This window comes from Porphyromonadaceae bacterium W3.11 (assembly GCA_030434245.1).
Lineage (GTDB): Bacteria > Bacteroidota > Bacteroidia > Bacteroidales > Porphyromonadaceae > Porphyromonas_A.
This window is the reverse complement of sequence record JAUISX010000002.1, coordinates 115,343-173,013: the sequence shown is the minus strand read 5'-3', so window position 1 is coordinate 173,013 and position 57,671 is coordinate 115,343. Positions and strand designations below refer to the sequence as shown.

Here is a 57,671-nt window from a genome sequence, read left to right as displayed (position 1 = left end):
TCCTACCTGCTCCGTGATGATTACACTTGATAGTGAGTAGTAGGCCTGTCCGGAACTGACTGCAATGGTGGTATATAAATTTTGATGAAGTATCAGTCCCGCTATAGCCCCACCTATAAGGCTGCCTACTATGCTGAAGAAGGGCAGCATTAGAAAGCGGGGTGGTATATGTCTGAACTGTGTTAGTGTCTCTGAGTTATTTCCTATACTGAACCCGACGGCAAACATCAGGCAGTAGAGCATCACGATGCTGACTCCTGCTTGTACGATTTCCTGCATCTTGCCATTGATCCCTACAATGATACCGAGGGCGAAGATGAGAAGGATGATCAGGTTATCTCCAAACTGCTCCCATATTCTATAGAGTAGGGGACGTCGTTGGCTTTCTTCGGCATCCTTTACTAACCGTTCACCCTTATGGGAAGGGTCTTCACGCTTTCCGATCTTCCATAGTACCCAGCCTGCTAAGATGGCCACGATGCTTGCTGTGAGTGCAATCACAACGGCTTGTCCTCCAAGCGAGGGGAGGTTCGTGATCACATCTTCATCTGAACCTACTTCTAATCCTAGAGTAAAGAGAAGTAGCCAGATGAGTAGGGTAATGCTTTTCTGGGTATAGAGGAATTGTCGCTTACGGAGGAGCCACCCAAGGAGGACTCCGAGAAGCATAATGCCTACAATCTTCAACATATCTGTGAGCTTATAGAGGTTTACTCAGCCGATGCTTTCCATAGAAGGTCTCCTATCAGCTCTTCTGGATAGGTAATCTCCTCTAGGAAAAGTCCTGTTGCTGGGGCCGTGGTTATATTTTGTGTCCTATCTTTTAAGTCAAGCCTCTTAATGAACTCGGCTTTTGTTATTTTTCCTCTCCCCACATCCATAAGAGTTCCGACAGTAGCACGCACCATGTTGCGAAGAAAGCGATTGGCGGTGATTTCAAAGCAATAAGTGTCATTACCTAGTGCTTTCCATTGGACACACTTGACCTGACAGATGTGTGTGTACACATCTGTATGACTCTTGGAAAATGTGGTGAAATCTTTTGTCCCAAGTAGTGACTGAGCAGTTTCATTCATCAACTCAAAGTCCAATGCCCATGGGACGTAAGTATAGAAATGTCTCGTAAAGGGGCTTCTGACTAGAGATATATAGTATCTGTAGGTCCTTGATGTGGCGGAAAATCGTGCGTGGAATTCGGGAGAGACCTTGTGGAGTGAACATATAGCGATGTCGTGTGGCAGAAAACGGTTGAGTCGGAAGAATAGCTCAGGTAGCTCTTCCTCTCTTGACTCTGAGAAGTCTATATGTGCCATCATCTTGCGGGCATGGACTCCAGTATCGGTACGACCTGCTCCTACTATGGGTAGAGGTTCTCTTAGGATGGTCTGAATGCGTTCCTCGATGGTGGTCTGTATGGTTCTGCCGCTAGGTTGGCTTTGCCAACCAACAAAATCAGTCCCATCGTATTGGAGCGTTAGGACATAGCGAGCCATGGTATCGTGATCATTCATGGTGGTATGGGTGATTGTGAAGAATAGTGAAGCCTCTGTATATCTGCTCAATCAAGAAGAGCCGCACCATCTGGTGTGAAAAGGTTAGCTTACTGAGGGATAGCTTTTGTGGGCATCTTTGATATACCTCCTGTGAAAAGCCATATGGACCACCGATAACAAAGATGAGTCTCTTGGGTACCGTGAGGGTTTTCTGCTCCAAAATCCTTGCTAGTTCTATGGATGTGGGTTGCTTGCCGTGCTCATCCATTAGGATGACATCATCCTGCGGAGCTACAGCAGATAGTATCATCTCTCCTTCTAGTCTCTTCTGCTCGTCATGACTTAGATTTTTCCGGGTTTTGATGTCAGGTAGCTCCTGTATTTCTAGTTGGATAAATCTTGAGAGACGCTTCTCATACTCTTGCATGAGGGCTCTGATTTCGGATTTGTCTGTGCGACCGACAAATAGTAACTTAATCCCCTGCATAGGCTATAGCTTTATATCAATAAAAACGGGTAAGTGATCAGAATATCCTCCTTTATAAAAATTACCCGTATAGGTCCTATTCATGATTTTGCGTTTAGCATTCCATAGTTCAGAGTGCTTGAATATCTGAATACGTTTCTGTGGAATCTCATTGAGTAGGTTCCCTGAGACAATGATCTGATCAGGAGTCCATAACCGTCCCGAGTAGCAGTGTGTACCCCCACCTTCACGCTCAATGGGGTAGGCGAGGTTATAGAGTTGCATAGAGTCAAAGATGGAGTCCTTAGGCTCAATCTTACGTGCTTGGAGTACTTTCTTGATCGGGATACTAGAGGGATTGTCATTGAAGTCGCCCATCACAATGATACGACTATCCTTGTGACTCTTTTTGGTCTTCGCAATAATACGCTGAATCTTCTCTATCACCTCAGAGCGTTTGGCTGTTGTCGGGCGAACACCTCCCCTGCGGCTTGGTGCGTGGACCACAAAGACATCTATCATCTTCCGACTAGCTTTATTCTGCAGTGTAATCCATAGAGAGTTACGACCTGTTCCATCCCTCTCTTCCAGCGGTCTAGGATCTTGGCCCAAACTATAATTCAGTGGTCTCCCATAATGTGGTACTTCATTAGCATGCACCATGCGATAGCGTCGGCTATCCCATAGGAGAGCCACATCGATCCCCCGTGGATCTGCACCCTTCGTTACAGCATATTGATACGGAATGTTTTTAAGAGAAGGTTGCTTCAGGAGGTCCTTTATGACAAGATCATTTTCGATCTCTACTAACCCAATTATGCCAGGGTAATCCCAACCAGAAATGTTGGAAATAACCCAAGCTATATGCTTTAGTTTCTGTCTGTATCGTTTTGTATCCCAGTGGTATATGCCATCAGGAAGGAATTGCTTATCATCCGTCTCGGGATCGTCAATGGTGTCGAATAGGTTTTCGACATTGTAGAACATCACCCTGACGGACTCCTCCTTAGTTTTTGGGTTTTGTGCGTTAGCTCTATTGTGGATACCTAGAGACATTATCAATATAATAAATAAAAGCCACTCGGTAACTCTGTGCCTATGTGGCTGAAGATACCGAGTGGCTGTGTACATTTTTAGATGCAACTTTAGTCTAAGAGGTTAGGATTACTTCTTAGGAGCATTCTTTAGAATCATAAGTAAGTGATCCCAGAACATCTTAACGGTCTTAATCTCCATACGCTCATCTGGTGAGTGTACGTCACGCATAGTAGGACCAAAGCTGATCATATCTAGGTGAGGATATTTTTCCTTGAATAGTCCGCACTCAAGTCCAGCATGGATCGCCTTAATTTCAGGATCCTTATTGAACAGATCATGATAAGTCTTCTTAGCGACTTCCATGATTTCGCTCTCTGGGTTAGGCTCCCAACCTGGGTAACCGTCACGCTCAGAAACGACTGCACCTGATAGTTCGAAAACAGCTGACACCATCTCTCCTACCATTTTCTTTAGAGATTCTGATGAGCTTCTTTGGCTAGTCTCTACATAGATGACAGGGAAGCCATCACGCTCTTGCATCTTCACGCTTGCTAGGTTGGTAGAGGTCTCAACTAGACCATGGATAACCTGACTCATACCCATTACACCATGTGGACAAGCTACAAGTGCGTAAAGTAGGTTGACAGTAGTCTCTTCATCGATAACAAATTCAGGTTTTTCAGTAGAGGTAGCTACCACTACAGCATTAGGATCAGACTCCTTGTGCTCATTGTGGATATCCCCAGAGAAAGTATTGATGAATACAGCGACATCCTCCTTCTGATTAGATGGGATACCGATGACAGCATGAGCTTCACGAGGGATAGCATTATGCAGGTTACCACCTTGGATGCTCGCAAGGACGAAGTCCACTTCATCAGCTAAGCCAAAGAGTGCACGAGCTAGGATCTTAACGGCATTACCTCTCTGTAGGTGAATATCACCACCTGAGTGACCGCCTGAAAGGCCCTTAACTGTAATATCTAGGTAGATAAGATCAGGATCAGCATAAGCTTTTTCGTAGTAATACTCTGCCATAGTACCCATACCACCGGCACATCCGATAAAGATCTCACCTTCGTCCTCTGAGTCTAGGTTAAGCAGGATTTCACTATCGAAGAATCCAGGCTGAAGCTCCATAGCACCAGTCAAACCTGTTTCCTCATCTATGGTAAATAAAGCTTCTATTGGACCATGCTCTATATCGTCCGATGCAAGTACGGCAAGCTGAGTAGCACATCCTATACCATTGTCAGCACCGAGGGTTGTACCTTCTGCTGTTAACCAGCCATCTACTATTTTAGTCTTAATAGCGTCTGTTTCGAAGTTGAATTCTACATCATTATTCTTCTCACAGACCATATCCATGTGGCTCTGCATGATGATGCTCTTGCGATCTTCGTAGCCTGAAGTCGCTGGCTTTTTCATGACGATATTGCCCACGTGGTCTTTTTTCATTTCGATACCGTGCTCCTTAGCAAAGTTTTCGAGATATGCGATCATCTTCTCTTCTTTCTTGCTTGGACGAGGTACCTTAGTAATCTCATCAAAGAACTTAAATACAATCTTTGGTTCGTGTGTAGTCATACTTTTTATAGTATATATAGTTTAAAAAATTATTACTTCTGTAAAGATAATGAATATCCCCCACTTTTCCAGATGAAAATTAGCTCTTTTTTGACAATAAATATCCTATTTGTCCAGGTTATTTTCTAATCCAGCGTGTGAAAGAGTAGGGATATAGATTCTTCTCGTCAGCCTCGTGTCGCTCATTCTCTACACATTGCCAAATATCTAGATCTATGTTAGGGAAGAATGTATCAGCATTCTCCCACGAGTGGTGTACCAATGTGATATGGAGTTCGTCAGAGAGTTCTATCCCTTGTTTGTATAGAGAGCCTCCTCCTATCAGGAAGAGCTTTTCGTCACGCACGCTCTCTAATGCCTCCTCAATGCTATGCACCACGAGGGCTCCCTCCGCTGTATATTCTGTATTCCTTGTTACCACTACATTTGTCCTACCTGGCAATGGACGCTTAGGCAGGGTCTCATAGGTCCTTCGTCCCATTACTATGGGGTGTCCCATGGTGGTTTCCTTAAAGTGACGTAGGTCTGCAGGTAGGTTTCGTCCCCATGGCATATCTCCATCTAATCCGATGGCTCCATTATCTGCCATCGCCACTATTAAATGTAATTCACTCTTCATACGGATACTTTAGCTTGAATGTGTGGATGAGGATCATAGTTGGTTAGCGTGAAATCCTCAAAAATAAAGTCCTCTATATCTTTTCGCTGAGGGTTGAGAGTCATCGTTGGTAATGGGCGAGTGTCTCTAGTTAGCTGAAGCTTCGCTTGCTCGATATGGTTAAGGTAAAGATGTGCGTCTCCGAGAGTGTGTACAAATGTCCCAGGTTTCAGACCAGTGACCTGTGCCACCATCATCAGTAATAGAGCATAGCTAGCAATGTTGAATGGGACCCCTAAGAAAATATCTGCACTTCTCTGGTAGAGCTGGAGACTAAGCGTGTCATTGGCTACATAAAACTGGTAAAGGATATGGCATGGTGGTAGCTTCATCTCCTCCAGCTCTCCTACATTCCACGCATTGACTAATATGCGACGGCTATTAGGAGTCTCTTTGATTTGTCGGATGGCCTCCATGAGTTGGTCATGTTCCTGTCCCTTGATATCCTTCCATCTTCTCCATTGTGCTCCGTATATAGGGCCTAAATCACCATTCTCATCGGCCCACTCATTCCAGATACGGACGCCGTGATCTTGGAGATACTTCACATTGGTGTCACCACTGATGAACCAGAGGAGCTCATGAATGATACTCTTCAGGTGTAGTTTCTTGGTCGTGAGCAGTGGGAACCCCTTACTCAGGTCATAGCGGCTTTGGTGACCAAAGATACTGATGGTACCTGTACCTGTGCGGTCCTCTTTCTTTATTCCTTCTCGAAGGACAAGTTCTAGAAGATCTTTATATTGTTTCATACTAATGGGATTTAAATACTATTGGGGAATGCTTGAGCCGTGATGGTCGTTTCACTGCCGCCTGTTGATACAAGGACGACTCCCGATGAGGGTTCCGTTACGTAGCCAATTTGGCGAACGTCCTCTATCGCATCGACCAAGTCTTTCATCCCAAGTGGTACGGTGAAGAGCAGTTCATAGTCATCACCACCATTCATGGCGACAGTTGTTGGTGATAAGCCAAACTCTTCAGCCATTCCTACCGTCTCGTGATCCATTGGGAGGCGTTGTTCGAAAAGTTTTGCTCCAACTCCAGAGGACTTACAAATCTGCAGTAAGTCACTAGCCAATCCATCGGTAATATCAATCATCGAGGTTGGTCGGATCCCATTAGACTGTAGCTGTCGAAGGATATCCAAGCGAGCGATAGGCTTCATTTGGCGTTGGAGGATATATTCTCTACCTTCAAACTTCGGTTGAAAGTCTGGCACCCCGTCATCGTATGCTATTTTCTCTCTAATCAATAGCTGTAGTCCCATATAGGCAGCACCGATATTACCAGTGACACAGATTAGGTCATTCTCCTTAGCTCCACCTCGTAGGATCTGTTCGCCTGAGGCTACATTACCAATAGCGGTGACACTAATTGTCAGACCCGTATAAGAGCTCGTCGTGTCACCACCAATGAGATCTACTCCATACAGCTCTGCACCGTCTTGCATTCCTCTCATCAGCATCTCTACATCTTCCACCTGAAAGCGAGTCGAAATCCCAAGCCCCACAAGGATCTGCTGAGGTGTACCTCCCATCGCAATGATGTCCGAAACAGCAGCGGTAACCGCTTTGAATCCAAGATATTGCAGAGGAAAGTAAACCAGATCAAAGTGAATCCCTTCCATTAAGAGCTCGGTACTGACCAGCGTTTTTGTCCCCTCTACTTGATCTAGTAGGGCAGCATCATCACCGATGCCTATGAGAGTGGTGGTATTTTTAGGGTGTCCAAAGGGCTTTGTTAATCTGTCAATTAACCCAAATTCACCTAGTTCCTCTATCTTCATTATCTATTAAAATTTGTATCCAAGTGTAAAGTGTAAAGTCTGATTCTTGAGGTTGAAATACTCCCCAATGTTTTTGTCAATGTAAAAGTCATACATACCTAGGTTACCTCCGATGTTAAAGACAAGATGTCGATACGTAGCACCTATCCCCATCTCTATACCATAATCGTAGGGGCAGTAGAAAGGCTCCTTGTGACTTTTCGATACCCCATCAGGCGCATAACTTTCTGAGTGTCCTGCAATCCAATATCCAAAATATGGACCAGCCTTGAGATGTATATCAATAGCTTGGGTAAGATGAATGCCTAATCTCAGAAGAAGAGGCACCTCTAGGTAATGGCTTTTTACAACGTAATGAGGATTATCTTTTACCCCTTTCGAAGAAATAAAAAGCCCACTCTGTACCGCAATGTTTCCTAAGATGCCTTGAGAAAATTGATACTCACCTATGGCTCCTGCACGGTACCCCACTATGGGCTTTGTCTCTATGTCTTGATTGTTTTTTATATTGCTGATCTGCAAACCAGCTTGAGGGATAACACTCCATCTCTTCTGAGCAATTGCGGGCAATAGGATCAGAAGAGAGGTTAGCGATAATATAATTTTCCTCATACCTTGGCTTTCTCTATATTTTTGGTCGTAATTATTTAGACAAACTTACGAAAAAAATAATTCTCAATCTTACCGAATTATTTTTTTGATGAGTGCTTTATCGTTCATTGATGAAGGGCGGCTCATTTCCTATTGAACAAGATGTTTTTGGTTGATGTAAGTGTCCTCTGTTATATGCACTCATTCTTAGTTAATCTAATGGGTAACGAAATGAAAGATACATCTTAAGAATAGGCCACTTGGGGGAGCCAAATTTCTTCCTATAGGAAGAAAATCTTCTTCTCATATGAAAAAAATATTTTTCCTATAGGAAGCGATTCTCCTTTATATGTCTAGCATTTTCACCTCTTTACCACTTGAAAGTAACTGGCTTGATTGCGTTTTGTTACCTGTTGTATATGTTTTATCCTTAAGGTGTTAGGGTTTTATTTTTTCACAGAAAGGAAAAAATTATGTATTTGAACTAACAAGGCTAACGTATGGCAATAGACTTACGTACTTTTTAGGTTGTCTTCGTGAGATTTTCACTCCCAGTAACTTTGTGTTTGGTATTTAGAAAGGCGTTAACGTTTTTGTGGAGGATATGCGGGGGTATTACCGAAAGATAGGAGTCAATTATACTAAAATAAAAAGGGTAGCTTTTGGACCTAATAGGTCTAAAAGCTACCCTCTCTATGTGCCTTATAATATCTTTATATTATTCTGCGTCCGTTGTTACCTTTGTCAGAAAGTCTCTTGTGGCCTCCCATCCTAGTGCACTTGCTCCTAATACAGCAGCATCGCTTTCGGATAAGTCACTCACCAGAAGTTTCACCCTCCCCTGAAATGTAGGGAGAAGATTCGCCTCTAGGCTTTTCCGGGTTGGTTCGAGGATTAATTTACCTGCCTTTGTTAAGCCCCCAAAGAGTATAATTGCTTCTGGACTAGAGAAGTGGACGGCATTAGCGAGAGCTTCACCAAGAATCTCTCCTGTACTCTCAAAAATCTCCTCAGCCATCTTGTCCCCTTTCATAGCTGCTTCAAATACATCCTTAGAGGTGATCTCTTCAGGATTTATTTTGCGAAGCAAGGAGTCGTCCTCCCGTGCACTTAGAAATTCCTGAGCTGTACGTGCGACCCCTGTAGCAGAGCAGTAAGTTTCCAGACAACCATACCTTCCACAACCGCAGATACGCCCATTTCGACGTACTGTGGTGTGTCCTAATTCACCTGCAAATCCATCATACCCATAGACTAACTTTCCGCCGACAACAATCCCGCTCCCGACGCCTGTTCCTAGAGTTATCTCAATGAAGTCACGCATCCCTCTGGCTGCACCGTAGGTCATCTCTCCAATAGCTGCAGCATTGGCATCGTTTGTGAGTGCTACAGGCAAGCCCTTAAGGGCATTCGATAATAGGTGAGCAAAAGGGATTCTACCCTTCCACATAAGGTTGGCAGCATAATCTATCGTCCCTGTATAGAAGTTGGCATTGGGAGCTCCTACGCCCACACCGTGAATCATCTCAAGTCCTCCTTCTTCATCAATCAAGTCTAGTATCTCACGTGCTAGTTCATCGATGAAGTCTTCTATGATAGGATGATTTCCTGTTTTTATAGAGCCAGATCGAAGGATCTTACCTCTAGCATCTACTATTCCAAAAACAGTATTCGTGCCTCCTATATCTACACCGACAACGAAAGGTTTTATTTCATTTACTCCTGTGGCCATATATGGGTTGTGTCTTTTTTTTATATCACTTATCTTGCTATTCTGTAATATCGATTATAGCAAGCTAGATATATCACTAAGGATTAAAATAAGAATAATCTTATTTATTAATCTTCGTGATAGATGGATTTGATTTTTTTATTCTCACTTATCTGCTTCTGAGCGTTGATGTCAACCTTCCACTCATCTTGCTCGCGTACTAGTTTGATCTGCTTGGATATCTCTTTTTTAGGAATTCCATTCTTTTTTACATCCTCGACTATTTTGTCTTGGATCTCCTGGGGCAGTTCGCTTAAGTTTTTCCACTTTATGCCTGCAATACTTTGTAGATCGCTTAGAGAAAGCTTACCCATAGTCTCTGTGTCAGGTAAGATAAGCTTAAACATGACGGTCGCAGTTTCACCCGTAACAGTTTCCTTAAAGCCTTCGGCTTTTATGATGTCTTTTGCTTCTGGAATGAGTTCTAAGGCACCCTTTAGCTCAGTTGGGATTGAGTAGAAAGAACGGAAATTTTCGAGTGTTAAGGCTTCCTTGTCCTTAGTAGTGAGAAGGCTATAGAGCTGTTCAAAGTTTTCATCTATTTCAGCCTGAATAGCTACTTCAGCCACTTGTTTTGGTTTTTCACCACCACAGCTGGTTAAGCCAACCAATAGAAGACCCATAATAAGGAGGGTCTTATTTATCCATTTTAATCCATTCATAATCAGTATAATTATCAATTAAAAAATATTGACCTGTTAGGGGTGAGTGCCAAAAGGGCAGGATTACGACCTAACATTGGTACTAAGTTACGACTTTTTTATTAATATTTAAAACGCAAGTGCTTTGTAATTTCCAAATCTACTCTAGTGAGTATTCATCTATCTGCCTCTATTTATCTGTACTTACTCTTTTGTTAGGAGTCATTTAGTACAGGCTAGGGCAGATGTGATCACCTCTCGTATGGGTGGCTATTTGGCACCATAGTGCTTATCGTAATATTCTTGATAAGCACCACTCGTGACGTACTCCATCCAGTCTTGATTAGTCAGATACCAAGCGACGGTCTTCTGTAGTCCCTCCTTGATGGTTAGTTTGGGTTGCCATCCCAGCTCCCTGCTAATCTTACACGAGTTTACAGCATATCGGACGTCATGGCCTGGACGATCGGTTACAAACTTGATTAATGGCAGAGAGTGTCCCTCGGGATTTCCTAGATTACGATCCACTGCTTCGATTAGGATCTTAATTAGTTCTATATTTTTCAACTCATTGTGCCCCCCGATGTTATAGGTCTGCCCAGGTTTCCCTTGTCGCAAAATAAGATCAATTGCGTCCACATGGTCCTGTACATATAGCCAATCCCTAATTTGTGATCCGTCACCATATACCGGAATGGGTTTTTGGTGAATGATGTTCCTAATGACAAGTGGTATCAGCTTCTCTGGAAATTGGAGTGGTCCGTAGTTATTGCTACAGTTGCTGATCACTATCGGTAGTCCGTAAGTGTCATGGTATGCACGAACGAAATGGTCTGCAGATGCTTTACTTGCAGAGTATGGAGAGTGAGGGTCGTACCTATTCTTTTCTGTAAACGCGTCCTCATTTATATCAAGCGAGCCATATACTTCATCTGTGGAGATTTGGTAGAACAGTTTGCCATCGTAATGGCCATCCCAGTAAGTCTTGGCTGCGTTCAGTAGATTGACCGTGCCATTAACATTGGTATGGACGAAAGCTTGTGGGTCTGAGATGCTTCTATCAACATGGCTCTCTGCTGCTAGGTGGATGACATGTGTCACGCAGTGCTTCTTAAAGATTTCCATCACTGCAGCCTCGTCTGCTATGTCAGCATGTTCAAAGAAATAATTAGGATAATCCTCTATCTCTTTGAGATTAGCCAAGCTACCAGCATAAGTGAGTGCGTCGAGGTTAATGATGTGATACTCTGGATAGTTAGGGACTAGGTGTAAAAGTAGGTTGGAACCAATAAATCCGGCTCCTCCTGTAACTAAAATACTCTTAGAAAAGGTCGTCATAGTTTGAGGTTCTTGAAGTTAAATTGGATTGGAGTACCCTTTAGGGTTCTCAGGATGATAATGAATGTCAAATGTAGAGGCCACGTTTCTTACGAAAAGATGGGCTTCAGGATTCATCGTTAGTATGCTTTCGTTATCAATGCTGACGATCCCATCATTGGCCATCTCTAGTAATCTTGGGTATTGTAGTATGTCTAATTGCTCTAACCGCTCAACCTTCAGTCCATGTCTCCTAGCATGTTCTAGAGGGCTGGTGCGATAATTGCACATCAAGTCGGTAATGATATCTCTAGCTAAAGACTCCTCCAAGCTCAGCTTATAGCCGATGCGAGTAGGTAACTGTCCATGGTCAATAGCATTATAATAGGCTGGGAGATCCTTGACACTCTGAGCATAAGAGTTGTGAAGCTGTGAGATCCCAGTGATACCTAGGGCATAAACCTGTCCTGACAGCTCCAATGGGCAGTATCCTTGGAAATTGCGATGCAGTGTGTGTTGCTTGAGAGCCAGAGCCAGAGGGTCATCAGGGAGTACAAAATGGTCGAGTCCAACCTGTACATACCCTGCAGAGGTCATCAATGTAGCAGCCCTATCGTACATCTCTTTTTTTTCATCAACCCCAGGAAGTCCAGCCTTTTCTAACATTTTTTGCTGAGGATAGATCCATGGCACGTGAGCATAGGAGAAGGTGACTAACCGATTAGGACGAAGCTCTACCGCGTGTTCGATAGTACGTTCAAAAGAGTCGGGTGTCTGGAGTGGGAGCCCGTAAATAAAATCTAAATTGACACGCTTACCAGCGTCCTGAATACGCTCTACCACTTCACGTATCTCCACCTCTGAGGGACGACGATTAACAGCACGTAAGACCTCTGGGTTAAAATCTTGTACTCCAATGCTAAAGCGATTAAAGGAGTGTCCGATTAATGAGCTCCACTGCTCCTTAGAGAGAAACCCAGGGTGGGCCTCAATGGCTATCTCAGCTTCTTCTCGGAGGGCATATCCATGGGTTAATTGCTCTAGGACTTCTGCAATAAAATGAAAAGGCACCGAGCTAGGGGAGCCACCACCGAAGTGTATCTGTGCTATCGGGCGTTCAGGATCTATTAATCTTTGGAGGAGTTGGATTTCCTTATAAATGTACTGGAAGTATCGCACCACCTCTGACTCCATTTTAGGCATCGCTTGCTTATTGCATGCACAGTAATGACAGATTTGGCGGCAGAAAGGGGTGTGGATATAGTACGATACAGACCGCGAACCCATTTCGTTGCTCCTGATAATATCTTTGGTCAGGTCATCCGCCGTGTACTTGTCCGTAAAAAGGTTTGCTGGGGGATAACTAGTATAACGAGGTACAGGGATATTGTACTTCTTTATTAGAGCATCGCTCATCATAATTCAACTTCTTCTACTACTTTCTATTGAATGCCCTATAAGTGTAGCACTCGAGACTTCATCTACTACCACATTTACGAATTGCCCAATCTTATGATCACCTTTGTCGAAGACAACCACCTTATTCTGTTGAGTTCGGCCATAGTATTGATCTCGGCTTTTCTTTGAGAAACCCTCGACTAAGACTTCAAACTCCTTTCCTATATCATTCTTATTGCTTTCCTCCTGAATAAGTTGCTGAAGGTCTATCATCTTCTGTAAGCGTTCGAGCTTAACCTCTTCAGGGACATGATCCTCTAATCGCTTCGCAGCGTAAGTCCCAGGTCGTTCTGAATATTTGAATAAGAATGCCGAATCGAATCGAATCTCCTTCATGATATCCAGCGTCTCTTGAAACTCGGCATCACCCTCGCCATGAAAACCACAAAAGATATCTGTCGAGATCCCACAGTCTGGGATGAGTTCGCGAATCTTAGCCACCCTATCTAGGAACCACTCTCTAGTATAGCCCCGTTTCATATATTTCAGTACCGTATTGCTACCACTTTGGAGAGGTAGGTGGATATGATTACAGATATTAGGGTGCTTCGCCATCATCTCGATGGTGGCATCAGTCATGTCTTTAGGATGAGGAGAGGTAAAGCGGATCCTCATATTGGGAGCAGTAGTTGCTATTAAGTCGAGCAACCTAGGAAAGTCATAAACATCTCCATCAGGAGCTACATAGTGGTATGAATTAACCGTCTGTCCTAGCAAGGTTACCTCTCGATAGCCAAGCTCTACCATGTGCTTAAGTTCATTGAGGATACTCTCAACCTCACGACTACGTTCCCGACCTCTAGTGTAGGGGACAATACAGTAGCTACAGAACTTATTGCAACCACGCATTATGGAGATAAAGCCCGAGATGTGGAGCCCCTCTAGCTTCAGAGGGATCACATCCTTATAGGTTTCTTCTGTAGAGAGCTCTACGTTAATGGCCTTCTCACCACGCTCTGCTGCCCCCACTAAGTTAGGTAAGTCCAGATAGGCATCAGGTCCCACCACTATATCGGCGTGGTGCTCCTCAAGCAATCTATCTTTGACACGCTCTGCCATACAGCCTAGCACGCCGATAATCATATTGGGGTTATGTTTCTTTCGAAGAGCGTCTATCTGAGTCAGTCTATTGATTACCTTTTGTTCCGCATTGTCGCGCACAGAACAGGTGTTGAGAAAAACGGCATCAGCCTCAGTTAGATCCTCCGTCATCCCGTATCCATCGGTCTCCATAACAGCGAAGACCACTTCTGAATCAGCCACATTCATTTGGCATCCATAGGTTTCGAGATAAAGGAGCTTAGGCTGCTCTTGATTATTTATCTTAATGTCAGTCATCTATATTTCTAATTTTGGTAAAGTAGCACAAAAAGGTTACTTTTGAAGACAAAGTTACTGAAACTTAATGATACAGACCGTTAGATTACTCAATTAAGGATTACAAATAAAATGGAAGTAATATTAATCATTATTGCTTTAATAGCATTCCTATATATATGGAATCTCATCAAACGCACTTACAAGGTTGATAGCTTAGATGAGCTATTAGATCAGCAGGTCAAGACCCTAGAGGATGAGGATGAACTCCTCAGTGAATTTGATGAATGGGAAGAGTTTTATAACGAAGGGAAAGAGGAGAAGTCAGCTGATAAGCAAATAGAAGAGAAACTTCCTGAACCCAAAAAGCCTGTTTTTATTGAAGGCAGAGGGTATATATTTCAGGAGACAGCGTTTGTCAATGATGATGATCTTGAGCTTGAGATAATAGATGAACACATGGATGAACAAGGTGGGGTAGATCCTTGGTTCATCCATGAGTCCTTACGAAAAGATCTCCGTCGAGGAATTATCCTAAAGGAGGTGCTAGGCAGCAGATACAATCACAGGTATCAATAGTTCTCTACGGTCTTCTTTCTATCCTCTTTTGTTTCTGGTAGAATGAGATTTAGGAGGACAGCGATAATGGCAGATAGCCCTATGCCAGCGAATGTAAATCTTCCGAATGATAGTGCCGCTCCACCTATTCCTGTAGTGAGGGTTACCGATAGTATGACTAAGTTGCGAGCACTGCTTAAGTTGACTTTCGCATTCAGGAGGGTATTAATCCCAGCCCCAGCAATGGTCCCAAAGATAAGCAACATAATCCCGCCTAGCACAGCCGAATTAATACTCTGTAATAAGGCACTCACCTTTCCTATCATAGCGAAGACGATCCCAGTTACTGCTGCAATACGCATGGTCGCTGGGTGAGTAATCTTGGTCAAGGTCATGGCTCCTGTCACTTCTGAGTATGTGGTAACTGGAGGAGCTCCGATAAGCGAAGCAAATAAGCAAGCTAATCCATCACCCAACATGGTGCGGTGAAGTCCAGGATCTTTGACAAAATTCTTTCCCGTCACCCCATTCACAACATATAGATCCCCAATGTGTTCAATCACAGGGGCTATCGCTACTGGAATCATATATAGAATCGGAGCCCACTCCCACCTGTCGGGTAGGATAAAGTGAGGAAGGCTGAACCATGCCGCTTCATGTACCTGAGTGAAATCCACGCCAAAGAAAATTAGATCAACAAGGTACCCAACCACGATACCACAGAAAATAGGTATAAGTTTCAGTAGCCCTCTAGAATATAGTGTTACAACTATCGCTACTGCGAGGGATATAAAGGCTAGAGTCCAATTGTTCTTAGCCATGTTAACAGCAGAGCCAGAGAGAGATAAGCCTATCAACATGATGATCGGACCTATCACTATAGGAGGGAAAAGCTTATTGATGAATTTGAGTCCAAAGGACTTTACCAACAAAGACATTACGATATATACGAATGCAACCCCCATGATGCCGAAAATGGCACCTCCAAGTCCGAATATCTCCGTCGCACTGACAATGGGAGCGATGAATGCGAATGAGCTACCTAAGAAAATAGGCACCTTACCCTTCGTCACAAAGTGAAAAATGAGAGTTCCTACTCCTGCGGAGAATAAAGCTGTGGCTGGATCCAATCCCGTGAGTAATGGGACCAATACGGTGGCACCAAATGCCACAAACAAATATTGTATGCCCACAATTGTGAGCTTTCCTTTTGAAAGAGTGTTATTGCTTTCCATGAGTTTTAAGTTCCTTTATAATCTCTAGTTGTGTATATAGAGCATCTGACCGCTCTTACTTATTTGGTATTGTAATAGAGGGGACTGACCTACTCCGCTAGTGGGATTGCCAATACCCATCGATAGGTCATAGATGGTATGACACTTGGGGCATTCTGCGGATCTTAGAGAGTTGTCCTTTATGATCCTAATCGCCACCTTTTCAGGGTAGTCGTATGGGCAAATCAAATCATATACCGAATAGGGCTGGTCGGACGAAAGTCCATGAACGATCAATAGGCCGCAGTGCCCTAGGTGTTCGTTATAAAATTGAGGCTCGGTATAGATTCTAAACGCTAATGGCTCCAATAGCTCTCTCCCCTCATGATTCAAATCTATCTGTAGATTGGCAGAGGCCATAGGGATATTTGCATTAGGTAGGGGTGAATCATTATCACAAGAAAAAAGCAAGAATAGTAGTGCGGTCACTACCATCCCTGCTTTGATCTTTGTCTTAATTTTCATTTACTACTTAGAGGTGCCTAAAAGTCTATCAAAGTCAATCTTCTCTAAGTTATTAGCTAGCTCAGCCATGATTGGCTCTGCTTTTGACTTGATCATACCCGACAGAAAAGCTGGTACACTGGCTTGTATAGAAATCTGTCCCAGTGTCGTATCTGCTCCATGCTCAGTAAGGTTGATGGAGAGCTTAACGGGGACGGGGCTTTTGACAGAATGATACTCTACCAAATTTGGAGCGAGCACTTGAGAACGCTCCATAACTATTTCACCCATAGCACCAGTATCTACCGAAATTTGATTTTCCTTAAGGATGGCTATCTTAGCGGGGATGCGGTCGTGAAACTTCTCAATGATAGGGCTTAGGGAAGAGGGGTTCTGCACCAAGCCAAAGATGGTATTGATATCTTTTTTTAGTTCAAAAGGCCTGCTCGTAATGGTTTGCATGTCCGTATAATCTATATTTTATTATTTACCCCAAGTGTCAGGACTTTTCCTCCACTCCTGTAGGGTTGCTTCTTGCTCCTTTGTGATGTATTGACTAGCGATAGCCTCTTGTATCACGGTGTTATAATTACTGAGGGTGTAAAGCTTGACACCAGCTTCTTCAAAAGCCTTAACAGATGTGTCCAATCCGTGTGTGTAAATGGCCACCATGCCAAGGACTTCGCATCCGTATTGTCGAAGAGCCTCTACAGCTTTCAGACTACTGCCCCCAGTGGAAATAAGATCCTCGACTACGACCACCTTATCTGTTGGCAATACTCTACCCTCTATAAGATTCTCCATCCCATGATCCTTAGGCTTGGAGCGGATGTAGCTAAAGGGGAGTGCTAATAGATCTGATACCAAAGCCCCTTGTGCGATAGCCCCAGTAGCGACGCCACTGATGGCGGTGACGTTTGGAAATTCTCTTTTGATCAATTCAGCCAACTGCTCCTTGATGTAGGTGCGAACGCGAGGGCTTGAAAGGGTAACGCGATTGTCACAATATATAGGACTCTTCCAGCCTGATGCCCAAGTAAAAGGTGCTTCTGGCTTTAGCTTTACAGCCTCTACCTCCATAAGCATCTTTGCTATGTTTTTTGCTACTTCTTCCATGATATATCTATTACACTGTTATAAAATCCACCAAAGATACAAAAACTAAATTTACTCTCGTAGCGTAGAGGCAAAGTTAATGCGGTGCTCAATGCTCCTGCCGAGTGTGAGCTCATCCGCATATTCCAGTTCGTCACCAAGAGAAATACCTCTAGCAATAACCGTTACTAATACATCTAGGTCTTTAAGTAAGCGATAGATATAAAAGTTGGTGGTATCTCCTTCCATGGTGGTACTAAGAGCGAGGACTACCTCCTTGATGCCCTCTTTTTTTATTCGCTCTGGAATATCTGCGATGAATAAGTCATTGGGGCCCATGCTATCCATAGGGGATATAATCCCACCTAGTACATGGTAATAGCCATTGTACTGCCCAGTTCGTTCGATCGCCATCACATCACGTACATTCTCAACCACACAGAGCATTCTGCTATCTCTCCGAGGGTCCGAGCAGATGGAGCAGAGATCACTATCGCAAATATTGTGGCACTTATGGCAGTATTGAATCCCATCAATGAAGGCATTGAGCCCGTCAGTTATCTCATGAGTAAAGTCCTTATCCTGCTTCAAGAGATAGAGTGCTAGGCGTAGAGCACTCTTCCTGCCGATACCAGGAAGCTTACTGAAGGAATCTACTGCTCGCTGAAGAAGAGGGGAGAAATGGTCTAGGTTATGCATGCTCCTCCTTCTTCGTCATTGAAACACCCTTGAAATCTCTCCTTCGTAGTACAAAGTCTGTACCCAGATACTTCTCCCGTACCGTAGGGTTTTCAGCTAATTGCTCAGCCGTCCCTTGGAATAGCACTTTGCCCTCAAAGAGCAGATAGGCACGGTCTGTGATGGATAATGTCTCATGGACATTATGGTCAGTAATGAGGATGCCGATGTTTTGCTCCCTTAGTTTAGACACGATCAGCTGGATGTCCTGTACAGCGATGGGATCGACTCCGGCAAATGGTTCGTCTAGCATAATGAACTTTGGGTCAATTGCCAAGCATCGTGCGATCTCAGCACGCCTCCGCTCACCACCGCTGAGCCGTTCCCCAAGGTTTTTACGCACCTTCTCAAGGCCAAACTCAGCAATCAAGGACTCTAGCTTCTCTATCTGCTGAGGACGAGTCCTACCAGTCATCTCTAAGACCCCCAAAATATTATCTTCTACCGACATCTTCCGAAAGATAGATTCCTCTTGTGCTAAATAGCTTATCCCTAATCGTGCTCGTTTATAGATGGGTTCTTTGGTAATCTCTTCTTCATCCAAAAAGATCCGTCCATTATTCGGCGTAACTAGTCCTACGGTCATATAGAAAGTGGTTGTCTTACCCGCACCATTAGGTCCTAGCAAGCCCACAATTTCGCCTTGCTCTACCTCGATGGATACGTGATTAACAACGGTTCTATTCTTATATTTCTTTACTAAATCCTCTGTCCTTAATTTCATAAGTATATCTCTCCTTTATCTCCCTTATCTCCACAAAGATACCTTTTTTTGAAACCTTTTAGAACCAGAACTCTCAAAAAATAGAAATCACTCACTCATGGAGAGTGTTGCGGAGAGGTTATCTGCTGAGAGCAGTGATTGCTTTCCAGTTTTGGCATGTACCTTAAGTATGTTCTCTTTGACCTAAATCTTAGCACTCTGTACCTTATCCATAATAGAATCATTCAGACGATTTCTATCGAAAATTTTTCGAGAATAGCTTTTTGTGGGACATTTCATAAAGTATAGTGGAGTCTTAGAACTAATGCCAGTGTAATTGATGTAAAAACCTCCGAAATAAGAACTTATTTCGGAGGTAAATAATGTAAGGGTAAAGTTATGTGATTACTTTACTCATATACAGCCACAACTCCGCAGGCATTAGCAACACCTGTTTGTATCGCGTGGACAATTTTATTTGTAGATGGGTCAAATATTACAACATCTTGTCCCATTCCTGTTAAGTAAAGATAATTAGAGTTGTTGATGGTACCGATATGATATTCCATGAGCAGGGAAATCCCAGCACCTTCTAAATCAAGATCAATAGAAGATGCCTTGCCTGATAGGACATCTATTACATTGGTTGAACCTTGTAATAGTGACCAATTAAATTCACACGTATAAACTTTATTATTCTTGTACGTTATATCGGAGGCATTAACGTCCTCTATCTTATTGATGCTATCATCACTAAGATTCAATTTATAGAGAGCATATTCTGGATAATTGGTATTAAAATAGAGTATGCCATTGTTTGCAGATACGATTCCCGTTGGATTTTTTGCTGTTGTAATAATCTTTGTTTCGGTCATTGTTGATACATTTACAACAGATATTTTATTGTCTGCTCCTTGCCCTGAGTTGCACACATAGATGTTTCCGTCATAGTAAGTTAAACCCTCAGCTAGGGTGCCGCTTAATGCTGCGTGACCATCGAGTTCAAGAGAAAGTGTATCAAGTCGAACAACCTCATTTGAATAACTGCTAATATACAATTTACCTCCTTCGGAAATAATATTACGAGGCTTTGCTGGTGCACCATTCTTATCCTGAAAAGGTAGTCGTTTAATAGATTTACCTGTTTTTAGATCTAAAACTTCAACATAGTTAGTTCCTTCTTCTGATCCTGCTCCAAATCCAGGGCCTGTAACAGCGATGTACATTTTACTCCCATAGACTTTTAATGAGTTGCCTGTATCTCCCAGTTTCTTTCCATTTATGGCCTTAAACTGTTTTTTCGAAACTTCGCCCTTTGCAATATCAAACCAAGCTATTTCCGAGTCATTTTTGCCCATGTTCCCTTCGCTTAGAATCCAATAGCCCAATAGGCGAGGTCTTTTCTGTTGTGTTATTCCTATTTTTAATTGGTTCTTTGATTTAGAAATCAATAGGACTTCGGAGACTCTTGTTTTGTTTTCTGGATTTTCTTTAACTTGAACTGTTATTTCTTTTATTCCTTTTTCATAAGACAATTCCGCTGAACGTGTTGAAGGAATATCAGATACGATAACGTTTATCCAATTTGGAGTCTCTGATACAAACCATTCTTCGTTGCTGTCAACCGTGAATGACTGCTCTCCTCCCTCGAAAGAAAAAACAAGCTCATTCTCCTCAAGATCTACACCTAAATGGGGTTTGAAATCATCCTTTTTACATGCTGTGAAAGCTACTACAACAAGTAAAATCGCATAAATTCTAATTTTTCTCATTTCTTATTCTAATATTTAAAGCTACACTTACTGAATACCTATCGTATTCTTGTTCTTTATATGATTTATGGAATCGTAAATAATCTATTATTTTTAAACCTGACAAAGCTACGACTTTATATTTATATTTCAGAGCCCTTTAAGTATGTTCGTCGTAAATATAAATGGATATAAAAATGTTGGAACGTACGTCTGCTAATCTGCTATGAAAGATGCTATTTATTGCTGTTCCCCGTTACGTGTTCTTTTGTCATACTAGAATAAGTATTTAGAGTTGATATTTATCTGGAAAGCCGTCTTTTATTTTACTTTGTATTCCTGAAAAAAAGGACACTTTTGCAGGTACTAATATTTATCTATAGAGCTTGAATTTTTCGTTATGAAAAGAAAAAATGATACTGTCCCCAAAAAGTGTGTAAGTCCCAAGAATGTTATCTTTGAAAAGTTAAAAACAAAAGATAAACAAGAAGATGAGACTTACACAAATGCAATTTAAGGAAATTCTATCAAACGTGATGACAGAGCCAAATGGAGTTGGTCGTTTAATGGAGTTAATCATCGAAATAGCGATGCAAGGGGAGAGGGAACTGTATAAAGAAGATAGTGGCGATGTGAGCAATGGATACCGCCCCCGTCGCATCTTTGCGAGTGGTAATATGCTAGAATTACGAGTACCCCGAACTCGACAGCAGGGCTTCATGCCCTTGATTTTAGGCGTTCTCAAAGATCAAGAGAAAGAGATGGGAGAACTAGCAGGTTATCTATATAGCTGCGGTAATACGATGGAGGATATCTCTGGAGTATTCGAGCGTTTGTATGGTAAACGTTATAGTACGAGTCAAATCAATCGTCTCTCCTTATCGACCCAAGAAGCAGTAGAAGAGTGGCGTCAAAGACGTCTACCGAGGACTTTAGAGGCACTTGTTATCGATGCTACATATCTTCCTGTACGGAGAGGAGAAAGTGTGAGCAAGGAGGCATTTTTTGTAGTGATGAGTTTAGATAGCGAAGGACGTCGAGACATCGTGGGTGTCTATAATAATCCAACAGAGGGAAGCGGCATCTGGGGCGAGTTTTTTGAGGATCTAAAAAGCCGAGGACTCGAAGAGGTAGGACTAATCATTTCAGACGGGTTGAATAACATTGAAGAGGTTGCACGTGAGCACTTTACAGAAGTGGAAGTCCAGCTCTGCACGGTGCATCTACAGCGAGAAATAACTCGAAAGATACGCCCTCGAGATAAGTCAGCCATCGCAAGTGATCTACAGGAGGTCTTTAGTAAAGACGGCTCAAGAAGCTCACCTTTAGATGGCCTAGAGAGCTTTAAAAACTTTGCGTTCAGATGGCGTAAGAGCTATCCTTTTCTCACAAAAATAGCTAACGGTCAGAGGATAGAGTATTACTTCACATACCTAAAATACGACGTCAGTGTTCGCAAGTACATTCATAGTACTAACTGGATAGAACGCTTCAATAGACAGGTAAAGAAAGGGGCTCGATATAAATGTGCATTACCTAGCGTAGAATCCGCTCTACACTTGATAGGTAGTATTGCAATCAATGCAAACTATCTGAAGAAAAGAATAGGAGATCTAACTCTTGGACTTAGGAAGAACAATGAAAAGTAAATAACAACAATGTGCTTTATTTTCCAACACAAAGATATCAACCTAAAAGAATACGGCAAGGCGGTGTCTCCGCGGTGCTACGACAGCCTTGCCTTAATTCTTTATTGGTCTATCTTTAATGTTTATGGAAAACAAAGCGAAAAAATATGTAGGTTTGCTTTTCAGAGACGCATTCTGCCGTACACACTTTTGGGGACACTACCGAAAAAATCATCTAGATGTCTGCGGATAGTTTTTGTGATATAAAAAGAGAGGCGAGCAATATATTTTCCTTTGCTGTAACCGTAGAAATTATTTCTAATGGTCCAGAAAGTGAAATATATTGCTCGCCTCTATTATCTAATCAGGAGGTGTTGGTCGTAGCTAGTCTATTGAGATAATGTGAATAAATCATTCACTAAAGGGGTACAATCACTAGCTGCAGCACACCCCCCCTCTTACTTAAGCATCAATGTGGGGGTTTAGAGTGTGCCACTCACTTACAGGAGGGATAATCCCCATTTGGATAATCTCATCTCTCAATTTGCATAGGTGTTCGTAGCTAGCGTCTAGATCCGCCATCTCTTTAGGTGTACCTTGGATCTCTTTGTGAGTAACGGTACCGTCAGGAAGTATCTCGGTCTCCATCGCCATCATAATATGCTTGAACTTCTCTGTGTTCATATAGCATCCACTTGGCCAGTCAAATTTCTTTCCACCCATTGCAGCACGAATCATTTCTAGTGATAGGTATGCAGGGCTTTGGAAAGAAGAGCGACCACGAAGTTTGATGATGTTCGCACCACCTTGAATGACGCGTTCACGTAGTTCATTCCAATCCTCGCGAGGGAGTTTTTCTGTATCTACTAAGACAATCAGTGGTGTACCTGCAATTTTTACCTGAGAGGCAAAGACAGCCATAGTTTCTCCGTGACCTCCATAGGTGCGAGCACCCGTAACCTCATCTTGTGAGACATTGAAGTATTTTGCTAATTCGCTCTGAAGTCTGGTGCTGTCTAGAGCCGCTAGAGTGGTTACTCTATTGGGTTCGATGCCAGCATGAAGCATGGTGACGAGTCCTGTTATATCTGCAGGATTGAAGATAACTGTAACGTGCTTAACATCTGGGCAGTATTTGCGAATATTCTGTCCTAGTTCAGCGGCTACCTGAGCGTTACCTTTGAGTAGATCTTCTCTTGTCATGCCATCTCTACGAGGAGCACCACCTGATGAGATAATGTATTTAGCATCTGTAAATGCCTCTTCGATAGAGGTGGTGTAAGTCATGTTGATGCCATCAAAGTCACAGTGATGCATCTCTTCTATCATTCCCTCAAGAGCAGTAGGGTTAACGTCATACAAGCAAATGTTTGGCGTTAGTTTCATCATTGCTGCTGTTTGTGCCATGTTACTACCAATCATTCCAGCAGCTCCTACAATGACCAGCTTATCGTTTGTCAAAAAATACATATTCCTTCTTTCTTTTTTAGTTTATATACCGTAATATATTGTCATTTATTCGATATCTTAATCCGCACACAAAAATAATAAAAATAAATCAATAAGGGAAACTTTTCTCTATTGAAGTTGATATTTAATCTTTTTTGTGTAATTCAGTAGTTAATAAAGCCCAAAAAAGTCCTTGCTAGCTGTAAAAAGCTCCGCAAGGACTCTTATTGATTTTATGCGTTTGAGATATGAATGTTATTATTTGAGAGCTATGCACGATGGCTATTTACTGTGTTGCTTTCGGCATTCGGGTTTGGTCTTATTAATACGTTCCCCATATCTAAAGCCTTAGCACTTGATATCATATCCATCTTGTAAGCTTTCGCCAGATTTTCTATAAAATCTGTGAGAATAACACTTTGCGTATCATTCTATATTATATGTTGAATTCTTTTCTAAAGAAATCAACTAGAGTGAGTTCTTCCCAAGTAAATAAATCTACTTGCTGTCCAAATTTTTCTGCCGCTCTTGGAGTTCTACCCATGTGTCCATAAGCTGAAGTCTCCTGATATATTGGTGCCTTAAGGCGAAGATTCTTCACTATGCTGTATGGACGGAGGTCATATATCTCTTTGAGCTTCTCGGAGATCTCTATGTCCGAAAGACCAACATTGGATCTGCCATAGGTATCCACAAAGAGGCTGACGGGCTCAGCTAATCCTATAGCATAAGCGACTTGTATTTTTATTTCGTCGCTAACACCTGCTGCGACAAGGTTCTTAGCCAGGTGTCTTGTGGCGTAGGCAGCGGAACGATCTACCTTACTGCTGTCTTTTCCACTGAAGGCACCTCCTCCGTGTCCAGAGCGACCACCATAGGTATCCACGATGATTTTTCTTCCTGTAAGTCCAGTGTCGCCTGCAGGGCCACCAATTACGAACTTCCCAGTTGGGTTAACGTGAAAAATGATGTTATCATCAAAGAGATCTTGCACCTTGTGAGAGTACTTTTCGATTACCTTAGGGAGGACTATATTCTTAATGTCCTCTTTGATCTTTTGTTGCATTATCCGATCTGCCTGTTCTTGCTGCATACCATCGTGAGGCTTGACGAATTCATCGTGTTGGGTACTCACTACGATCGTATGTATGCGGTTCGCGGTCCGGTCAGTATTGTATTCCAGTGTTACCTGACTCTTTGCGTCTGGGCGAAGGTAAGGCATAAGCTCGGGATCTTCCTTTCGGATGCGTGAGAGTTCTTGGAGAATGGTATGGGAGAGTTCTATTGGTAGGGGCATGAGGTTGTCACTCTCATTAGTTGCATAGCCGAACATCATACCTTGGTCTCCTGCTCCCTGGCTTTCGGCACTTTCCCTGACTACTCCTCGGTGAATATCAGGACTTTGTTCATTGATGGCAGTTAATATACCACACGAATTACCATCAAAGAGATAATCACTTTTGTTATATCCAATCTCATTGATTACACGGCGAACAGTGCGAGGTATATCCACGTATGCTTCGCTGCGAAATTCTCCAGAAATAACTACCTGGCCAGTAGTGACGAGGGTTTCGCATGCTACTTTGCTCTCTGGGTCCTGTGCTAAGAAATCATCTAAGATGGCGTCAGAAATCTGGTCGGCGACCTTATCTGGGTGCCCCTCGCTTACTGACTCTGAGGTGAAAAGATAACTATTCTTACTCATAATGTTGATTATTATATATCAATTAATGCCGAGTAAGTGTGGAGAATATGCTATGAAAGAAGGTGGTGAATAACAGAGATAGGAGGGATATAGAATCCCAAATCCATAAAGGACTGCTAAATAATCAGCCTCTTTAGCATTCTTTTTACGTGGTTGCAAGCAGCACAAATCTCTCCACGACCAAACACGACAATGGTTTGTAAATTTTTTTCTTCGTCCACAAAGATACATAATCTCATTGGATTATTCATCTTTTCTTTCAAAATCACTATAATGTGTGATGATATGAGTATTATCGCTTTAATACTTTAGTGATAGGCATTCGAAGGCATCCTTGCTTCTTTTCTACGTATCTATGGTATAGGGTATAAAGTATTAGACCTACAGAGATGCCTACCGCTGAGCCGAAAAGGACATCTTCAGTGAAGTGCTGAGATAGATAGACTCTCGAAAACCCTAGTAATGCTGCTAGGATAAACGCTATTAAGGCGATATCCTTACGCTTAGACATTAGGACAATGCAGATCATTAAAGCGAAAGCAGCAGAGGTATGACCTGAGGGAAAGCCATTGTGACTATACACCTTAACGCCCTCCACTAATGGTAGTGAGTGGTCGGGATAGAATAGCTGAAAGTATACTATAGGACGTGGCTCTCTGAATACTAGTTTGAGTCCATTTGTGACGAGTGCATTGATGCCAAGTGTGACTAGGATGTATAATGATGAGCCGACCTTATAAAATAAATATCCAATGGCTATCACAAAGGGTAAGGACGCACCTAACTCAGTATAGTATCTGAAGAATGAGTCGAGAAATGGGGTGTGGTACTGATTCATCGTCAGGTGTAACATCCCTTTGTCTGTCATCAGTATTGTCACTAAGAGAACAGTAACGTAGATAAAGTAAGGGATGAAGAACCATAGGAGATATGAGTAGTCTTTCTGTCTCATTTCTTCTTCTTAAATATTTTAGATTTCATGAGTCCCCACTTATTAAGTCTATACTTTATGGAGACGCCTAAAACGCCAAAACCGTAGATAAAGCTTCTCTTGAGGTTAATGGAGGAGGCTTCTTCAAAATACTTTGTAGGACAAGTCATCTCTCCGATTTCATAACCTGCGTAGAAAATCTGTGCCAGCATCTGGTTATCAAAGATAAAATCATCCGAGTTGACGTTGTAATCAATACTTTTTAGCACCTCGGCAGAGAACGCTCTGTAGCCTGTATGGTATTCGGATAGCTTCTGGCAGAGAAAGACATTTTCAAAGAAGGTAAGGAATCTATTGGATATATACTTGATCATGGGCATTCCCCCTTTTAATGCTCCCTTCCCTAAGATACGTGATGCTAAGGCTACAGGATATACGTCGTTAGCTATCATGTAGGCCATGGAATGAATCAGCATCGGAGTATATTGGTAGTCGGGGTGAACCATAATGACGATATCGGCTCCTAGCTCTAGGGCTCTATTGTAACAGCTCTTTTGGTTACCGCCGTAGCCACGATTATGTTCGTGTTTGATGACCTCCTTGATCCCGAGGGCATATGCCTTCTGTACTGTACGGTCGCTACTGGAGTCATCTGTTAGGATGACCTCATCAACGATATCAAATGGGATTTCATCATAAGTCTGCTCCAATGTTTGCTCAGCATTATATGCTGGCATTACTACAATAATTTTCTTACCATTAATCATAAATCTATATTCTTTTTCGTTCTTGACATTTCTTTTTGGGGATAACGAGCAAAGAAGGCGTATCCGTTTTTTTGGTAAAGTGGTACCAAATCTCTCGTATTCTTTTCCAGATACTCGAGATCTCTTGGGACATTCCAAGTAACAATATATACTGGTTTGTCTATCTGACCACTTAAGAGGTAGTCAACATCATCAATATTATTTTGAGGTTGTCGCTTAGGGTAGAAGTAGATGGCATAGCTCTTATAAACAGAGTGTATATAGCAATCTTCGCCTTCTTTCTCTTTCAAAAATTCTATCACAGCCCTTTGGCTATAGGCCTCTATCTGTTTTGGAAAAAAGAGCACTCCTAAGTATATGAAGAGTAGTGAACCACTCAGAAGGAAAATAAGGGACTTCAGTGGCTTACGCTTTTTGTAAACAATAAATAAAATCACCGCTATGATGAGTATGATGCCAAAAAGCCACTCAAAGCCATACCAATGTGATGTGGCTTGGAGGTTTTGTACCGCGAAGTCGTCTTTGATGTAAGGGATTAGATGTATCTTGAATGAATCAATAAATGGGATGGCAATGGTAGCTAGTCCTACGGGGATGGAGATGACTAAGAGTAGAGTGTCGATGATCTTACCAGGCTCCAGTTTCCCCTCTCTCCACTTCTGAATATACCACGCTGCTAAGAATGTGATAGGGAAGTAGCACATGGATGAGTAGTGTACAATCTTGGTCTGAATGATTGAAAAAAGTATTAGTACCACCCAGAGGGTAATCATCATCCATCTGAAAAAGTGGGCGATGTTTTGGTCGTCCTCCTTTTGTAATATTCTTCGTCTCATTGTTGGTATTGCAAAGACTGAAGCTGGGAAGACGCCAAAGAATAGGATGATGAAGTGATAGAATGGAAACCCTCCATGTCCAGCATCCTGTTGTCTGACCAATCTAATTTGATAGACGATGAAGTCCCATATAATGTCTTTGTGTCCACTAAGTATCTGGAAGATAAACCACAGGCCGCCAATTAGTGCAAAAGCGATGATGAAAACGATTACATCCTTCCATCTAAAGCTAGATATCCGCACTTTTGCTGTGAGTATATAGATCCCAAATGTGAGAAGAAAGATAAGGAATCCCGCTGGTCCTTTGGTCAATGTAGCTAACCCTAAGAATACGGCAGACAGTAAGGCTTGTAACATCCTATTGCCTTGATGTTTGGGGGCTGTATAGGACATCATAAAGTAGATGCCTAAAAATATAAAGAGGTTGAACCAAGGGTCTATAATACCTGACTTAAAGTAGAAAAATGGGAGGAAGGAGCAGGCGTATAGTAACGTCCAGGTGATCCCAAATGAGTATGACTTCCAATGCTTGCCAATAAGGAAAAGAACGACGAGTGTCACTACTCCCGCGATAGCATTTGGAAAGCGTGCCGCAAATTCATTGACTCCAAAGATCTTCATAGAGAGTGCCTGCATCCATATAAATAGAGGGGGCTTCTCCCAAAAAGTGTTGAAGTTAATCTGAACATTTAGATAATCCCCCGTCTTTAGCATCTCTCGTGCAGATTCAGCAAAATTGATCTCATCCCAGTCGAAAAGATGTACCCCACCTAGCCCTGAGGTAAAGAGGAGTAGTCCAAAGAAGGTGATGAGAAGGGGTGTGAAAATATGATTCTTAGGGTTCATAAGCAATGTGAACTAGCATTCAGCTCATTTTAAAGTGAGTTAAGCTTACTTCTGGAGTTTTGCAGTGGTTAGGACTTCCTGAACTATATCGTCATTCTTTGAGAGTCGGATTACCTTGTGTTGTCCTCCGAGTTTGCCTTTTTCTTTCATCCATTTGTAGAAGGTGCCTTTTGGTACAACGTCAATTACTGGAGGCTGTAGCGAAAAGTCTTTGTACCTCTTTGCCTCGTAATCCGAATTGAGTTCCTGTAATACTTCATCAAATCGTTTTGCAAAAATAGACATCTCGTTCGGTGCTTCTTCCCACTCAAAGACCCAGTGATGATAGCCCTTGCCTTTCTCACTAAGAAAGACAGGTCCTGCTGTATATTCGCGTATCTTGCAGTTGAACTCCTCATTGAGTCGTGCGAAGGCCTCATCAGCATTTGTTACCATCAGTTCTTCTCCAAAAGCATTAATGAAACTCTTAGTACGCCCTGTGATGATAAACTTATAAGGGCTATCATTGGTAAAGCTGATGGTGTCTCCAATGACATAACGATATAAGCCACCAAGGTTGCTGATGATCATTGCATAGTTTTTCCCAAGCTCTATGCCTGAAAGAGGTACGGTAGGGCAGTCTTGGAGATGGTCCTCATCATACTGATCCATGGGGATGAATTCGTAGAAGACGCCATAGTCAAGCATTAGGAGCATAGATCGATCGGCTGGGTCATCTTGTATGCCGAAGAACCCTTCTGAGGCATTATAGGTCTCCATGTAATTTACCCCTTCGCCAAGTATCTTTCGGTACTCCTTCTCGTACGGTGTGAAAGCAATTCCTCCGTGAAAAAAAACTTCTAGGTTGGGCCAAATCTCTCTTATAGTCTGCTTGCCACTCTTCCTAAGTAATTCTTTCATAACAGAAAGCATCCAACTAGGTACGCCTGAGATATTACTGATATCTTCTTGGATGATAGCATCTGTAATGAGGTCTAACTTCCGTTCCCATTCAGGATATAGCACTATATCAATATCCGGAACTCGTAGCAACCGACCAAAAGAGGGCATCTTCATCAGAAGCACAGCTGAAAGGTCCCCAGTGTGTATAGTCCTGTCTTTATGGATGCTTGTATCATACGTTCCAGCAAGAGCAAACGCCTTGTGTCCAAGGATGTTGCTTTCTGGATGATTGAGTAGATAAATGAGTATGGAGTCTAACCCACCTTTGAAATGGCATTGGTTGAGATGTCGAGGATTGGTGGGAATGTATTTGCTCTTGGCGTTGGTCGTTCCACCACTTTTAGAGAACCATGACGTGCGTTCATCTGTGAGAATATGACGTTCCCCAAGTAGCATTTGCTGAATGCGAGGTGCAATGTCTTCGTACTTAACAATGGGTACTTTCTTGGCATATCTTCCGTATGTGGTCCGAGAGTTAATCCCTATCTCTGCACCGTACTTGGTGCGAGCAAGAGTCTTGGATATTTTTTCAAGTTGCTCAAGCTGAATATTATGTGCATCAGTACGATAGCCCTCAAGCTGTCGCCTTCTCCTATCGGCTATTTTCTTGGCTATAGCTGTTTTTATATCCATGTTCTGATGACGCCTAATCGTTTTTGTATTTAATGAAAGAACTTTGTGTAGTGATAGATACAGTATCTATCACATATACAAAGCTCTTCTTATATCCAATCTCAGTAAGGCTCATACTTTGGTATAGCCCTTTAAGTGCAATAGGATTATTTATCTTCTTTCGTATTGACTAGTGGCTCTTCATTGCTGCTGTAATTGTCGTTCAAGTACTTTGTTACAGCACTGGTAATGTCGTAAGCCTTTTCAGCATATAAGATGTTATCACCACCTGCATTAGAGAAAATGACTTGGAACTTACCAATCTCGGTATTATATTTCTTCACGTGATCCATAATGGCATCCCTCAGTTTTGTGTTCATGTCAGCTTCTTCCTGCATTAGCTCTGCCTGAAGTTTCTGGCTATTGACTTGAAATTCTTGTTGCTTCTTAAGGATGCGTTCTTGCTCACGTTGTGCTCTGCTTTGATCAAAAAAGGCATTGTTCTCAATCTTACGTTGGAATTCCTGCATCTCTTTTTCTAGAGCACGAGCCTGTTGATTAAGTGTAGCTTGGCTAGACTCCATTTTACGCATTAGCTGATCCCGTAATTCCACGGCGTAGGTGTAGTTGGTAAGAAGGCTGTCAATGTTGACGTATGCAATAGGCATTTGGGCCGACATTTCTACACCTTCTGTCATTGTTCCAGCGTGAGTTGCATTATTAGCACCTTTTTTATTCCCCGAAAAGTGTAGGATAAAAAGGATCACTACTGCTATTGCCAAGATGGCCGAGATAATAGTATTGGTATTCTTCATTTTTTTATGTATTACAATCCATAGCAAGTTTCCTTGCTGCTTTTATAAATGTTTTGTGTGACAATCTTTATTCTACTCTTTCCTCTTTTGCTATTCGGTCAAAGAGATTCTCCTCTGTTTGGGCGAGATGGTGTTGATGCCGATGACAGCTTAACCCCATGTCTGTAAGCTTTTTATTGTCATCCACATGACTGCTAGGAAAGCCCCACCTTTTTGTAAAAAAAACACGTACACCGAGTAGTAAAATAACTATAGCTACAATGGTAAGTGTCAGTAATAATGTCTGAGTCATAAATCTTGGACTTATAAATTTGTCCTCAAAGGTAAGCCTTTTTCCCTCAATAGCAAAGGGTTTAACCCATTTTTAGAATATCTAAATTCTTCTGGAATTCAGATATTCTAAAAATGGGTTATGAGGCGTATGCTCTTAAAACTGTACTTCAGGAGCTGTTTCCGATCCAGGAAGAGCTTCAAAATAGGCCTTCTTAGAGAAACCCAGAATAGAAGCGACAATATTACGAGGGAAACGGCGGATATAAGTGTTATAACCTTGCACAGTATCATTAAAGAAAGCCCTCGTTGTAGCTATTTGATCTTCTGTTGTTTCTAATTGACGCTGTAGCTCTTGAAAGTTGGTATTGGCTTTAAGATCAGGATAACGCTCTACGACTACCATGAGTTTACCAAGTGCCTGAGTTAGATTGCCCTGTGCTTGGTTGAACTGCTGAAGAGCTTCGGGTGAAAGATTATTAGGGTCAATGTTTACCTGAGTAGCTTTGGCACGGGCTTCGACTACCCCTGTAAGGGTTTCCTGCTCGTGTTCGGCGTACCCCTTAACGGTATTAACGAGATTCGGAATGAGGTCGGAGCGTCTTTGGTACACATTTTCGACTTGACTCCAAGAGGCGTTTACACCCTCTTCAAGGGTTACCATTTTGTTGTTTGAAGAGATGCCATATCTTGCACCCAAAAGCACGACAACGATTACTATGATGATCGTTATTACTGTTCCTTTTTTCATGATCTTAATTTTCTCTTTTATTAATTTGATTACTTTAATTTCACCTCTCCTCTTTCGATTTTTCTATTACAGTATTTGCACTGTAAGATACCTTTCTTTTTATCGAGTACAGAAAAGTCACTTTCCATAGGTTCGTTATTCGTGATGCACTTTGGGTTGGGGCACTTCACGATGCTATGTAGTCTATCTGGGAGAGATACATTTATTTTTTTTACCACCTCATAGTCTTTGATGACATTGATGACAACCTCTGGTGCTACCAGTGCCAGTTTATTTACTTCTTCTGGAGTAAAATGCTTTTTTTCCACCTTGATGATGCCTTTTCTTTCAAGTTTTCTACTCCGGAAATTTCGGCCAATGGTAATGGGGTATGGAAGATCAAAAAGATCTAGGAGCCTAACGACAGGCTCTACCTTCTCTACTGGGATATGATCAATAACGGAGCCATCCTTGATGGCTGGTACTTTCAGTTCGCCTTTTTCTATATTTGCCATGACTTTTTAATCCTTAACTTCAATTCCTAATGCTCTGCAAATCATTGCCTCTCTCACGTAAAGCCCATTTTGTGCTTGTGTAAAGTAATATGCGTGTGGTGTCTTATCCACATCTATGTGGATTTCATTGACCCTAGGGAGTGGATGAAGTATTCTCATGTTTTCTTTCGCCCCCTCTAATAGTGGAAGGTCCAAAATGAAGCTGTCTTTAATTGCTTTATAATCTTCATCATCTGTGAATCGTTCTCTTTGGACACGAGTCATGTATATGATGTCACTCTTTTTTATGACGTCATTAGTCAATTCCCTTGAGTAGTCTGTTTCTATCCCATATTCATCGCATAATTCTCGATACTCTCTTGGTAACTCTAGTTGCTGAGGTGCTATAAACGAGAATTTTGGTGAGAAGTGGTGCATCCCCTCGATAAGTGAATGTACCGTCCTTCCGTATTTAAGGTCGCCCACCATAGTGATGTGAAGATCCTGGAGTGAGCCTTGTGTTTTACGGATAGAGTAGAGATCTAATAGGGTTTGAGACGGGTGTTGATTAGCACCATCACCTGCATTGATGATGGGTACATTAGTCACCTCGGTTGCATACAATGCGGCACCCTCTAGGTGATGTCTCATGATGATGATGTCGGCATAGTTACTGACGATCTGTATGGTGTCATTGAGGCTTTCGCCTTTTGAAGTGCTAGACACTTTTGCATCCGAGAAACCAATAACCTTACCGCCAAGACGATTAACAGCTGTCTCAAAGCTCAGTCGGGTACGAGTAGAGGGTTCGAAAAAAAGCGTTGCTGCGACCATTCCATTTAGGAAATCCCTGTTGGGTCGCTTTTCGAAACGCTCTGCTACATCAAGGATCTCTAGAATCTCTTTGGCATTTAATTGCTTAATGCTGTATAAGCTTAAATTGTTCATATCCTTTTATTTAAAATAACAGCTACTTTTTGATAACAAATATACGATTTTCATCATGTATTCATTGGGTTAACTTTATATATATTATGAGTGTCACATGGAAGTGTTTCTTAGCCTTCAATGGAATCAGTTCGTTGGGATGAAAAAATAGGCGTCCAAAAATGATGGAACGCCTATTTTTATTGTTTACACGGAGTATTTTTCCAGTAGCTGAGGTTGCTTATTGAGTATCCTCAAAGCATCCTTGGCTGCATTTTGGTGAGCAATCTTCTTGGATGTCCCGATGCCGGTAGCTATGCTTACTTCGTCTGGACCTATCAATAGTGCACAACGATGTATGATCCCTTGACCTTTTTCGAGATGGGAATCAATGTGGGCAAAATTGAATCTTATCTTATGTTTCTGCATTAAGATGATGAATTCCGTTTTATAGTCCTCCTCCTTTTTTGAAATAACCTTTAGATTGCTTTTTGAGACAATGAGCCTACTTCGTACAAACTTGGAAGCTATATCAAATCCCAAGTCTAGATATATCGCTCCTACGAGAGCTTCAAGAGCATTCCCGAGTAGGTCGCTATTCTTCAGATCTATACTATCGTCGGCATATAGTACGGTGTCAAGTCCTATTCTTTCAGCTACCGTATTTAGATGATTTCTATTGACGATGAAAGATCGGATGCTTGTGAGAGTTCCTTCACTTTCATTTGGGTATAGTTCATAAAGAGCATGCCCTACGGCACAACTGATCACAGAGTCTCCCAGGTATTCAAGTCTCTCATTACTCGACAGTGCGTCGACGTTATCGTACGATTTGTGAGTAAGTGCTTGTCGATATAGATCTTGATGGTTAATTGTGTATCCGATTAAGTGCTCTAAGAACGCTGTTAGAGGATCATCATTCTTCTCCAGTCTATTCCCTTGAGTCGGTTTTTCCTTAACCTTGCGTATTGGCAACCATTTTAGGGCGTAAGCTATGAAGTGGGTGAGTTTTTTTGACACAAGCATAGATTTATGTCTTATTTATTAAACCCCCTAGAGTATTTCTATTTCTGAAAATTCTCCAGGGGGCTATGTCTTATATTTGTTACTTAGTCAGTCTTATTTACTGAATTTCTTAAAGATGACTGAAGCGTTATGACCACCAAATCCAAATGTGTTAGAGAGGGCTATATTGATTTCCCTCTTTTGCATTTTATTAAAGGTGAAGTTCATGTTATAATCAATGTCTGGGTCATTGTCCCCTTCTTCATGGTTGATAGTTGGTGGAACTACTCCATCTCTAATGGCTAGAATACATGCCACCGCTTCGAGGGCACCAGCAGCTCCTAGTAGGTGACCTGTCATCGATTTTGTGGAGCTGATATTGAGCTTGTATGCGTGTTCCCCAAATACATCCTTGATGGCTTTGACTTCGCTAATGTCGCCAACTGGAGTAGATGTTCCATGAACATTGATGTAATCAATATCTTCAGGACGTAAGTTGGCATCCTCAAGTGCATTTTTCATCACTAATTTAGCTCCTAACCCTTCTGGGTGAGAGGCTGTGAGGTGGTAGGCATCAGCTGAGAGTCCAGTGCCTACTAGCTCGGCATAAATCTTTGCTCCACGAGCTACAGCGTGGTCGTAGTCCTCGAGAATGATGGTCGCAGAGCCTTCTCCAATTACAAAGCCATCGCGACTAGCACTAAATGGCCTGGATGCAGTTTCGGGGCTATCATTTCTAGTTGAAAGTGCCATCATTGCGTTAAAGCCACCCACGCCGCTAATGGTTACAGCTGCTTCTGCACCACCAGTAACGATCATGTCCGCCTTTCCTAGCTGAATTAAATGGTAGGCGTCAATCATAGCATTGGTCCCTGAGGCACATGCTGAAAGCGTAGCATAGTTAGGACCATGAAAGCCATATTGCATACTGATGTGGCCTGCTGCCATGTCTGCAATCATTTTAGGAATAAAGAAAGGATTAAAGCGAGGTCCCCTTTCTTCATCATAACCTAGAATCTCTTCTTCAAAAGTTTTCAATCCCCCAACACCACTAGTGTAAATAACACCAGCACGATTTTTATCTATTTTCTCAAGGTCAATTCCAGAATCGTTTATAGCTTCAGCCGCACTGACCAATGCGTACATTGTAAAGAGGTCGTATTTCCGAGCCGTTTTCCTGTCAAACAGAGTTTTAGGGTCGAAGTCTTTTACTTCGCAAGCGAATTGGGTCTTGAATTTCGAGGCGTCAAATCGTGTGATCATTCCAGCCCCGCTTTTTCCAGTCTTGAGTGCTTCCCATGTTGTCGGCACATCATTACCCAGCGGTGTGATAGCTCCTAGCCCTGTTACTACAACTCTTTTAAGTTCCATATCTCTTTCTTCTATTTGTGTCTAAATCTGTCGATTCTGCGTTCTCTTTCAAAAGAGGCTATAGCACGCACCCCCGACAAGTGCCAGTTGGTCGTTGCTATAGCCCCATTTTCCTGTTGTACCCACACCTTATTATGGTCGTGTACTTGTTTTGTTTTCGCTTTAATAGCGAGTTTGGTTTACTTTACAGCTGCCTCAATATGACTGATAGCATCACCTACAGTCTGAATAGACTGAGACTGCTCATCTTCGATCTTGATATCAAATACTTTTTCAAATTCCATGATTAGCTCTACTGTGTCTAGAGAGTCTGCACCAAGGTCATTTGTAAAGCTTGCCTCATTGGTTACTTCGCTTTCGTCAACGCCTAGCTTATCAACGATAATTTCTTTTACTTTAGCTGCAACATCGATATTTGCCATAATACTTTTCTAAATTTGTACGTTTTATAATAGTGTCTTGTTTCAAATTTCCTACAATTATAGTTATCTTTATCTCGAAGCTCGAATAATTGCGTAACAAAGATACATAATTAATGCACATTGCAAGGGTGGTTGTGCTAATTTAACATATATTTGATGAAAAAACTGGCTATTTTCGCATCGGGAGGAGGGACGAACATGGAGGCTATAACACGTTATTTTCTAGATAAAAAGCCTTCAGATATTGTTGTGGCTTGTGTTATAACAGACCAAAAGAATGCTTATGTAAGAGAGCGCTCTAAAAAGTTTGGCATACCATGTTTCTACATGTCCAAGCAGCAATTGAATGATAAAGAGTATCTATTAGGGTTGCTTGATACATACTCCGTAGATGCCATCGTCTTAGCTGGTTATCTTCGATTGGTTCCCACTTTCTTGTTAGAAGCTTATCCCGAAAGGATTGTCAACATTCATCCTGCACTTCTACCTAAATATGGAGGAAAGGGAATGTACGGGATGAATGTGCATCAAGCGGTGAAACAGTCTGGTGAACGTGAGACAGGTATTACCATTCATGTTATTGATCAGGAATATGACAAGGGTAAGACTCTGTTTCAAGCAAAAGTTTCTATTGAGGATACCGATACTCCTGAGGATATTGCCAATAAAGTGCATGTGTTGGAGCACAAGTACTTTGCTCCAACAATTGAGCGTTGGCTTAATTCAAACTGATTTAATATCCTGACGTTGTTTTTTAGAGGGTCAATTCGCTGATGATAGTACCATCTTTTAGCACTATCCATGTGTTAAATGAGTGCAATCCTTCAGTGAGTTCGAAGACTCTTGCTCCCTGCCCTCCAGGTATGTTCCCATAGGTGAGCTTGCCTCCAGTACTCCTACCATATATGAGTTTTAACCCATAGTAATCGGATACATAATCATTCACATGATCATGTCCCACACTGGTAGCCATGACATCTCCCGAGATAAGCATTGCAGCACCTAATCCAGTGTTGATTATTGGTGCACATGGTTTTTCTAGACGATGACCAGAAAGCTTGTATGACTCATCATTTGCTACAATGTTGTACTCAGGAATTGGGATATGAAAGAATGCTAATGCAGGTAATGGTTTTCCCTTATTTAGTTCAGTGTATTGTTTGCTTTCTTTTAGATACCATGCTACCTGATCCTGTTTGATCCAATCATACCCAGTAATACCTCTGTCCTGCAAGGAAGAGTAGGCATGGCTATCAATAATGTATATGAGTGCTTCATTGTTACTACTTTCGTGACCCTTTAGTTCGATGATATAATTGGTGATTCCAGAAATACCTTTGGTGGTTGTGGTTATATTGTATTCCATTGCTGTCCGAGGAATTCGGAAATGGGTATAATGAGGGGGCTCAATCGCTGATTTTATGCGGTTGAGCCTCATTATTTTGAATTCCAAGCCCCCTCAGTCAAAAAGAGTTGCCATTTTGGGTGGTTCCGAGGCATCTTTTAGACACTTTTCCCAGTCTTTTTCGGGATAATTAAAGAGACTATAGAAGTTGACGTAATACATTAAAGTTATTCTGACCATTGTAGCAAGACCAGAGAAACTCCAGGACCGATCCAATCGCTGTTTCATTATCATCAGTAACAGATTGGCTATCAAGGTTACCCAAACTTGGATCTTGATTGCATTGGCACTCTCTCCGTAGAAGTATCTAAGAGGAAAGTTCTGTTTCAATTGCTTGAAGAGCAACTCTATAGCCCATCTCTCTTTATAGATCTTGATGATTTCATTAGGATCTGACGTCAAATCATTCGTCAGTAGCGAAATGAGGCGGTGTTTCTGTACGTCAGCGTACGTGATGATACGAGCTCGATGCTTAATCGCTTCTCCTTTCTGTAACTCCTTTTTGAAGGTCACCTGTTGCACACGAACCTCCATTCCCTCGTGTTCCGTTTGATAAATAGTGTCCTTCTCCACCTTGTACACCAAGTTTTTCTTCATCTTAGTGACGTAGATAACCCCTCTCTGCGTCATCTCCTCAAACTTAGCATAGTTGATATAAGCACGATCCATCGCAATGATATCACCCTTCGATAGATGTGATGGTATGAGCATAAAGGAGTCATGAGTGGCTGCTGAAGTGAAGCGGACATCGGCGGGAACACCTTCATTTGCATGGATAACAGTGTGTACTTTCACTCCGCCTTTCTTCTTCCCAATCTTGGGATGTCTTCCAACACCTTTGAAAACGATGTTGGAGAAGAGAGTTATTGTGGTGGAATCAATAATTTTAAGTTGGTTAAACCATTTAGGCATATTTCCTCCTCTACGTTGCCGGCTGTCCGATGAAAGAAGATGATGGTATCGGGCGTATAAGCCCCTATAGATTGCTCCAAAAACTTCCTCTGGACGTCTTCTATTTGCGTCTGAGAGAGTACTCTTACATGCGATATTTGCAATTCCTAAATGACTGAGCTTTCTTGCTTCAGATTGCATGGAGACAGTGATCTCGCGTAGTGAATCAAATCGATTGAGGATGGCATAGAGCATCACAACGAGGTGTGTCCATGCATCAAAACTCTTAATGTAACGTTCGCCTCCAAGTTCCTTGCTAATTCGAAGAACTCTTGACTTATCAATATTCTTTGTGATCTGAGAATAGAGCGGCTGTCCGATAAAATGTGTACTTTTACTCATGGTTAAATGTAAATAGAATGTCAATGCAAATTTAACCCAAAGGGCTGACTCCACAAGTTGGAATCAGCCCTTATCTATTGCCACAAAAAAACTTCCCCGGACAGCAATGATTGTATTCAAACTTTTTTAGGGCCTCAAATATTTCTTGACGCGTCATATCACTCTCATCATCATGATTCCCAAACGTGTACGCAAATGGAATATGTCGTCTTTCTGCGATCATAAAGACTGAGTCTATTGCTTCTGAGATAGGACTTCCTGTGATAATGTCGCCTGTATAAATGATAAGATCAGGCTTTTCTTCGTCTAAAATATGGCACATTGTTTCTGAGGCTTCCTGGGTCTCGGTTTTTTGAGGATCCCAATGAACGTCTGTAAATTGAACAATTTTGAATTTACCATTAGCTCTGAATGATAGTTCCACTTTCTGAGCCTCTGCTTTTGCAAATGATGAAAAGACGATGAGCAAGAAAAATAATAGTGGAGAAATTGAATTTCTGTAGTTCTCTTTTTGCATGATCTAAATTAACTAAACAAGTTGTGAGAATTTGTTGTCTTGACAAATTTAATTTATCCATGTTAACAGCAGCTTACATTGATGTAAATTTGATGTGTTCTCGTTCTGCTTACTATACAACCACTGTAATTTATCGTTCATTATATTTAGGGATAAAGAATACATTTTTATTGGTCTAATGAGACGAATCTACCGTCGATTAGAGCTAACAGATTTCTAAATTCCTATCTTTATTATTTTTAATTTCTACCTGAGCTCTCAAAATTATTTAGCCGATTAAAACGTTAAAATTTTGGTCGGATTTTGTAAATAAAATATTATGTATATATATGCAACGGTTCAGTTACTCTTGGTTGGGGTAACAGGTGTTTTTACTAAAAGGATTTACTATGCAAAGTGCTGATTTAGACGTTCAATTTGATTTGATGAAAGTTGGATTGACTGAGCGTGAGGCTAAGGTCTATCAGGTATTGGTTGGAGTTCGTTCAATGACAGCAGGGGCCATCCCACGGTTTACCGATGTGCCACGTACAAAAGTCTATGAGGTTCTGAATTCTCTAATTAGAAAGGGGTTCTGTAAAGAGAAAAGTGACGATGCAGAGGGTAATGTTTATTACGCTGTTCACCCTAAGATAGCATTAGGTAACCTTCTTTTTTCAGAAGAAAAAAGATTAGAAGAAATTAAGGGGATCAATAATCAGATCAGCAAAATATTATCTCCTATTTTTGATAATAGTTCAGAGCGGTTAAAGGATTATGATTTTGTGGAAATGTTAAGAGGTCCCAAAGAGATCGTGACAAGATATAGACAGCTTCGGGATACAGCTGAATATGAACTGCTTGAGTTTACTAAAGGTCCCTTGGCTATGTCGGAGGAAGATATTAATGCAGGAGCAGAGATTAGTAAAGAGTTGATTTCAAGAGGCGTTAAAGCGATGTCTATATATGAGATTGATGACTCATTAGAGCAAAATCATAGTTTTGGCTTCGCTTTGAAAAAGGATAAAGAAATAGGTGTAGAGGCTAGATATATTTCATCGCTCCCCGTCAAACTTAGTCTTTTTGACGATAAATACACGATGATATTCATGGATGATCCTACACTGCTACGCCAGAATCTTACGGCATTGGTTATCGAGCATAAAGGTATGAATACACTTATAAAAATGGCTTTTGAAGCATATTGGGAAATGTCAAAGCCAATTGAGGATGACTCAATTAATATTATGGAAGATAGAGTAATGCACTCATGACCTATATAATCGCATCTATTCACTTTGATTTCTGTGGCTTATAGAATAATAAAAGTAGAACATAAAAACTGAAATATTTAACAACAAAGAACTTAATGACATGAAAAGAAATCTATTCCACTTGTTTTCACTAGTGGCTGCACTATTGGCATTCACCATGTGTACTCCTGAAGAGGAGGTCGCTATTAAAGTAGAGTCTATCCAGCTTAATAATAGCATTGTAACTCTAAAGGAAGGGAGCAAGACTAAATTAGAGGTAGCCGTTTCCCCAATTAATATAAAGGACTATTCAATTCAGTGGTTCGTGAGTGATAATACAATCGCATCTGTTTCAGAAATGGGTGAGATCACAGCGATCCAAGAAGGAGAGACAACAGTAACAGCGAAAACTGGAGCTGCTTTTGCCACTTGTTTGGTACGTGTAAGTTCACTCAATGTTCCGCTTGAAAAGATTGAGTTCTCTGAAAAAGAGGTCGAAGTACAAGTGGGAGCAAGCATGATGCTGTCATTAATGCTAACGCCTGAGAATACAACTGATCAGATAGAGTGGAACTCTAGTAATCAGGACGTTGCAAAAGTTAGTAATGGTAAAGTAGTAGGCGTAAAAGTTGGTAGTGCTATGATTACGGCGTCCTCGGGAGATATTAAAGCTTCTATTACAGTAAACGTCGTACCTCAGCCTATTGAAGTTACATCTTTGAAATTTGCAGAGTCTAAAGTTACTGTAGAAGAAGGGACATCTATTGACCTAAAAGTTAATGTAGAGTCTAATGACCCTGAGAATGTAAAGCTTAACTGGGCATCAGAACATGCTGATATTGCTAAAGTTGTGAACGGTAAGGTTACAGGTGTTAAAGAGGGGACCACAAAAATTACTGTTAGTTATGGCGAGCTTAAGGATGAGTGTACTGTAGAGGTTACAAAGAAGACCATCGTTGTCAAAAGCCTGACACTTGATAAGAATGAGTTATCACTGAAGGAAAATCAATCTGCTACATTGGTAGCTACCGTTGAGCCTGTTGAATACCTCAATCAGATCAAATGGAGAAGTGAGAATGACGAGATCGCAACCGTATCTAAGTTTGGTCAAGTGAAAGCTGTTGGTGAGGGCGAGACTAAGATCATAGCTAGCGTAGGGGATAAGGAGGCTATCTGTAACGTGACCGTTGACAAAGCATTGACCAAAGACGACTTTACTGTAGAGTTGAGCGAGGTTAAGCCTCTTAATGCAGTCTTTACTATTAAGCCATCTAGTGATGATATTGTATATACTTGGGATGTGATGACTAAGAAGGTTTATGATGATATCGTATCTTTGCATGGTTCTAAATACAAAGCAGACCGAGCATTTTGGGATTATGCCGGTGATCAAGCATTCCAGAGTGATATTCATCATGGGACGATCACTTCCAATCTTTTAGAACGAGGGAAAGTGGGAATGCCAAATACTGAATATATTCTTTGTTACTATGCAGTTGATAAAGAAACAAGAGAGCTTGCGTCTCCAATTATTGAATATTCATTCCGTACAGCTAAGAGTACCAAATCAAGCAATGAGATTAAGTTCACTCAGGAAAAGATAGAGCCAAAGGCTATTTTTGGAAAGATAACTACCACTAACGAAGATGGTTACTACATAACAGTTCAGAAGAAGAGCTATGTAGATTACTACGTTAAAAAGAAAGAAAGTGGAGAGCTGATAGACGGGAACGATCCTCTAGAAACGATGTTTATGAAATGTATCGAAGGTGATATTAAGTATGTAGATATAGACTATATCATTAGAAAAGGTGACATGAGTATAGATGATCAGACATTCCCTGATAGAAAACCAAAGTATGATTACTACTTGTTGATTATTGGTTTTGACAAAGAGAAGGGCTTCTGTACAGACCCAATCCTACATCAGTTTACAACTCCAGCAGCAAACTAATAATTTTGTATTAGTCAGATGAAACGAATATTTATATATGCTCTTACTGGTCTTCTCATGATAGCTTTTACAAGCTGTCTGAGAGACTCAGTGCTAGAGCAAGACAAAGAAATTTATATCGAACTTTCTGAGGAAGTCCTTACCCTCTCAAATGACTCTGATAATAGGGTTATTGAGGTTAAGACGAATGCTTCCTCATGGAATGCAAGTAAGCCAGCGTCATCCGATTGGTTGAAGCTCGTGAAGAACTCTAATAATTTGCTTATATCAGCACAGGCGAATAAATCTTTCCGTGAAAGAGAGGCAAGGATTTTTATTGAGGCCAATGGTGTATCAAAGGAAATTATTATTAGTCAGGCCGCTACAAAAGATGGATTGGAACTTTCACATCAAAATGTTTCTCTCAAGCAAAAGGGCGGAGAAGATGTGATCAAAGTCCTCCGTGGCGGTGATGATTGGAGTATTGAAGGTAGTGAACAGTACGATTGGTTCACTGTTCTTAGGGCTGAAAAAACGATTTTGGTCAAAGCACTTGAGAACAATTCTTTGGTCAAGAGAATAGGTAAGTTTTATATAAACACTCCTACCTCTATAGTCGAAGTTATCGTGACGCAGGACGGAAAGGATGCTTATATCCTGCCATATCTTCCTTCAAAACACATTACCAAGTCAGATGTCTTACAGGATGCTAAGGATAAAGGGATGTTTTATATCCAGGGTATTCCAAATGAGAAAAAGACTGGTTTTATTTTCGAGTTTGAGGCAAATGATGGACGTAATTCAAAGGCAGGATACGAGTTTATGAATGGCAAAGATATGTATTCTTTCTTCAGACTTTATACTGTCGGAGATGAGTACGGAGAATCTGAAGATTTTCATAACTTCCTTATTTCAAAAGGCTTCAAGTTTGTTAGTAAGAATATTGTTAAGGGGGTTGTAGAGAAAATCTATGATTATTCTACATACTATTATGCCGCTACTCTTATCGTACAGGTCAATCCTAGTAAGAAGTTTACAGAACTCACTTATGAGATGAGCGAAGTTCAGTCTGGAGATATGCCTACATTTGTGAAGTTCCCATACCGTAATACTAGCTTGCTGAATGTCGCAGACTTCTTTGAAGTCAAGGCATGGGAAGAGAGTAAGGGTGGTACTATCGAAGTTGAAGCCGCCAGGACTAGAGGGACGAAGAATCCAAATATCATTGCGAGTGCACAGTTCTCTTCCTTGACGAATGAGAATAGCCATCTCGTAACGCTCTATTTCTTTGAGGAAACTCTAGCTCCTTACATTGGTAAACTAAGTCAGAAAATGGATATCTATACGGATACATCTCTCGGTTTGTGGAAAAATTCTGATGGAAAGCTTAATGTAACTAGAGAATTTGCTGATAAGTTGAAGGCTGAAGGCTTTGAATACCAGTCTCGTAAATTCTCAGCAGGCAGAGAGTGGATTACTTATTTTAATATGGAGACGAAGCTTGTATTAATGCTAGCATTGGTAGAGCAAACAACTGGAGAGAGTCACATGGCACTGAACTTTTATGTGGCTATAGATAGTAATGATAAAGAAAGCCAGGCAATTGCTCTTGCGAACGCTAACCGTGCGTTGAATATCTACAGATAAGTAATGTGATATGATGAACATTCTAGATTTATATAAAATGAAAAAATATCTTATAAGTGCAATATTCGCACTGGTCTTCTTTACAGCTTGTTCTAAAGAGACACTCATCGAGGATCCCCTCGTGTCTCAAGAAGAGCATGCTGACAATAGATCAGATATGTTGAGGCCGAACGCATTAGATGGACTCGTTACACCTGGCATTCTTTATGTCAAAATGGATGCCGAAACAGCTGAATCACTGAAGAATAATGGTGGGGATATTGATATCCATACCTTTTCGGCGGTGTCCTCAGACATCGAATTAGCTGCTAAGCGTGTAGGGGTTACTAATGTAGAGAGGGTCTTCCCTACTGACCCTCGTTTCGAGGAGCGTCATAAGAGATATGGATTAGACAGATGGTATGTCGTGACGTATGAAGAGAACAAAGATGTCGCTACTGCGATGAGAACGTTTTCTACCCTGAAGGAGTTTGAGGTCGTAGAGCCAGCATACGAGGTGGAGCTCGAAAATTATACTATAACTCCTGTCATTCCATCTACATTGAATGGAATGAAACCGCTAGAGGCTACAGACCTCCCATTTAATGACCCTCGTTTGGGTTTACAGTGGCACTACAATAATGATGGTTCTGCTCCAGGTGCTGTAGCAGGTGCCGATATTAATCTTTTCGAAGCGTGGAAGATTGAGACAGGAAAGCCAAACGTTATTGTCGCTGTTATCGATGATGGTGTGGACTATAAGCACGAGGATTTAGTGGAAAACCTTTGGGTCAATAAAAAACCAAACCTTCCAATCAAGCAAGAGAATTTCTATGGGGCATACATCGAAGACCTTCACGGGGCTAACTTCGTTGAAAACGGAAGACGTGGTAATCATGGCACACACGTAGCTGGGACTGTTGCTGCTAGAAATAATAATAATATTGGTGTCGCTGGTGTCGCTGGTGGTGATGGGAACCCTAATACTGGAGTCCGTATTATGGCTTGTCTTGCTATCGATACTCGTCCGAAGGGACAGCGAACTGGTAGCCATCCAGAGAGAGCATTTGTTTTCGCGGCTGATAATGGTGCTGTGATAGCTCAGAACTCATGGGGTTATGCTCCAAATGTAGAGATGGGACAAATTCTTAAGGATGCGATTGACTATTTTATCGACAATGCTGGTACTGATAGTTCGGGACATCAATTACCAGGGTCACCTATGAAAGGTGGTGTCGTTATTTTTTCTACAGGTAATGATAATTTTGATGGATTGAGCTATCCAGCTGCTTACGAGAGAGTCGTTTCTGTAGCGGCGATGGGGCCTAACTTTTATCGTTCATCATTTACCAATAGAGGGCCTTGGGTAGATATAACTGCTCCTGGTGGTGATATAGATATGTATGGTAATAATGCTGGTATCCTTAGTTGTATCCCTGATAATAGTTATGGATTTTATCAAGGAACTTCTATGGCTTGTCCTCATGTATCTGGTATTGCTGCTCTTGTGGTAAGTAAGAATGGGGGGCAAGGCTATACCAATGAGGACCTTAAGCGATCACTTCTGACTGCCTTACGTCCTCAAGATATTGATGCCTTTAACCCAAGAGAAGCGGGCCGACTAGGTCGAGGCTATATTGATGCAGCGAAAGCATTTGCTAAGGACCATCATATCGCTCCAGACAGACCAGAGATTGATCCTGAAATGGAGAGCGAGTACTCTACTATCAGTTTCAGTTGGGTCGTCAATAAGGATGATGATGATATCCTCCCTACATACCAACACTTATACATTAGTGATAAGCCTATCACTAAGGAAAAGTTAAGTTCGTTGACGTCTATTCAGATGCGCGCTACTGTGACACAGCCAGGTGAAGAGATGGAGTATACCTTTACTGGACTTAAGCATAGTACTAAGTATTATATTGCTGTCGTTTCAGAAGATAGATGGGGTAACCTTTCTGAACCTGATATCGTGGAATCTAATACACGTATGAATCAGGTGCCGATTATTACCTTTAGCAATATGCCTAAGGAGATTGTGATCTTTGGTAGGAATAGTCTTTCCTTAGATTTTAGTACCTCTGACCCTGATGGACATAAGGTGTCATGCGAATTACAAGGTGAGACCACTGGTGTTTCCATAATACATGAAAATGGGAAAGGGCAGATTCAGATCCGACCAGTACTGAAGAATGGCCGCTACACGTTCCAACTTCTTGCTAAAGATGAATTTGGTGGATTGACAACCAAGTCTATAACATTTAAAATAGAAGAGCAGATCCCAATTCAACTAAAAGGAGATTTTTCTCAGTTGTTGATTGGTCAGAATGAGGAAGAGTTTTTGTTGCCTTTAAAGAGTAATTACGATTTTAACCGTCATATTGGGATTGACTTTGAGGTCCGCTCAAGTGACGAATCAATAATCAAGGCAGCTGTCTTTATTGAAGGGATGCTCTCAATCATTCCTGTTAAGCCTGGTGTCGCTACTGTTTACATCAAAGCTACCGATAAGGCAGGTGGAATGCACCAGACTTCGTTTAAGGTGAGAGTGGTGAAGGATTCTGAGGCAGCGGTTCACATCGTGTATCCTATGCCAGTTAAGAATACTCTAAATCTGATTATTAATAAGTCAGTAAAGGATCCACGAGTTAAGGTTGTGACGATGAATGGTAGAGTTCTTATAGATGAAAGTATTAAGTCTGTAGGAAAAGATGGACATATCTCACTAGATGTAAGTAATCTATCTCAAAATACTTATAGATTGATATTAGAGTCCTCTAATATGTCTCGTTATGAACAAGTATTTGTGAAATAAACAAAGTAAGTAGATGATTGCTAGTCACTGATAAGTGCTGCTATAGCCGAGTGGCTAGCTATCATTGCTTATTGTAGAAAATAAAAGACAATGAAAAAAAATATATTTAAGTGCCTAGTAATGATCTTAGCCACTATCGCACTTTCTGCAACAGCGATGGCTCAAAGAAGCGTCCCCTTCCGCACGTTTGACATTCAGCCCGATGTGAAGTCACAGTCTCTGGGAGGTACGCACCTGGTCTCTGGTTCTAAGAACTATATCTACGCTAATCCCACATATTTCTTTAATGCGGATAAGAGATGGTCGGTGTATGCATCTGGGCAGATTCTTCCTAAGTTTGATGGCATGACAAGGGAGTTTTATGGCAATGCAAGTCTTGGTTACCGTTTTAGTGAGCAGCATGCTTTATTTCTAGGTGGACGTTACCTCCGAGGAGGTGAGTTAGAGGTCCTTAGTGACATTGGTAATGAGACTCAAAAACATATCAGAACCAATCAGTACACTCTTGACCTAGGTTATGCGTATGCACTAAATGATCAATGGAAAGGATTTGTTACGGCTTCAATGCTTGCTGATAATACTATTAAGGCAAATTATAGCTTATTTGCAGGTATAGGACTTTCGTATTCAAATGTCGTAGCTCTTGGATCTATCGATACTAATCTTGAAGCGACACTTGCGGCCTATAATCTTGGTAAGGTTCTTAATGATGATGAAGCAGTTTCTCATCGTAACTTACCTTCTACGATTGCTTTGGGTGGTCGTGCCCGTACCGAAATCGCTTCTATGCATACTATTGGGCTAAGTGCTCAGGTCGGATATGTTACTCCATATCCTATGGTACAAGCTGGTGTTGGTTTGGAATACACGTATGCGAACTTTGCTTCAGTGCGTACTGGTTTCAATCATCTTGAGAAGGATGTGAATTATGCGACTATCGGTCTTGGCTTAGATATTGCATCTATTGTCCTTGATGCAAGTTATAACATCGGTCTAAATGAATACACTAAGAATACAATTGCTTTAGGCCTTTCACTTTCATTCTGATTTGAGATGAGTCGAGAAAATTACAGTCATATTTACTCCCGTTCTTTTTGGAAGTAATAGGACTTGAATGAATTAGAAAGTCGGTCTGGGAAAAATCAAGTTCCCAGACCGACTTTTTTATTTGACTTATCTTTTATTAATGACTTTAAATTGTTCGAATGAATAAACTTATTATCATCTTAATTTATAGGATCAATTGCAGAACCCTAGCCTTCTTTCTACTCATTTAGTTCTTTATGTTATGAATAGGTGTTTATGAAGGGGGGATATTACAGTATGACAATACCTATTTCCAAGTTATATCTATAGGATTGTAAGGTAGATTAAGCATTGCATCCCCACCAAAATGCACGCTTGCACCTAAAGCTTTAGCAGTTTGCTCTGGATTAGCATACAGCTCCTTTAGTAGAACTTTCATCTTATCCTTCGTGATTTCTTGTTGATCCCATTCCCAACGCCCTATTTCCGAGTTACTCTCACTCTTTGTAAATGAAGTGCAGGTGTAGTGATAGTGTCCTTCGTCATCTTTCGCCTCTAAGATCAAACCAGGTAATCCTTCTAGCAAGTAGGGACCAGCGTTGACGGGAATCTCTTGTGTAAACCACACCGTCCACATTCGTCCGCCAAGTTCTGTTGTCGCTTTCTGACATCGATATCCAATGATTTCTTTGACTTCATTGGTCATAGTCCAGTTAGTTGTAGGCATCTTATCCTTAAATGTCATTACAGGAGCTTTCATAGGAAGGCGATAATCTACTGTTACGTCGCCATTATTGGGCCAGTTCTTGTAAAGGACATAAACTGTGAGAGGATTAACCATCAGTTTGGGAAATCTCCCTGATTCCAACGCTTCCTGAGCTGCTACATCAGCTTGGTAGTAGCTCTCGCTATATTCTTTTTGCATCTGCTTACCAATCTGTAGTGTAATAACATCCTCTGTAATAAACTTTGGATCACTCGGATCAGATACAAAAGAGAGGTCGTATGTCACTTTGTACACCTCATTATCGAGCTGGTCACTGACATTTACTTTCCGAGGTGAAATCGGTATCATCGTCTGTGCTGATGTTATTTGTGTAATAGCAAGTAGTAATAATGGCAGTAAAAAAGTAATTCGTTTCATGTTAAATATTCTATTAGCCGTTAATAATTATATCTTTATATCTAGAGTAAGCATAAAAGCCCGTGGTCTCAATTTATATTGGGTTATAAAGCTCCCATACTCGTGGTGATGAATAAGAGTATAATTTTCAGTATTCATCAGGTTTTTTACGTTAAAGCTTAGATCCCACTTAGGTTGCCTATATCTAAAATTTGCACCCAGCAGCGTAAAATGTTTTTTGACTCCAGGATACTCCAAATAGGTATGGTTCAGATCTATGTTACAAAAGAAGCTAGAAAAGAGATCTACTCCTAGTGAGAACTCTTGATTGGCCCTAAAATTATCCTGACTGTTTTCTCCTGCAATTTTGAATTTGCTTTTTTCTAGAGTCACTTTGTAATCAATTATTACTTTTCTTATAGGACTAAGCTTAATCTCAGTCGTGACATTAGATAATTGATTTGTGTAGTCTTTTATCTCCTCCTTTAAAGCTGTTAGCCCCTGTACATTACTATATCCTAGAAGCATCGTTATTCCTAGACCTTTCCACGAAAATCCTTTACTAATACTTGACTCCAAGCTCCATACTGACAAGTCGTTTTTGATAGGTAAAAGACTCATCTTTAGGTCATTTTCTCCTGTAACGGTATAAGAACTTAACACTGGTGCATTTTGGTACAGATAGACTGCCTTAAAATATCCAGAAAAGAGATTCATGAAATTATTATAGTCCACCTTGGTATTTGCAGAAATCTGATGTCTATGATATAACTTCGTTTCACCCATTCTCTTAGTACGATAATCCAGGTATATAGCTTCTGGGTAGATCTCCATCAAAGAGGGAAAGAGCTTCTTATAATCAGCCCCAAGTGCTATTTGCCACTTATATCCTATGCTCTGTTTGAGACTAAGGTTTGGCTCTATAGACCAACTCTTATCTCTAAGACTACCTAAACTCCTCCATCTATAATAGATAGGCACAGAGAAAAACAGTGAAGTATTATTGTCGATGAAAGTAAATGATTGACCCACAGATGACTCTAGCATCTCATCGCGAGATTGCTCTTCTAATAATACTGATTGATTATAATAAGCTACTGCAATAACAGGGGTATATCTCCATCCTTTCCCTAATCCAATATCTGGTACTGTAATAAAATTATCGGTCTTAAATAAAGAGTGATCAGCATCTTGTACCACACTTGTTGGCTGGCCCAATTGTGCTTCGTACTGTTCTTTTCCCTTCCTATATAGATGTGCACTTTTTATCTCAAATGGAATTGTAAATTCCTTTGTTAAGTAATGGGTATAATTCTTTAGATGATAACTATCAATAGCTTGATTCTGTATTACATTTTGTTCATTGTTAAGCATGACAATTCCATTGGAATTTATCTTGCCGAACTGTCCAGAGAAATGATTGTTGAAGTATCTATTAGGTTTATTGCTTTCCAGATCTACACTTCCCGAAATCTCATGTCTCTTTTCATTTGAGTTAATCTGTTCATTTGATTGGATTGCTTCTTTCCCAGCAGAGCGGTAAAACTTAGATAGCATAAGGCTCTCACTGAGCTCCTTGTCATAGAGATAATCTATATTTAGTTTTAACTGCAAGTCATTGCCCAACGAAAAGTTACTGTTCTCAGAGATGTAAGCTGTGAAATTATCTAGGTATGCCTCGCGGGTAATAGGAGGTTCACTACCTTTTCTAATATTTGCAATGGGATTAAGTTTCTCCGACATTGATATTCCTTTATTATTCCCAAAGGTCATCAGCTCATTTCCTGCAGGATTACCAGAATTGTCTATAGAGCCAACCATTAAGTGCTGATTGTTTCTCGTTTATAGCTTGTCGTAAGTTTAGAGTTTGTCAGAAAGCTATTATCATAGCCTAACCCAATCCTCCCATTAAAAGCCCAAATCCCTTGCTTACTCTCTGCCATCTTTAGATTAAGAGCTACTTCATCAGAAGGTCTTACTCCCTGTAATGCCTTAATATGATTGTGATTGTTCAAAATTTGTATGGTAGAGATATCCTTGCTTAATACATTTTCTGAGATCAATGAGTACCTACCCTGTGAAAGATCTACACCCTCTATATATAACTGACTTATGGGCTTGCCTTGATATCGGATCAATCCACTGCCTTCTACTTTTATGCCTGGAATGTTTCGGAGCACATCACTAATGGTCTTATCATTAGCTCTACTAAGCTGTATGACACTATAACTTATCGTATCACTATTCCCCCATACTTTTGGTGCTGTCACAGTTACCTCTCTTAGATCTGTCACTTTTTCTTTGAGTACAAAGTTGAGATTCTGACTTTTGTTCTCAATAGTTCTAGACTCATCTTCACTCATAAGGGAAGTAATAGAGATAATCACCCTGCTATATTCACTTGGTATCTGCAAGCGATAGATTCCGTCTATATTAGATATTGAATAAGTAATAATAGTACTATCTGTAGGCGATAATGCCGATACATTAGCTCCAACAACAATCTCACCATCCTCAAGGGAAAGATTACCCGAGATGGTAGAATGACTAGGACTTTGTGCCACGAGATTACTTGATATTGTAATAAGTAATACCGTTAATAACAATTTTATTTTTCCAAGATACATCATATAGTCATTAAAAAATACACTTAGAATAACATCACTTATATTCCCATTACCACGAATTAGGGTAGAGAGTTCCAACTATGTTATTCCTCTTTCTTTCATAGGTCACACATGAGTTAATAATTGCTAATTAAGCAAATGTAGTGAAAGAAGTTCGAACATAACCTACTGAATCTAAATATTTTTTAGAGAATTTTTTTTCTTTAGATTCAGTAGGTTGAGTATAAAATAGTAGAGCTAACTTTGTAAGAAATGAAAAAAATGTACTAAAGCATTTCTTCTAAAAGAACGACAGAATATCATGTATTTCTTGTCCGCTTAACCATGCTATCTCATATTGCATTTGAAGGATATAGGCTAGTCTAGTGTTATAATATGACCAAAAATGTTGTTCAAGAAAAGATGGATCATCTGCTCATCAGCACTTTTAAAAAGTAAGGGCAAGAGCATTTATTCCAGGATGACTATTACTGCTAATTCTGTCTTTACCATAAAGCCTATGGGTGAAGTCGCAGTATCAGTCATTTTTTACGTCGACTCTTGATCTTAATCTTAAAATGAGGGACTTGAGTTTTTGATGATAACTTCAACTATTTTCGTAGGTCAACCGATTTTAGGGGAAGGCAATTTTTTGAAATAGCTTAAAGATAGATGTCGGCTTTCTTTTTCATTTATTTTTAAGGCATTGCCTATCGTATAGGCTGAATAGTTTGTGCTAAAATGATTATGGGAATGAAGGCTAATTTTTTAGTAACTTTGTCCTTTGTAATTGAATGTCATTAAATTGAATCATCTGAAATGAATAAAGCAGGTAAGTTTAAGCGTACGTTGGTCACAACTGCACTACCTTATGCTAATGGTCCGGTACACATTGGACACTTAGCAGGTGTGTATGTGCCGGCTGATATATATGTTAGGTATTTGAGATTAAAGGGCGAGGAGGTTGCCTTTATTGGAGGTAGTGACGAACATGGTGTACCGATTACTATCCGTGCTAAGAAAGAGGGAATCACACCGCAGGATGTGGTTGATCGTTATCATGAATTGATTAAGACTAGCTTTGAGGAGTTTGGGATAAGTTTTGATGTGTACAGTCGTACTACTAGCGAGATGCACACCCAGACAGCTAGTGCTTTCTTCCGTCATCTATATGATAAGGGTGAGTTTGTGGAGATAGAGAGCGAGCAATATTATGATGAGGAAGCCAAGCAGTTCCTAGCTGATAGATATATCACAGGTACATGTCCTCACTGTGGTAATGAGGGTGCTTATGGTGACCAATGTGAGAAGTGTGGAACTTCTCTTAATCCTACTGACTTGATCAATCCTCGCTCGACCATTTCGGGTGCTCAGCCTATTAAAAAGAGTACGAAACATTGGTACTTGCCCCTAGATAAGCATGAGGCATGGCTAAGGAAGTGGATCCTAGAGGATCATAAAGAATGGCGTCCCAATGTATATGGTCAATGTAAGAGTTGGCTAGATATGGGGCTACAGCCTAGAGCAGTAAGTCGTGACTTGAACTGGGGTATCCCTGTGCCTGTGGAAGGTGCTGAGGGCAAGGTGCTTTATGTGTGGTTTGATGCTCCAATTGGATATATCTCTAATACTCGTGAGATTTATCCTGATACTTGGGAGACTTGGTGGAAGGATCCAGAGACACGTATGCTTCATTTCATTGGAAAGGATAATATTGTGTTCCATTGTATTGTCTTTCCTGCTATGTTGAAAGCGGAAGGGTCCTATAATCTTCCTGATAATGTCCCATCTAATGAGTTTCTTAACCTCGAAGGGGATAAGATCTCTACAAGTAGAAACTGGGCTGTATGGCTTCATGAGTATCTACAGGATTTCCCTGGAAAGCAGGATGTCCTGAGGTATGTGCTGACCGCTAATGCTCCTGAAACTAAGGATAATGACTTTACATGGGCAGATTTTCAAGCTCGAAATAACAATGAGTTGGTGGCTGTGCTCGGTAATTTCGTTAATCGTGCGATGGTCTTGACCCACAAGTATTTTGAGGGGAAGGTGCCTGCTTGTGCAGAATTAACGGATCAAGATAAGGAGGTCATGGCTGAGATTCTAATTATTAGAGATGAGACTCAACGCTTGATGGATGACTTTCATATCCGTGATGCTCAGCGTAAGGCTCTGGACCTTGCTCGTCTTGGCAATAAGTACTTGGCCGATACTGAGCCATGGAAGTTGGCAAAGACGGATATGGAGAGAGTTGGGACTATCCTGAATATCTCCTTGCAGATTGCGGCTAACTTATCTCTCCTCTTCGAGCCATTCTTGCCATTCAGTATGCGTAAACTTAGAGAGATGCTACATCTCGAAAGTGAACTCTCATGGGAGAGAATTGGACGAACAGACCTTATGTCTGTAGGTGCAGCTGTGGCTAAGCCCGAATTACTCTTTGAGAAGATTGATGATGAGGTTATTGAGGCTCAGAGAGAGAAATTAAGAGCGACCAAAATAGCTAATGAGGAGGCTAAGAAAGCAGAGGCGAAGGTTGAGCCCATTGCTCCAGAGATCGCTTTTGACGACTTTTTGAAATTGGATATACGAGTGGCGACTATTAAGGAGTGTAAGAAGGTTCCTAAGACAGATAAGTTGCTCGAATTTACCTTGGATGATGGATTAGGAGGACGTACTATCATCAGCGGATTGGCTCAGTATTATGCGGAGCCTGAAAAACTGGCTGGAAGACAGGTGATATACATTGCCAACCTTGCAGCTCGTAAGATGCGTGGTATCCTCAGCGAAGGGATGATCTTATCTGTTGCTGAGGCTGATGGTACTCTTTCTTTACTACAGCCAAGCAAAGAGGTTAAAGCGGGGTCAAAGGTATCATGAGTGTAGCATTACTTCTATCAGGCGGTGTTGATAGCTCTGTCGCCCTCCATCTTTTGATGGAGCAGGGTATAGAACCCGATCTCTTCTATATCCATATTGGAGCCAATGAAGCAGGCTTTGAGGACTGTCCTGCTGAGGAGGATATGGAGATGGTGAGGTGGCTAGCTCGTCATTACGGAAGACCATTGGAGGTCGTCAATCTACATCGGGAGTATTGGGACTATGTGGTCAAGTACATGGTGGATACCGTGAGAAGTGGTAAGACGCCACACCCTGATATTATGTGTAATAGGGTCATTAAGTTTGGCTACTTTGATGAATACGTAGGTAAGGATTATGATCAGATTGCTACAGGTCACTATGCCGATAAGAAGATTATAGATGGAGTCCACTATCTAGCGACAGCTAAGGATAGAGTGAAGGATCAGACCGATTTTCTGGCTCAGATCACCTATCCTCAGCTCTATAAGGCTTTATTTCCATTAGGCCCATTGCCCAAGAGTGAAGTGCGTAGAATTGCCGAGCAATCTCATTTGGTTACGGCTAAACGTAGGGATAGTCAAGGTATCTGTTTCTTAGGTAAGGTGGATTATAATGACTTCTTGGAGCAACATTTAGGTAGTATGCCAGGTGAGATTATAGACCTAGATAGTGGTAAGGTCTTAGGTGAACATAAGGGCTTTTGGTTTCATACGATCGGGCAGAGAAAAGGGTTAGGCCTAGCTGGCGGACCATGGTTTGTTATCCGAAAGGATATTGAGAATAATCGTCTGTATGTTAGCCGTGGTTATGATCCGGAGGAGCAATATGGTAATGTCATCGAGCTCGGAGAGATGAATTTTATTAGTGGCGATCCGATGCTTCCAGGAGCAATGGACATGGAAGTAACCTTCAAGGTGCGTCATACGCCCGAATTTACTTCAGCACTATTGCGTCGTAATGATAATGGGACACATTATATCCTATCTGAGGATCTGATACAGGGCATTGCACCAGGACAGTTCTGTACGATATATGATGCCTCTAGTACGATTTGCTATGGGAGCGGTGTGATTAGTAGGGGCTGGAAAGAGGAGTAATCCACAGTTATATGAGAGAATTGGACGACACATTCCTCTGTATAACTTTAGTCAGCCCTATTGTGAGAATGTCACTTGGTGTGCATTTTCGATCTTATCCCTACTGAAACACTATAAAAATAGGATAACCCACCTAAGTTTGGTAAGGGCTATCCTATTTTTTTATTTCTAAGCATTCACTGGGATATATATCCCACACCAGTTTTATCTGTGATTATGCTTGATGAGATTCATAAATTCATCCCTCGTATTATCCTCTTGGAAAGCACCTGTAAAGTCGGATGTGGTGGTGATGGAATTCTGCTTCTGTACCCCCCTCATCTGCATACACATGTGCTGAGCTTCAATGACAACCATTACACCTAGAGGGTGTAGGGTCTCCTGAATACACTCTTTGATCTGAGTGGTGAGTCGTTCTTGTACCTGAAGGCGACGAGCAAAAATATCTACGATACGAGGGAGTTTGCTCAACCCCGTAATGTACTTATTGGGGATATAAGCAATGTGCACTTTCCCAAAAAATGGAAGGAAGTGATGTTCGCACATGGAATAAAAATCTATATCTTTGACGATGACCATCTGCTTGTAATCTTCGCGAAACATAGCACTCTTAAGTACCGCGGCTGGATCTTGGTGATACCCTTGGGTCATGAATCGAAAAGCCTTTGCCACGCGAGTAGGGGATTTAAGTAAGCCCTCACGTGTGGGGTCTTCTCCTATCTCTACTATTGCTTGCCTATAAAGTGTGGCAAGACGTTCTACAATTTCATTCTCTTTTTCTTCGCTTATCTCTTCTGTGAAGTAGGGATTATTGGACATTATATTATAAAGATTGTTGCTTAATAGATTAAATTACTGTTTTATTCTAACGGTAGATCTTACGATATATACCTCTTTGGAGAACGTAGGAAACTGTTTCTTAAGCTCCATCATGCATTCTCTAGCCTCAGAAAATTCAATGAAGCTGCCCACCCTCAGTCTCCAAAAGGGGGCCTCGAACTCTACTGCGGTCTCTAGTTCAGGAAAGTTCTCTCTTACCTCAGCGGCACGGGCTCGTGCAATGTTCTTACTATTGGTGTTATTACCACTATAGAGCTGTACCTTATATCCTTGAAGGACGGCATAGCCATTATAAAACTTTGCTCTGCTCAGTGCACTTGATGGCTTACCTACCAATTGCATGATGTGCTGACTCTGCTTAATCGCAATAGTTCCATTGCCAGGGTTGTCAGCAAGCAGTGCCTCGAAGATAGTATCTTGTTGCTTAGTTGCTTCTTGAGCCATTGTAGAGCTTATGCAACTAAGACTTATAACCAGAATTATAAATATACTCTTTACTTTCATTTTACAAAGATAACCAATAAAGTTTACTCTTCTTTTATTTTTGTATCGATAATGCTCTCTTTGGTTTTTTCCTTACTTGATAGTCCTAACCGTCTCTTGATTTGTGAGATAATCCCAGGGTTAATCCCTTTGGTGGCGTCTCTGATAAAGGACTCTACATGCCTCTTTAGTTTATCGTCTGAGATCTCTTCCATTGGAATCATGATGGCCGTTTCTTCAACATTACCGAAGTGAGGATTGACGCTAGTACCAAAGTACATGAGCGATTCGGATAGCCCTAGATATGAATTAACAAGAGGGGGTATGGATGTCCCCATATCACGGATTGTTTTCGAAAGGTGCTTATAGTC

At 41.3% G+C, this 57,671-nt stretch carries 54 protein-coding genes (2 of these 54 running past the window's edge); 10 read left to right on the top strand and 44 right to left on the bottom strand.

Annotation, left to right across the window (positions count from 1 at the left end; translation table 11 throughout):
* The 14 genes from QYZ87_03355 to miaB all read right to left on the bottom strand — a co-directional run.
* On the bottom strand, window positions 1-690 hold the 5' portion of the coding sequence (locus QYZ87_03355; GenBank protein ID MDN4753568.1) for a lysine exporter LysO family protein. The gene continues 267 nt to the left of window position 1, outside the view; only the first 690 of its 957 coding nucleotides appear in the window; it begins with the start codon at window positions 688-690; the stop codon falls past the left edge of the window.
* Between the two features lie 20 nt (window positions 691-710).
* Window positions 711-1,511 (bottom strand): tRNA pseudouridine(38-40) synthase TruA, encoded by an 801-nt coding sequence (gene truA, locus QYZ87_03350; GenBank protein ID MDN4753567.1) that lies wholly within the window; start codon window positions 1,509-1,511, stop codon window positions 711-713.
* The gene (gene rlmH / locus QYZ87_03345; protein ID MDN4753566.1) at window positions 1,504-1,980 is read right to left on the bottom strand and encodes a 23S rRNA (pseudouridine(1915)-N(3))-methyltransferase RlmH; all 477 of its coding nucleotides are present in this window, start codon (window positions 1,978-1,980) and stop codon (window positions 1,504-1,506) included. Before rlmH ends, truA begins: the two co-directional genes overlap by 8 nt.
* A 3-nt stretch (window positions 1,981-1,983) precedes the next feature.
* Window positions 1,984-3,015 (bottom strand): hypothetical protein, encoded by a 1,032-nt coding sequence (locus QYZ87_03340; protein ID MDN4753565.1) that lies wholly within the window; start codon window positions 3,013-3,015, stop codon window positions 1,984-1,986.
* 108 nt (window positions 3,016-3,123) lie between these two features.
* Window positions 3,124-4,584, bottom strand: coding sequence for an aminoacyl-histidine dipeptidase (locus QYZ87_03335; protein MDN4753564.1), 1,461 nt, complete (start codon window positions 4,582-4,584; stop codon window positions 3,124-3,126).
* Window positions 4,585-4,702: 118 nt separating this feature from the next.
* A complete protein-coding gene (locus QYZ87_03330) occupies window positions 4,703-5,203 on the bottom strand; it encodes a dihydrofolate reductase (GenBank protein ID MDN4753563.1) in 501 nt (166 codons plus the stop codon).
* Entirely contained in the window at window positions 5,200-5,994 is a 795-nt protein-coding gene (locus QYZ87_03325) for a thymidylate synthase (protein MDN4753562.1), read from the bottom strand. Before QYZ87_03325 ends, QYZ87_03330 begins: the two co-directional genes overlap by 4 nt.
* A gap of 11 nt (window positions 5,995-6,005) precedes the next feature.
* The gene (thiL, locus tag QYZ87_03320) at window positions 6,006-7,031 is read right to left on the bottom strand and encodes a thiamine-phosphate kinase (GenBank protein ID MDN4753561.1); all 1,026 of its coding nucleotides are present in this window, start codon (window positions 7,029-7,031) and stop codon (window positions 6,006-6,008) included.
* 6 nt (window positions 7,032-7,037) lie between these two features.
* Window positions 7,038-7,643 (bottom strand): porin family protein, encoded by a 606-nt coding sequence (locus QYZ87_03315; protein MDN4753560.1) that lies wholly within the window; start codon window positions 7,641-7,643, stop codon window positions 7,038-7,040.
* Window positions 7,644-8,340: 697 nt separating this feature from the next.
* Window positions 8,341-9,354, bottom strand: a complete 1,014-nt coding sequence (locus QYZ87_03310; GenBank protein ID MDN4753559.1) for an ROK family protein — start codon at window positions 9,352-9,354, stop codon at window positions 8,341-8,343.
* A gap of 107 nt (window positions 9,355-9,461) precedes the next feature.
* Window positions 9,462-10,055: a hypothetical protein gene (locus tag QYZ87_03305; GenBank protein MDN4753558.1), complete on the bottom strand. Its 594-nt coding sequence runs from the start codon at window positions 10,053-10,055 to the stop codon at window positions 9,462-9,464.
* A gap of 249 nt (window positions 10,056-10,304) precedes the next feature.
* The gene (rfbB, locus tag QYZ87_03300) at window positions 10,305-11,372 is read right to left on the bottom strand and encodes a dTDP-glucose 4,6-dehydratase (protein ID MDN4753557.1); all 1,068 of its coding nucleotides are present in this window, start codon (window positions 11,370-11,372) and stop codon (window positions 10,305-10,307) included.
* Window positions 11,373-11,390: 18 nt separating this feature from the next.
* Window positions 11,391-12,770, bottom strand: coding sequence for an oxygen-independent coproporphyrinogen III oxidase (gene hemN / locus QYZ87_03295; protein ID MDN4753556.1), 1,380 nt, complete (start codon window positions 12,768-12,770; stop codon window positions 11,391-11,393).
* Window positions 12,771-12,773: 3 nt separating this feature from the next.
* On the bottom strand, window positions 12,774-14,147 hold the full coding sequence (gene miaB, locus QYZ87_03290) for a tRNA (N6-isopentenyl adenosine(37)-C2)-methylthiotransferase MiaB (GenBank protein ID MDN4753555.1): 1,374 nt from the start codon (window positions 14,145-14,147) through the stop codon (window positions 12,774-12,776).
* Between the two features lie 111 nt (window positions 14,148-14,258).
* Here miaB and QYZ87_03285 point away from each other — a divergent pair, with 111 nt between their 5' ends.
* Window positions 14,259-14,705: a hypothetical protein gene (locus QYZ87_03285; protein ID MDN4753554.1), complete on the top strand. Its 447-nt coding sequence runs from the start codon at window positions 14,259-14,261 to the stop codon at window positions 14,703-14,705.
* Here QYZ87_03285 and QYZ87_03280 read toward each other — a convergent pair.
* The 7 genes from QYZ87_03280 to QYZ87_03250 form a co-directional block, all read right to left on the bottom strand.
* On the bottom strand, window positions 14,699-15,919 hold the full coding sequence (locus QYZ87_03280) for a uracil-xanthine permease family protein (GenBank protein MDN4753553.1): 1,221 nt from the start codon (window positions 15,917-15,919) through the stop codon (window positions 14,699-14,701). The genes QYZ87_03285 and QYZ87_03280 overlap by 7 nt on opposite strands.
* 24 nt (window positions 15,920-15,943) lie before the next feature.
* A complete protein-coding gene (locus QYZ87_03275; protein MDN4753552.1) occupies window positions 15,944-16,423 on the bottom strand; it encodes a hypothetical protein in 480 nt (159 codons plus the stop codon).
* Window positions 16,424-16,426: 3 nt separating this feature from the next.
* Window positions 16,427-16,864, bottom strand: a complete 438-nt coding sequence (locus QYZ87_03270; protein MDN4753551.1) for a hypothetical protein — start codon at window positions 16,862-16,864, stop codon at window positions 16,427-16,429.
* Between the two features lie 21 nt (window positions 16,865-16,885).
* Entirely contained in the window at window positions 16,886-17,518 is a 633-nt protein-coding gene (gene pyrE, locus QYZ87_03265; protein MDN4753550.1) for an orotate phosphoribosyltransferase, read from the bottom strand.
* Between the two features lie 51 nt (window positions 17,519-17,569).
* A complete protein-coding gene (recR, locus tag QYZ87_03260) occupies window positions 17,570-18,196 on the bottom strand; it encodes a recombination mediator RecR (protein ID MDN4753549.1) in 627 nt (208 codons plus the stop codon).
* Window positions 18,189-18,959: an LPS export ABC transporter ATP-binding protein gene (gene lptB / locus QYZ87_03255; GenBank protein MDN4753548.1), complete on the bottom strand. Its 771-nt coding sequence runs from the start codon at window positions 18,957-18,959 to the stop codon at window positions 18,189-18,191. The genes recR and lptB overlap by 8 nt, the downstream gene beginning before the upstream one ends.
* A 389-nt stretch (window positions 18,960-19,348) precedes the next feature.
* Window positions 19,349-20,710: a hypothetical protein gene (locus QYZ87_03250; protein MDN4753547.1), complete on the bottom strand. Its 1,362-nt coding sequence runs from the start codon at window positions 20,708-20,710 to the stop codon at window positions 19,349-19,351.
* 485 nt (window positions 20,711-21,195) lie between these two features.
* On the opposite strand from QYZ87_03250, the gene QYZ87_03245 reads away from it, so the two are divergent.
* Entirely contained in the window at window positions 21,196-22,338 is a 1,143-nt protein-coding gene (locus QYZ87_03245; protein MDN4753546.1) for an IS256 family transposase, read from the top strand.
* Between the two features lie 441 nt (window positions 22,339-22,779).
* On the opposite strand, the gene QYZ87_03240 is transcribed toward QYZ87_03245, so the two are convergent.
* From QYZ87_03240 to QYZ87_03175, 14 genes are all read right to left on the bottom strand, one after another.
* The gene (locus tag QYZ87_03240) at window positions 22,780-23,787 is read right to left on the bottom strand and encodes a malate dehydrogenase (protein MDN4753545.1); all 1,008 of its coding nucleotides are present in this window, start codon (window positions 23,785-23,787) and stop codon (window positions 22,780-22,782) included.
* Window positions 23,788-24,202: 415 nt separating this feature from the next.
* Window positions 24,203-25,471 carry a methionine adenosyltransferase gene (gene metK / locus QYZ87_03235; GenBank protein ID MDN4753544.1) on the bottom strand — a complete coding sequence of 423 codons (1,269 nt, stop codon included), beginning with the start codon at window positions 25,469-25,471 and terminating at the stop codon, window positions 24,203-24,205.
* 292 nt (window positions 25,472-25,763) lie between these two features.
* Window positions 25,764-26,423: a phosphatase PAP2 family protein gene (locus tag QYZ87_03230; GenBank protein MDN4753543.1), complete on the bottom strand. Its 660-nt coding sequence runs from the start codon at window positions 26,421-26,423 to the stop codon at window positions 25,764-25,766.
* Window positions 26,420-27,169 carry a glycosyltransferase family 2 protein gene (locus tag QYZ87_03225; GenBank protein ID MDN4753542.1) on the bottom strand — a complete coding sequence of 250 codons (750 nt, stop codon included), beginning with the start codon at window positions 27,167-27,169 and terminating at the stop codon, window positions 26,420-26,422. Before QYZ87_03225 ends, QYZ87_03230 begins: the two co-directional genes overlap by 4 nt.
* Entirely contained in the window at window positions 27,166-28,851 is a 1,686-nt protein-coding gene (locus QYZ87_03220) for a glycosyltransferase family 39 protein (protein ID MDN4753541.1), read from the bottom strand. The genes QYZ87_03225 and QYZ87_03220 overlap by 4 nt, the downstream gene beginning before the upstream one ends.
* A gap of 45 nt (window positions 28,852-28,896) precedes the next feature.
* The gene (locus QYZ87_03215) at window positions 28,897-30,426 is read right to left on the bottom strand and encodes a GH3 auxin-responsive promoter family protein (GenBank protein MDN4753540.1); all 1,530 of its coding nucleotides are present in this window, start codon (window positions 30,424-30,426) and stop codon (window positions 28,897-28,899) included.
* Between the two features lie 146 nt (window positions 30,427-30,572).
* Complete coding sequence (locus QYZ87_03210; GenBank protein ID MDN4753539.1) at window positions 30,573-31,220, bottom strand: OmpH family outer membrane protein; 648 nt, start codon at window positions 31,218-31,220, stop codon at window positions 30,573-30,575.
* 67 nt (window positions 31,221-31,287) lie between these two features.
* Complete coding sequence (locus tag QYZ87_03205; GenBank protein MDN4753538.1) at window positions 31,288-31,512, bottom strand: hypothetical protein; 225 nt, start codon at window positions 31,510-31,512, stop codon at window positions 31,288-31,290.
* Window positions 31,513-31,647: 135 nt separating this feature from the next.
* A complete protein-coding gene (locus tag QYZ87_03200; protein MDN4753537.1) occupies window positions 31,648-32,241 on the bottom strand; it encodes a LemA family protein in 594 nt (197 codons plus the stop codon).
* Between the two features lie 29 nt (window positions 32,242-32,270).
* Complete coding sequence (gene pyrI / locus QYZ87_03195) at window positions 32,271-32,735, bottom strand: aspartate carbamoyltransferase regulatory subunit (protein MDN4753536.1); 465 nt, start codon at window positions 32,733-32,735, stop codon at window positions 32,271-32,273.
* A gap of 6 nt (window positions 32,736-32,741) precedes the next feature.
* Window positions 32,742-33,662, bottom strand: a complete 921-nt coding sequence (gene pyrB / locus QYZ87_03190; protein ID MDN4753535.1) for an aspartate carbamoyltransferase — start codon at window positions 33,660-33,662, stop codon at window positions 32,742-32,744.
* 186 nt (window positions 33,663-33,848) lie between these two features.
* Complete coding sequence (locus tag QYZ87_03185) at window positions 33,849-34,667, bottom strand: ribonuclease III domain-containing protein (protein ID MDN4753534.1); 819 nt, start codon at window positions 34,665-34,667, stop codon at window positions 33,849-33,851.
* Window positions 34,668-34,760: 93 nt separating this feature from the next.
* Complete coding sequence (fabF, locus tag QYZ87_03180) at window positions 34,761-36,017, bottom strand: beta-ketoacyl-ACP synthase II (protein ID MDN4753533.1); 1,257 nt, start codon at window positions 36,015-36,017, stop codon at window positions 34,761-34,763.
* A gap of 179 nt (window positions 36,018-36,196) precedes the next feature.
* On the bottom strand, window positions 36,197-36,439 hold the full coding sequence (locus QYZ87_03175) for an acyl carrier protein (protein MDN4753532.1): 243 nt from the start codon (window positions 36,437-36,439) through the stop codon (window positions 36,197-36,199).
* 156 nt (window positions 36,440-36,595) lie between these two features.
* Here QYZ87_03175 and QYZ87_03170 point away from each other — a divergent pair, with 156 nt between their 5' ends.
* Entirely contained in the window at window positions 36,596-37,171 is a 576-nt protein-coding gene (locus QYZ87_03170; protein MDN4753531.1) for a phosphoribosylglycinamide formyltransferase, read from the top strand.
* Window positions 37,172-37,193: 22 nt separating this feature from the next.
* Here QYZ87_03170 and QYZ87_03165 read toward each other — a convergent pair whose 3' ends face one another.
* The 3 genes from QYZ87_03165 to QYZ87_03155 all read right to left on the bottom strand — a co-directional run bounded on the left by QYZ87_03165 (window position 37,194) and on the right by QYZ87_03155 (window position 39,654).
* A complete protein-coding gene (locus QYZ87_03165; GenBank protein MDN4753530.1) occupies window positions 37,194-37,805 on the bottom strand; it encodes a metallophosphoesterase family protein in 612 nt (203 codons plus the stop codon).
* Window positions 37,806-37,898: 93 nt separating this feature from the next.
* Window positions 37,899-39,137: an IS4 family transposase gene (locus tag QYZ87_03160; GenBank protein MDN4753529.1), complete on the bottom strand. Its 1,239-nt coding sequence runs from the start codon at window positions 39,135-39,137 to the stop codon at window positions 37,899-37,901.
* 70 nt (window positions 39,138-39,207) lie between these two features.
* The gene (locus QYZ87_03155) at window positions 39,208-39,654 is read right to left on the bottom strand and encodes a metallophosphoesterase (protein MDN4753528.1); all 447 of its coding nucleotides are present in this window, start codon (window positions 39,652-39,654) and stop codon (window positions 39,208-39,210) included.
* Window positions 39,655-40,043: 389 nt separating this feature from the next.
* Between QYZ87_03155 and QYZ87_03150 the strand changes: the two genes are divergently transcribed.
* The 5 genes from QYZ87_03150 to QYZ87_03130 all read left to right on the top strand — a co-directional run bounded on the left by QYZ87_03150 (window position 40,044) and on the right by QYZ87_03130 (window position 48,310).
* Window positions 40,044-40,907: a helix-turn-helix domain-containing protein gene (locus tag QYZ87_03150; GenBank protein MDN4753527.1), complete on the top strand. Its 864-nt coding sequence runs from the start codon at window positions 40,044-40,046 to the stop codon at window positions 40,905-40,907.
* 100 nt (window positions 40,908-41,007) lie between these two features.
* Window positions 41,008-42,840, top strand: a complete 1,833-nt coding sequence (locus QYZ87_03145; GenBank protein MDN4753526.1) for an Ig-like domain-containing protein — start codon at window positions 41,008-41,010, stop codon at window positions 42,838-42,840.
* An 18-nt stretch (window positions 42,841-42,858) separates the two neighbouring features.
* A complete protein-coding gene (locus tag QYZ87_03140; protein MDN4753525.1) occupies window positions 42,859-44,466 on the top strand; it encodes a BACON domain-containing protein in 1,608 nt (535 codons plus the stop codon).
* A gap of 37 nt (window positions 44,467-44,503) precedes the next feature.
* Window positions 44,504-47,263: a S8 family serine peptidase gene (locus QYZ87_03135; GenBank protein MDN4753524.1), complete on the top strand. Its 2,760-nt coding sequence runs from the start codon at window positions 44,504-44,506 to the stop codon at window positions 47,261-47,263.
* Between the two features lie 90 nt (window positions 47,264-47,353).
* On the top strand, window positions 47,354-48,310 hold the full coding sequence (locus tag QYZ87_03130) for a PorV/PorQ family protein (protein MDN4753523.1): 957 nt from the start codon (window positions 47,354-47,356) through the stop codon (window positions 48,308-48,310).
* Window positions 48,311-48,596: 286 nt separating this feature from the next.
* Here QYZ87_03130 and QYZ87_03125 read toward each other — a convergent pair whose 3' ends face one another.
* Genes QYZ87_03125 through QYZ87_03115 form a run of 3 tightly spaced genes read right to left on the bottom strand, consistent with a single transcriptional unit; the run spans window position 48,597 to window position 51,976 of the window.
* Window positions 48,597-49,433: a GLPGLI family protein gene (locus QYZ87_03125; protein ID MDN4753522.1), complete on the bottom strand. Its 837-nt coding sequence runs from the start codon at window positions 49,431-49,433 to the stop codon at window positions 48,597-48,599.
* Between the two features lie 27 nt (window positions 49,434-49,460).
* Window positions 49,461-51,233, bottom strand: coding sequence for a hypothetical protein (locus QYZ87_03120; protein ID MDN4753521.1), 1,773 nt, complete (start codon window positions 51,231-51,233; stop codon window positions 49,461-49,463).
* Window positions 51,233-51,976: a hypothetical protein gene (locus tag QYZ87_03115; protein MDN4753520.1), complete on the bottom strand. Its 744-nt coding sequence runs from the start codon at window positions 51,974-51,976 to the stop codon at window positions 51,233-51,235. The genes QYZ87_03120 and QYZ87_03115 overlap by 1 nt, the downstream gene beginning before the upstream one ends.
* Window positions 51,977-52,837: 861 nt before the next feature.
* Here QYZ87_03115 and metG point away from each other — a divergent pair.
* Window positions 52,838-54,898 (top strand): methionine--tRNA ligase, encoded by a 2,061-nt coding sequence (gene metG / locus QYZ87_03110; GenBank protein ID MDN4753519.1) that lies wholly within the window; start codon window positions 52,838-52,840, stop codon window positions 54,896-54,898.
* Window positions 54,895-55,977, top strand: coding sequence for a tRNA 2-thiouridine(34) synthase MnmA (gene mnmA / locus QYZ87_03105; protein ID MDN4753518.1), 1,083 nt, complete (start codon window positions 54,895-54,897; stop codon window positions 55,975-55,977). The genes metG and mnmA overlap by 4 nt, the downstream gene beginning before the upstream one ends.
* 204 nt (window positions 55,978-56,181) lie before the next feature.
* On the opposite strand, the gene folE is transcribed toward mnmA, so the two are convergent.
* From folE to QYZ87_03090, 3 genes are all read right to left on the bottom strand, one after another.
* On the bottom strand, window positions 56,182-56,796 hold the full coding sequence (gene folE, locus QYZ87_03100) for a GTP cyclohydrolase I FolE (protein MDN4753517.1): 615 nt from the start codon (window positions 56,794-56,796) through the stop codon (window positions 56,182-56,184).
* Window positions 56,797-56,829: 33 nt separating this feature from the next.
* The gene (locus QYZ87_03095) at window positions 56,830-57,261 is read right to left on the bottom strand and encodes an SPOR domain-containing protein (protein ID MDN4753516.1); all 432 of its coding nucleotides are present in this window, start codon (window positions 57,259-57,261) and stop codon (window positions 56,830-56,832) included.
* 83 nt (window positions 57,262-57,344) lie between these two features.
* On the bottom strand, window positions 57,345-57,671 hold the 3' end of the coding sequence (locus QYZ87_03090) for a GNAT family N-acetyltransferase (GenBank protein ID MDN4753515.1). It continues 717 nt past the right edge of the window; 327 of the gene's 1,044 nt are visible here — the last part of the coding sequence; the start codon falls outside the window, past its right edge; its stop codon occupies window positions 57,345-57,347.

What these genes read in the sequence shown, in the direction of transcription:
- truA (MDN4753567.1), bottom strand. Translation starts at nt 1,511, where the DNA reads ATGAATGATCACGATACCATGGCTCGCTATGTCCTAACGCTCCAATAC.
- rlmH (MDN4753566.1), bottom strand. Translation starts at nt 1,980, where the DNA reads ATGCAGGGGATTAAGTTACTATTTGTCGGTCGCACAGACAAATCCGAA.
- QYZ87_03340 (MDN4753565.1), bottom strand. Translation starts at nt 3,015, where the DNA reads ATGTCTCTAGGTATCCACAATAGAGCTAACGCACAAAACCCAAAAACT.
- QYZ87_03335 (MDN4753564.1), bottom strand. Translation starts at nt 4,584, where the DNA reads ATGACTACACACGAACCAAAGATTGTATTTAAGTTCTTTGATGAGATT.
- QYZ87_03330 (MDN4753563.1), bottom strand. Translation starts at nt 5,203, where the DNA reads ATGAAGAGTGAATTACATTTAATAGTGGCGATGGCAGATAATGGAGCC.
- QYZ87_03325 (MDN4753562.1), bottom strand. Translation starts at nt 5,994, where the DNA reads ATGAAACAATATAAAGATCTTCTAGAACTTGTCCTTCGAGAAGGAATA.
- thiL (MDN4753561.1), bottom strand. Translation starts at nt 7,031, where the DNA reads ATGAAGATAGAGGAACTAGGTGAATTTGGGTTAATTGACAGATTAACA.
- QYZ87_03315 (MDN4753560.1), bottom strand. Translation starts at nt 7,643, where the DNA reads ATGAGGAAAATTATATTATCGCTAACCTCTCTTCTGATCCTATTGCCC.
- QYZ87_03310 (MDN4753559.1), bottom strand. Translation starts at nt 9,354, where the DNA reads ATGGCCACAGGAGTAAATGAAATAAAACCTTTCGTTGTCGGTGTAGAT.
- QYZ87_03305 (MDN4753558.1), bottom strand. Translation starts at nt 10,055, where the DNA reads ATGAATGGATTAAAATGGATAAATAAGACCCTCCTTATTATGGGTCTT.
- rfbB (MDN4753557.1), bottom strand. Translation starts at nt 11,372, where the DNA reads ATGACGACCTTTTCTAAGAGTATTTTAGTTACAGGAGGAGCCGGATTT.
- hemN (MDN4753556.1), bottom strand. Translation starts at nt 12,770, where the DNA reads ATGATGAGCGATGCTCTAATAAAGAAGTACAATATCCCTGTACCTCGT.
- miaB (MDN4753555.1), bottom strand. Translation starts at nt 14,147, where the DNA reads ATGACTGACATTAAGATAAATAATCAAGAGCAGCCTAAGCTCCTTTAT.
- QYZ87_03285 (MDN4753554.1), top strand. Translation starts at nt 14,259, where the DNA reads ATGGAAGTAATATTAATCATTATTGCTTTAATAGCATTCCTATATATA.
- QYZ87_03280 (MDN4753553.1), bottom strand. Translation starts at nt 15,919, where the DNA reads ATGGAAAGCAATAACACTCTTTCAAAAGGAAAGCTCACAATTGTGGGC.
- QYZ87_03275 (MDN4753552.1), bottom strand. Translation starts at nt 16,423, where the DNA reads ATGAAAATTAAGACAAAGATCAAAGCAGGGATGGTAGTGACCGCACTA.
- QYZ87_03270 (MDN4753551.1), bottom strand. Translation starts at nt 16,864, where the DNA reads ATGCAAACCATTACGAGCAGGCCTTTTGAACTAAAAAAAGATATCAAT.
- pyrE (MDN4753550.1), bottom strand. Translation starts at nt 17,518, where the DNA reads ATGGAAGAAGTAGCAAAAAACATAGCAAAGATGCTTATGGAGGTAGAG.
- recR (MDN4753549.1), bottom strand. Translation starts at nt 18,196, where the DNA reads ATGCATAACCTAGACCATTTCTCCCCTCTTCTTCAGCGAGCAGTAGAT.
- lptB (MDN4753548.1), bottom strand. Translation starts at nt 18,959, where the DNA reads ATGAAATTAAGGACAGAGGATTTAGTAAAGAAATATAAGAATAGAACC.
- QYZ87_03250 (MDN4753547.1), bottom strand. Translation starts at nt 20,710, where the DNA reads ATGAGAAAAATTAGAATTTATGCGATTTTACTTGTTGTAGTAGCTTTC.
- QYZ87_03245 (MDN4753546.1), top strand. Translation starts at nt 21,196, where the DNA reads ATGCAATTTAAGGAAATTCTATCAAACGTGATGACAGAGCCAAATGGA.
- QYZ87_03240 (MDN4753545.1), bottom strand. Translation starts at nt 23,787, where the DNA reads ATGTATTTTTTGACAAACGATAAGCTGGTCATTGTAGGAGCTGCTGGA.
- metK (MDN4753544.1), bottom strand. Translation starts at nt 25,471, where the DNA reads ATGAGTAAGAATAGTTATCTTTTCACCTCAGAGTCAGTAAGCGAGGGG.
- QYZ87_03230 (MDN4753543.1), bottom strand. Translation starts at nt 26,423, where the DNA reads ATGAGACAGAAAGACTACTCATATCTCCTATGGTTCTTCATCCCTTAC.
- QYZ87_03225 (MDN4753542.1), bottom strand. Translation starts at nt 27,169, where the DNA reads ATGATTAATGGTAAGAAAATTATTGTAGTAATGCCAGCATATAATGCT.
- QYZ87_03220 (MDN4753541.1), bottom strand. Translation starts at nt 28,851, where the DNA reads ATGAACCCTAAGAATCATATTTTCACACCCCTTCTCATCACCTTCTTT.
- QYZ87_03215 (MDN4753540.1), bottom strand. Translation starts at nt 30,426, where the DNA reads ATGGATATAAAAACAGCTATAGCCAAGAAAATAGCCGATAGGAGAAGG.
- QYZ87_03210 (MDN4753539.1), bottom strand. Translation starts at nt 31,220, where the DNA reads ATGAAGAATACCAATACTATTATCTCGGCCATCTTGGCAATAGCAGTA.
- QYZ87_03205 (MDN4753538.1), bottom strand. Translation starts at nt 31,512, where the DNA reads ATGACTCAGACATTATTACTGACACTTACCATTGTAGCTATAGTTATT.
- QYZ87_03200 (MDN4753537.1), bottom strand. Translation starts at nt 32,241, where the DNA reads ATGAAAAAAGGAACAGTAATAACGATCATCATAGTAATCGTTGTCGTG.
- pyrI (MDN4753536.1), bottom strand. Translation starts at nt 32,735, where the DNA reads ATGGCAAATATAGAAAAAGGCGAACTGAAAGTACCAGCCATCAAGGAT.
- pyrB (MDN4753535.1), bottom strand. Translation starts at nt 33,662, where the DNA reads ATGAACAATTTAAGCTTATACAGCATTAAGCAATTAAATGCCAAAGAG.
- QYZ87_03185 (MDN4753534.1), bottom strand. Translation starts at nt 34,667, where the DNA reads ATGCTTGTGTCAAAAAAACTCACCCACTTCATAGCTTACGCCCTAAAA.
- fabF (MDN4753533.1), bottom strand. Translation starts at nt 36,017, where the DNA reads ATGGAACTTAAAAGAGTTGTAGTAACAGGGCTAGGAGCTATCACACCG.
- QYZ87_03175 (MDN4753532.1), bottom strand. Translation starts at nt 36,439, where the DNA reads ATGGCAAATATCGATGTTGCAGCTAAAGTAAAAGAAATTATCGTTGAT.
- QYZ87_03170 (MDN4753531.1), top strand. Translation starts at nt 36,596, where the DNA reads ATGAAAAAACTGGCTATTTTCGCATCGGGAGGAGGGACGAACATGGAG.
- QYZ87_03165 (MDN4753530.1), bottom strand. Translation starts at nt 37,805, where the DNA reads ATGGAATACAATATAACCACAACCACCAAAGGTATTTCTGGAATCACC.
- QYZ87_03160 (MDN4753529.1), bottom strand. Translation starts at nt 39,137, where the DNA reads ATGAGTAAAAGTACACATTTTATCGGACAGCCGCTCTATTCTCAGATC.
- QYZ87_03155 (MDN4753528.1), bottom strand. Translation starts at nt 39,654, where the DNA reads ATGCAAAAAGAGAACTACAGAAATTCAATTTCTCCACTATTATTTTTC.
- QYZ87_03150 (MDN4753527.1), top strand. Translation starts at nt 40,044, where the DNA reads ATGCAAAGTGCTGATTTAGACGTTCAATTTGATTTGATGAAAGTTGGA.
- QYZ87_03145 (MDN4753526.1), top strand. Translation starts at nt 41,008, where the DNA reads ATGAAAAGAAATCTATTCCACTTGTTTTCACTAGTGGCTGCACTATTG.
- QYZ87_03140 (MDN4753525.1), top strand. Translation starts at nt 42,859, where the DNA reads ATGAAACGAATATTTATATATGCTCTTACTGGTCTTCTCATGATAGCT.
- QYZ87_03135 (MDN4753524.1), top strand. Translation starts at nt 44,504, where the DNA reads ATGAAAAAATATCTTATAAGTGCAATATTCGCACTGGTCTTCTTTACA.
- QYZ87_03130 (MDN4753523.1), top strand. Translation starts at nt 47,354, where the DNA reads ATGAAAAAAAATATATTTAAGTGCCTAGTAATGATCTTAGCCACTATC.
- QYZ87_03125 (MDN4753522.1), bottom strand. Translation starts at nt 49,433, where the DNA reads ATGAAACGAATTACTTTTTTACTGCCATTATTACTACTTGCTATTACA.
- QYZ87_03120 (MDN4753521.1), bottom strand. Translation starts at nt 51,233, where the DNA reads ATGGTTGGCTCTATAGACAATTCTGGTAATCCTGCAGGAAATGAGCTG.
- metG (MDN4753519.1), top strand. Translation starts at nt 52,838, where the DNA reads ATGAATAAAGCAGGTAAGTTTAAGCGTACGTTGGTCACAACTGCACTA.
- mnmA (MDN4753518.1), top strand. Translation starts at nt 54,895, where the DNA reads ATGAGTGTAGCATTACTTCTATCAGGCGGTGTTGATAGCTCTGTCGCC.
- folE (MDN4753517.1), bottom strand. Translation starts at nt 56,796, where the DNA reads ATGTCCAATAATCCCTACTTCACAGAAGAGATAAGCGAAGAAAAAGAG.
- QYZ87_03095 (MDN4753516.1), bottom strand. Translation starts at nt 57,261, where the DNA reads ATGGCTCAAGAAGCAACTAAGCAACAAGATACTATCTTCGAGGCACTG.